Here is a 57671-nt window from a genome sequence, read left to right as displayed (position 1 = left end):
ATAATATTAGCAACAGCTTTTAATACTCTATCACCACATACATGACCGTGGTTATCATTAACCTTTTTAAAGTGGTCGATATCAATCGAAATAATAGAAAGAGGGGCTTTATCTTGAATATGCTTATCAAACGCACTATTGGCTCTACGATAAAAGCTCAATCTATTGGGGAGTTGAGTCAATAAGTCTGTTAGCGCTAAATACTTTAATTGCTTAGACTTTTTATTAAGAAATACACTGAATAACACTAGTGTGAGTACTGATGCTACTCCTAACATCAATGCCAAAACCTGTAAGCGTTCATTATCCTGTCTGATAACAAGTTGCTCATCTTTAAGTTGATGAAAGGCGACTAACTCTGCGTTTTCTGCTTCTAATTTTTGGCTATCAAATCGAACGCGCATCTCTGTACTAGCTTGGTTTTTAAGGGCTTTATCTAGCAATACATGAATGTCGTATAAGGCTAACTGTGCTTCGTACGCTTGTTGCCACCATTCAAGTGATTCATAAATTTCAACTTGTAGTTTGAGCAACATCTCGTGGCCACGTTTATTGTTATTTTTATCAAATCCCGCAATGGCTTTTTCTAAATGGGGTAATGCTGCTTGTGTTTGACCGAGTCCATGTTTAGCTTGGGCTTGGTGTAGTTGCAAGAAACTATAGTGGGTATCAACAGCTGGACTGACGATGTTTTCGTATTGATTTAAATAGTTGAGTGCTTGCTGATATTGACCTAGGTGTATAAGTGCCGATGACATATCAACAGCAACCCGGGCGACGAATGTGGGGTCGGTATGCACTTTTTGATAATAATTGTAAATCGATAAATAGTTGTCTGCTGCCTTTTGATATTGTTGCAAATCTTCATAGGCGTAAGCCATATCGTTTTTTACGATCATGACTAAGGCCGTTTGTCCTGTTGAACTAAATTGACGTTCAACTTCCTGGTAGTATTTAAGTGCTGTGTCAGTTTCACCTAATCTGCGGTAGGTAATCGCTAAATCAAGTAACCCTAAATGTTCTAGTGTTGGTAAGTTAAGCCCTTGATAGATTTCATAAGACTGCAGCAAGTTTTCTAACGCAATAGCAAAGTCACCAGTATAAGAAGCAATTTGACCTAGCATGGAGTAAGCGTCAGCTATTAAGCGTAAGTGTTCGATTTGTTTAGCGTCAGCTAGCGCTTGTTTTATTAATTTATTTGCGTTGTTTATTTCACCACGGTAGCGCAGGAGCGTTGCTTCACATAGTGATAGTTCAATGCGAATGGCTTGTGGCATTTCTGGGTAATTTTCATAGGCATTGATAATGAAACTTGCTGCCTGCTCATTTTGTTCTGGCTCAAAAAAGTTAAAAGCTAAGCATTGTTTAGGTAACAGTTTATGGGTTCTAACCATGTCACCTTTAGTGATCATTTGCGTGAGTTGCTCTATGGTTTGTGGATAGCGTTCATCATTGATATCGCCATGATCAACGATGGTAAACAGCGCATCAAATTCAGGGTTACTGAATTCATTGGCTTCCAGTGTATTGGCCAAAGATGTGATTGATACCAATAAGCTTAATAAACTCAAGCAACTCATTAGCAACGCGGGCAGCCTTAAAAAATGCTTCATTGCTGTTCCTCCCTTTCATGAGAGGAGCAATCTTGAAAATGAACCGTATTATCACGCCCGTTATTTTTCGCTTTATAAAGTGCAATATCGGCTTGCTTTAACTGAGTTGAAATTGTGGTTGATGACGTCACACTACTGATACCAATACTGGCGGTAAAAGGTTTATTCATTGCCAAGGAGGTCGTGTCTATTAATTTTATTTTTTGGTTAATGTTGGCAGCAAAACGAATAGCTTGCGCTTTATCGGTACTTGGCATGATGATTAAAAACTCTTCGCCACCAATACGAGATAAGGTGTAATCTTTATTCAGTATGCTTAAACATTGCTTAGCAATGAGTTGAAGAGCACGATCTCCCACATCATGACCGTATTGATCATTGACTGATTTAAAGTGGTCAACATCTAAAAGTAAAATCGAAAATTGGTTTTTTTGTGCTAATAACTTATTTAACACTTGATAAGCGAATAATCGATTGGGCAGCTCAGTGAGGGGATCTGTTAATGATAAACTTTTGTATTGAATTGATTTTTTTATTAGCTTTATTAAAAACGTCACAAGAATAATAAAAAATACCGCAGTTAACATTAACGCTATGTATTGTAATCGCTGCTTTGTTTTTAGAGCTTCAAGTTGTTGTTCTTTCAATGCTTGAAACTGCAATAATTGGTCTTGTTGATCTTCGAGTTGTTTAGAGTCGAATCGTATTCTCATTTCAGAGTTATAGGTTTCTTGTGTTGCTTTATCCAGTTCAAGATGGATAGTCAGAAATTGATGATGCCAATGATTAGCCGTTTTGTAATCCTGTTGTTGGGCAAAGTATTCACTAATGAGTTGGTAAATAAGGGAAAGCCCTTTTTTATTATTGTATTTTTTAAAGCTTCTTTCAGCTTCTATAAAATGACGTAATGCTTGCTCATTGAGTGATTGCAAGAAACGTAATTCAAATAGATAAGCATGCATATAGCCATAATGAGAGAACATTTCTTCATCAATAATGGTTTGTGCATCAGTCAGAATCCTATCCGCTTCTTCTAATCGTGACAGTTTGATTAACGGTGCAGCCATATCGACTTTAATACGCGTTTGATACAGCTGGTTGTTCGATTTATTGGCGACGTTTAATACATCTTGAAAATACGCTAAAGCGGTTTGATATTCACCATTATCAAGTTTTATGTAAGCCAATGAATGCTGAACAATCGCCAGTAAAATGTGACTTTGGTTTTCAATGAGACGCTGCTCGGCAATGCCATAATAATATAGTGCTTTATCGTTATCGCCTAAGCGTCTGTAAGCACTCGCCAATTCGATAATATTCAAATTAGCCGAGTTTGTATGGCCGATTTTTTGGTGAAGCTCATAGGACTTGCTAATGCTTTCTATAGCATTAAAAAACTGGTTTTCAAATAACGCCTGTTGACCAATAGAGTTATGAACACTCGCTAATACATTTTCATCGTTAAGTTCTGTCGCTGAGGCTAGCATTGCTAGGTTGATTGCTTTAGCTTGCTCATGCTTACCAAGGTAACGTAGTGCTTTAGAGCGGCAAAGGTTCAATAATATCGGGGTGCTTTTCGCATAATAATGACCGTTTGATATTGAGTCTGTTGATTTGATTAAGGCGTGCAACTTATCAGTTTCATGTGCACGAACTTGTTTACATGTAAACGTCTTAAGAGCTTGAAGGCGAGGTAAATCATTAGGAGCAATAAGGGCTTCAAGCTCCAGCAATTTTTCATCGGTGAATAACGTGCCTGTCAGTTCATCATTATTGAACTGATTAAAAATATCGTCTGCAGCTTGGTTTTGTATAGGGTTAGCGAAAACGTGTTGGGTAAAACAACCTAATAAAATCAAACATAGACAAAAAGTGAGTTTAATAATTGGACTCGTAATCTTGTTTATAAAAGGCCAATAATGTCGTTGACACAGCAATGTGTTATACCGTTTTAACGCAGTTTCTTCCTGCAGATTTTGCTTGATAAAGTGCATTATCGACACGCAAAAGCATGTTTTCAAAATTATCGCCATTTTGATAATGCGTGACGCCTGCACTGACCGTTTGTTTAAGCTCTGGCGCGATAGTATCCCAATCAGCGTCAGCAATTCTCACAATAAGCCTACTTGCGATATCATAAGCTTGTTGTTCATTTGCCCCAGGTAATAAAATCAGGAACTCTTCCCCTCCGACTCTACCAACAGTATCGGATTTACGCATCAACTCTTTTGCTATTTTAGCAAGTTTTATCAACACTTTGTCGCCAATGTCATGTCCTAGCGTATCGTTGACTTTCTTGAAATGATCCGCATCAAAAGAAATAACCGAAAATTGGCTATGCTCGGTTTTTGCTTGGTTAATATATGTTTTAGCTAACGCGTAGGTATGGCGTCGGTTAGCCAGTTTCGTGAGCTCATCAGTCAATGCAAGATCTTTGAATTTTTGTTTGCGCTTGACTTGTTTTACCGCATATATGGTCACGATGATTAAAATGATCGCGACCAATATAATGATAATGTTTTGCAATCGTTTGTTTTGCTCAAGCGCTGCTAATTCTTTTTCCTTTATGAGCTGTATTGAGAGTAAGTTTTGATTTTCAGCTTCAATTTTATCGGTGTTAAACCGTGCTCTCATTTCACTATTTCGACTCGTTAGACTGAGTTGATCAAGCTTATGATGAACGTTGAGATAATCTGTTAGTGCTTGATGAGCAGATTGGTAATCTTTAATGGATAAATAGATTTGATTTCGTAGAGTGTATAGCTGGCTTAACCCACGATCGTTATTGCTAACATTAAATCCTGATTCAGCTTCTTCAGCATATTCCAGCGCTTTTTCGGGATGTTGTTTAATCAGTGCCGCTTGGGCACTGAATAATTTCATGAAACTAAAAAGGCCATCAAATTCAATTGTGACTGTATTTTCTGCTTGCTCTAAAATTTCAACAGCTTCATCTACTTGATTCAACTTGATTAATATTCCTGCCATATCTACAGCAGAAGCAGCAGCTGAAAGTGAATTCTTTTGTTGGTGCCAATATTGGTAACTTTTTTGATGTCGCTCTAAAGCCAATTGATTATCACCTAATGCCTCATAGGAGTACGCTATTTGCGTATTGGTATCAAACGCTTCTACTAGCTGATTATTGTCTAGGTATGCTTTTTCAAGTTTGAGTTGATATGTCAGTGCCATTTGCGGGTCGCCAAAACGGCGATAGCTATTGGCTATTTCACTTAAATTAACCCGTGCCCAGTAAGCTAGGTTGAGTTGTTCATACATGGATTGAGCAGGGATTAGGTCTTCAAGGGCACCAGTGTAGTCACCTTCATAAGATAACATGGTGCCTCTCATGCTTCTGCCATCTGCTATTAAGCGCATATTTTCAATCAAATACGCTTCTTTAATTGCTGCGTCATAATCCAATTTCGCTTGTTCCGGCTTACCTGAATATTGGTAATGTGAACCGCGGCATAATAATAAATCTGCATGCAGCTCTGAAGGATAGCTTTTTTGATGCGCCTCCATTAATACTTCGGCATGCTTGATGGCTTTTTGAAACTCTTCGGTCGTTTCAGAAGGATGGTACCAACATTGGAGTGGGATCAGCTTTTCACGTTGCTTTATATCGTCAGCTGGGATTAATTGATCGAGCTCTGCAAGATACTTATTTAATAACTCAAGATCGCCTTCTTCTCCCAAAAAAAATATCTCAAATAACTGATCTATTCGTTGTTGAGAGGAGGCGCTGCTTGCTGTTGCTACTTGAGTTAGCAAAGACACGCTAATAGCGAAAGCGAGTGCATATTTAAGCAGAGTGTTAATTAGGTTTTTCTCATGTTGTTTATAAATATTATTCCATTATGGCATATAATTATAATTGTTCAATCAAGCGGCTAAAAGTAAATGCAATGTATGTATTTTGTGCTTAAAACTAATTAAATTAGTTGCTTAGTGTTACTTTAATAACATTTGTTTTGGGTATAATAGTTAAATTATTATAAACTAAAACAAATGTACTAGTCAGGTGTCTATTCACTTTGTTAACCTTCTCAAACATCATTTAAATAATTGCGAAAAAATACCAAAATAAAATAATGGTAGTAGATTTTTTTAGGTGAATCCGGGGTGGCAAAATGAATTTTTACTCGGCAATACAATAAAAATCTTAACTTGAGAAATAATTAATGATTGAAAGAACTGCTGAATATCAAGCTACTGCAAAAGCGATTTCGTTTAATGTGGCAAATAAAGTTTTGCCTATGGATAAGTTGCCAGAAACTCTTTTAGAGGCTTATGAAGGCTTATTTAAAGAACTGATCCAAGACAATGCAGGCTTATTTGAAAAAAGTTGGCAGAGTTTGCCTGCAAGTGCGCAAAAATTGATGCCGCAAGCTGAGTTTCATGGGTTTTATATTGCCAATGCTTGGATGCAGTTGAGTCGTGTAGCTCAAGAAATTGCTGATGAAGCAGACTCAGACGAAGCGATCGATGAAAAAGAATATGATGGGGTGTTTGGCCGATTAGCCGAACAGTCACTCAAAGAAAGTATTAAGAAATTAAAGAAAGCAAGAACTGACCGTTCTTTATTAAATAGCTTCAAACAAGTGATGGCTATTTAAGACAAGTGATTACGCATTTTGGGAGTGTAAATGTCTTTATTATCAACTAAGCAGATCCAGTGGCCTTGTGAGTTAAGTGAAATCACTAAAGCTGAAATCATGGATCTGGCTATCGAAATTGATGGAATTGATCGTTATTCCACTTTGATCGACGGTGACCAACAACGCGGTATTTATTATTGTGTTCAAGGATTAGGAACATTTGCAACGACAAGTATTGATAACCGACCATTAGCTAGCTTTATTTTTGGTAAGCAAATGTGGGTGGGTGCTGTTGCTATTGAGATATACCCCAAAATCAATTTATACACCTGTGAGCTTGAGCCGCTCAAAAGTTTGTTTTTTCCAAAAAGTGAACTTAATGAGTTGGCGAAAAGAAACAATGAGGTTTACAAACTTTTGTACAGTATTATGCGTACAAATAGCCCCAAAATTGTTCAAGGTATGCATTTGTCTTTCTATGGAATTGAAGAGCGTATTGCGTTCTTTTTATTGGAATTAGTACGAAGTAAGAAGTCGACTAATATTCCTAGAATCGAAATTAAAATTACCCAGCAACAACTTAGCGAAATCGCTAACGTTAGCCGACCAAGAGTCAATGAAGTATTGAATAAACTAGCTCAAGAAGGGTTAATTGAATTGGTTCGAGGTAAGCTGTATATCAATGATTATGCAGCCTTAGCTCAGTCTTTAGAAGACAGAGTGGTGATGTAAATTTACCTGTGAAGATATAAAAAAGCCTAGCTAATTTAGCTARGCTTTTTTGTGGCTGATTTGCAGCACTAGAAAGAAGTGCGTCGGTAGCGACGGTACTCAGGTTCCCAGAAATTACTATCAATTTTCTGCGTTAATAGCTCATCAGGGCAAGGTAATGCCAGTTCTTGTTCAATGGCTTTTTTAGCAACAGCAAAAGCAATGTATTTACTCACCTCTTGAATGTCTTCAAGGGCGGGGAGTAATGAACCTGTGCCGTTTTTACCTAGAGGAGAGCATTCAGAAAGCGCACGGCTTGATGCCATAAGCATTTCATCTGAAACTCGGGTTGCTCCGCTGGCTAATACACCCAAGCCAATACCTGGGAAGATAAAGCTATTATTACATTGAGCAATCTCATAGGTTTCACCTTCGATGACAACAGGCTCAAACGGACTGCCTGTGGCAACGAGTGCTTGACCGGATGTCCAATGCAAAACGTCTTTCGGTGTTGCTTCAACACGACTTGTTGGATTAGATAATGGGAACACAATTGGGCGTTCGCAATGACTGTGCATTGCTCGAATGATTTCTTCAGTGAACAAACCTGGTGCGCCAGAAACCCCAATCAAGACAGTTGGTTTAGCGTTATTAACCACATCCAATAATGAAATATGATCGCTAAACCCATCCCATTGTTGAACATTCACCGTTTTTTGAGCCAGTTTTTTCTGGAAATATAATAGAGTAGGCATGTTATCTAATAGCAAGCCCCAACGGTCGACCATAAACACTTGTGAACGGGCTTGCTCGTCAGAAATACCTTCTGCCACCATTTGCGCCACGATGGCCTCGGCAATACCGCAACCTGCGCTGCCAGCCCCTAAAAAGGCAACACGCTGTTGACATAATTGGGTTCCAGCTGCCTTACATGCTGCGAGAAGTGAGCCTACGGTAACTGCAGCGGTGCCTTGAATGTCATCATTAAAAGTACAGAATCTGTCTTTATAACGCTCAAGTAACGGCATTGCATTTTTCTGCGCAAAATCCTCAAATTGGATCAGTGCATCAGGCCAGCGACGATTGACCGCCTGCATAAATTCTTCAATAAAGTCGGCGTATTCTTCGCCGCCAATACGAGGATGACGCGACCCCATGTACATAGGATCATCTAATAAATTAGGATTATCTGTGCCCACATCTAATGTGATTGCAAGACAATAAGCCGGACTAATACCGCCACAGCTGGTATACAGCGACAATTTACCGATAGGGATCCCCATACCGCCAATGCCTTGGTCACCCAAGCCTAAAATTCGCTCACCATCTGTTACGACAATGACTTTTACTTTATGGCGAGTCGAATTATTGAGAATGTCATCAATACGATCTTTGTTATCGTATGAGATAAATAATCCACGGTTACGACGATAGTTTTTTGAAAAACGCTCACAGGCGAGCCCCACAGTTGGGGTGTAGATGATAGGCATCATCTCACTGATATGGTTACGAACTAATCGGTAGAATAAGGTTTCGTTAGTGTCTTGGATGTTGCGCAAATAAATGTGCTTATCCAAATCATTACTAAAACTTTTATATTGCTCGTAAGCACGTGATGCTTGTTCTTCAATGGTTTCAATGACCCAAGGAATAAGCCCTTCGAGGTTAAAGTAAATGCGTTCTTCTTCACTAAAGGCTGTGCCTTTATTTAGCAAAGGAGACTCAAGAATGGCTGGACCTGCGAAAGGAAGATAGAGGGGGCGTTTATTATCGTCCATTGGAAACCTTATTGTCAGTGTCGAATGACTGTTATTTTTATCTATAAATAGCCAATTGTGACTGCCTAAAAATAGACGTTTTTAATTATCGATGAAGGTTAACACAACTAAGATTTTTTGTGGTCTGTTAAGTGAGCTATTTCACACTTTTTTTCAGCTAAATAGTGACGTCAGAGTCATCTTGGTGTTTGTTAAATGAAGCATAGGCATATTCAGCAGTATTAAGATTGCAAAATGTCGTAACATTTTTGGTTCTGACATTATGGTCGTTAAGTGCCATGCTGTGTATAGACATGATGGTAACTCTATGGGGTGAGAATGGCGCTTCCTCTTATTTGGCTCGGTACTGCCGCTATTGGTGCAATCATGCTGGCAGATGATCGCCAGCAGCGAAAAACAATTCAACATGAACGTCGTATGGGGCGCGCGCCCAAAGTGCCTAATGGTAAGTCTGTGAGCCCGTTAACTCCTAGTATTTGGCATCAAGGTGACGCCAAAGTTGATGCCGCCCCTGGGGCTATTGTATGTTGTTTCGTCTTTGGTGTGATTGAGCATACAGGTATTTGGGTGGGGGATGACCATTTAGTTGAATTGCACGGAAGCGGTTTGATTCGAGTGATATCGGCTAAGCGATTTTTACAAGGACGAACCGGTAGTTGTATTTTTCAAGCGTGTAACCATTTACATCAGCCCCTTGTCGCGCCAGAAGCATTGGCTCGAGCAGAGCAAGCCATCTATCAATATCGGGAATATGATTTATTTACAAATAACTGTCATCGATTTGTTTGGTCATGTATTAGCGGTGAAGAAACAGAAGTGAGAAGTTTTGAGCAACTTAATACGCTATTAGCTCAAGCATTTAAACAAGTTGTTTATTGGGATGAAGTGGCATTAAACATGAGGTAAAAAAGCCACAAAAAAGCACAGCCAATGCTGTGCTTTCAAGGTAAATGTTTATCTAATTTGATTACACGCCACGGTGTTTAATTGATAAGCCATGTAAGAAATTACGCAGAATCTGATCGCCACATGTCTTATAGTTCTTGTGGTCAGGGTTACGGAATAACGCCCCTAATTCTGACTTGCCAATAACAAAGTCCGCTAAACCACAAATTTCAATAATATCATCTTCACGAAGCTCTAGTGCAATACGTAATTTTTTGAAAATTAAATTATTAGTGAGGTTTTTAACTGGTGCTGGAACTTCACTACCCGGGCGTAAACCACGCTTTTCGATAATTAGTCCGTCTAAGAACTGACACATAACCTTGTCATTACAGGCTTTGTAGCCTTCTTCCGCTTCTTTTTTTAATAAGCTAATTATTTCATCTGTGCTGACTTCAACATTGGCTTGAGCGAAAATCTTAATCATTTTGGCATTTGAATAATCAAATACAAAACGTAGACGGCGAATAATATCGTTGTTAATCATATAAGTCTCTGGGCGCGGCTGCGCAGTTTTTTAACGGCAAAGTTAGTTTTATCGCCGTTAAATAAAAATCGGACGCGGATTATACCTGAAAAAGGCCAAATAGTTCAGATTATCTGCAATGAGATTGACGTCTTTCATTATAGACAAAAATTTATTGTGGTCACGACGACTGGATGGCGAGTTTCCAGTATATAAATAAGCATGAAAATCCAACGAGATAGACTAAGCCTAACCCAGCGAGTATTTTCATTTTTGTACCGTACCTGTGTTGCTCGGGAAGTGTCTCACTGGTCATCAACCTTAAATTTAGCCAAGCAAAAATGACTGTGGTTAGAAATGCCAATGTCATGACAAATTCAAGTAAAGGCAATAATGCCCCTTTGAAGAACCAAATCAATACTAGCCCCAATGAGGACACCAATAACATGACTCTGGTTAATCTTTTAGTACAATCTTGCTTGTTATTTAACAGCTGCCAACCAATATCTAAGGTGCGACTATAACCATCAATAACGGTCACTGTTGTACTGAAAATACATAAAAAAGCGACTAAACCAATTAAATATCGTGTTTCTTCGCCCATGACATCGCTATATAAATCCACTAACTGACTGGCAAATTTAGCACCAGAACTTGAAAATACTTCGCCGCTTCCATGCATGACTAACGCACCTAATGCGAGGAAAATAATCGCTAAAATTGCAGTGACAACAAAGCCTAAGTTGAAGTCAAATATAGCCTGTTTACTAGAAATAGTTTGGGTCTTTTTCTTTTCAAGTAACCAAAGGGAGTTCCACGCACTGACTTCAATTGGCGCAGGCATCCAACCCATCATTGCCACTAAAAAACCAACATAAGCCCATTGCCATGGGCTCACCGTTTGCTCTGTGACTATCGGGCCTTGATAGTGTTGCCACGCCAGTGCAACTGCCACTAAGGTCGTTAAAGTTAGTGCTAGCATAATGACTTTGGTCAATTTATCGAGGAGTTGATAATGGCCAAGGATTAATAATGCAAGGGAACTGATAAGAACTAAAAATGCCAGGATATCGATGGGTAAAGGAATAAATTGAGTCAACATGGCAGCGGTTAACATACACACCCCGGCTGTACTGGCGATAGCTGCAATGGTATTGAGGCAAGTGAACATCAATAAATAACCACGACCTTGTTTTAAATAGCCGTGAAGTAGGCTTTCGTTTGTCGCTGCGGTATAGCGGGCGCCAGCAGCAAAAAACGGGTATTTAAGCAGATTAACCAGTAAAACCACCCATGCCAATTGCCAGCCAAACTCTGCGCCAGCTCGAGTAGAAGAAACCAAGTGTGACGCGCCGATTGCTGCTGCCGCCATTAAAATTCCAGGGCCTAAACTGGCCAATAATGTCGATGTAGAAAATTGGCTATCGGTTATGGTTTTATTTTTCGGCATGATTTTTCTTTTTAATTAATAGAAATAAAACGTTAATAAATATTAGCTTACGACTATGTCATATTTTCCTTAATTGGAAAAGTAACATTGTGTTTACAAATAGTTTTGAAATTCTTGCGCAACAAATGGAGAGACGCGATTGGGTTTAGTATCTAGTGAAGTAATGCATCATAAAGCATTGTCTACTGGAAAGTTTAACTATAATTGCAAACAAACATGGGAGTGGTTTAGCTCAGTTTGGTTAAGGTCGAACAAGTCATTACAAACGTTGTTTAGTGCTGCTGATTTCATGGGATACGATCAGGCAACTCATTCGGCTATTGGGGCTTTATGGTACGGTAAAGTGACGTATCAGTTTTAACACATTTCAGTTTTAACTTAATGCTCATATGTTAGGGCCAGTTGATCTTTGCTGGTTAAGTTTTGTTCGAAATAAAAGCGTTTTAATTGAGGCGGATGGATTGATGCCTAGTCATCTAAGCAAAATTCATCCAACAAAGAGTAAAACGCTTTTACTCGACCCCTTTGGGCAGCGTTTGTTGGCCATTTTTACTGCGTTATAGACTTTTTATGTAGAATAACTACACCACAAAGTCTCTTCCTTGTATAAATGGTCAACAATTCGCTGCAAAAATAACCTTGAAAGATCAACAGGCCCTAGCTTAAAACTAGAAAATAGTAAGACGAGCCACAGGCTCGTCTTTTACTTTAAGTGGACTATCTGGCACTGTTATTTTGTTTACTATTAATGAAAGCTGATTTTCAATCATTTGTTAAGCGGACCGACAACTCATCATAGGAAGAAAAAACATGAACGTAGAAGTAAACACTGGCATCATCTTATATGGCACGCCCCGAAGTAGAGCGTTGAGAGTATCATGGTTACTGGAAGAGTTAGGTGCTGAATGGGAGTTTAGATTCCTTAATTTTGCCAAAGGTGATAATCGGAGTGAAGCATTTTTAAGCCTTAATCCAAGTGGCAAAATGCCCGTTATTTCGGATGGTGACTTTGTTATGACTGAGTCCGCTGCGATTTTGCAATATCTTGCTGAAAAATATGGCAAAGGTAAATTTTTACCTGAACCCGGCAGTAAACAAGCTGGACTGCACCATCGGTGGGTGAGCTTTGTGATTTGTGAGTTAGAACAGCCGTTATGGAGTATGGGTAAACACCGTTTTGCATTGCCAGAAGAGCAGCGATTAGATGCCATGCTCCCCGTGGCAAAATTTGAATTTGATAAAGCCGCCAACATTGCCGAATTATGGGTGCCAGAGACAGGTTATGTTTGCGGGGATGAATTAACCATTGCGGATATTTTACTGACGCAAACTTTATTGTGGGCAACCGTATTTGAGCAAACGATTCCGCCAAAACTTGCAGCTTATCGCGATAGAGTGAAGCAGCGCCCTGCAATGACATCTGCATTAGAAAAGTCAGAAAAGATTGCTAAAGCTGCGCAAGAAGAGTAGCGATTAACATGAATAAATGACAACAAAAAAGGAAGCAATTGCTTCCTTTTTACATGTAACAGATGGACTAAAGTTGCGTTGCTGCCCATTTAGCTCGACTTTCACGAGACTCGCTCATGCCGCTGTCAGCGCGGTAGCTTTTGTAAGCTTCAACCTCAAGCGGTACGAGGCTCACTTCTACTTCAAGTACAATTTGGCACTCTTTTTTGATGCGCCAAGCGGCAGTATTATAAAGCTCTGTGAAAGGCAGTGAGCTTAAAAACTCAGGATTATACTGAGTATAAATCGCTTGTGTTGGGTAGACCACAAATGCTAAACGGCGTTTAGGCTCAGTTTTAAATAAAGCTTCAATACCGTCAGTGGTATTAAGGACCTGCATTTCAATCGTATCTTCGATTTCAAGCAACTTCTTTTGCGCAACTTCAGGCGCATCGGCTTCACCCGCTTCCCATGCAGTGACAGCATCTGCTGTAGTTTTAGTTAGCTCAGCAATTTGTTCTACGTTCAAGCCCAATGATAAGCGTAAACACTTCATTTCAATTGCGTTTAGGGCGTTTGATTTAGCCATGGTATTTCCTATTTAATCTGTTTTGCAGTCTTAATTTGCAAGGGGAAAGTATTCACTAACAAGTCTCTATTTGCGTTTAAGCCAGATGTCTTGAATCCAATCCCATAACGATTCCCACATGATGTCTGCCATACGTCCGTTGTTGAAAAAACGAATATTGGCTTCTTGGTCGATACAGTAAAAGTTATCCCCTTGCTGGCAGATAGCAATGTATTCTCTTGGCATACCTACAGACCATGCGTAGCTCGTGACTTCTGGTAAGTAAGTGTGCGAGTAAGGGTCTGATGCTGTCACCATTTCAATGGCGCCATAAATTACATCACTGCCAAAAAGCAGGTATTCTTTTAAATCATTTGGTAGTGAAATTAATATCTGTTCTTCCACTTCAACCAGTTGCTCGAAAGTCGGTAATTCAAGTGGTACAGGAACCGTTTCACTTAACTCTTGAAGCATTTCGATGACGTCATTCATCAGTCTTTCCCGTTATCGGCAATAATGGCGGGAGTATAGCTTGATTAACGCTGTTAACCAATTATCTCACTGGCAAAAACGCAAAAAAATGCACCTTAAAGTAAGGTGCGAAAGGAAGGGGGCAAACGTTGAAACTGGAAAATAGTGGCCTTAAGCCGCTTGGGGTTGGTCTCCTATATGAGTTGGGTCAAATTGAGCAAGACTTTGGCGTTTATAGCTAAGCCATGCTTTGTGGTAAAGCTTGTGAGATGACTGACGTAAATGCACAATTTGCATCATTTCGAAGTCATTCAATGGACGGTGCTCGGCTTGAGCAATATCCTCAATTTGTTGAATTTGCTGATATACCTGATGTTCAGGGCCACTTTTGATGTCTGCAATTTTAGCTAAGTGTAATTGCACTTCTACGATCATTTCAGACTCTGGCAGTTTAACCAGCAGGTTTACGTCGCGGTAACCAGATGCTTTTGGCTCAGCAAAGCGGTTTTTAACCTGAACAACTTCAGTGCTTTGGTTAAGGGCGTGATAACTGCGCATCAGGGTGCTGACATCATCTGCAACCAGTGTGGCTCTAGCAATATCGGTAATATAACTCGCATCACCCTCAAATTTACGTTGAATCTTTTGCTGCGCACGTTGATAGGTTTTTATCTCAGGGATTATCACTTGTGTATGGCAAGTTTGGCTGATGTCGTTTAATAAACGGCTAAGTTCATTTTTTGCTAGCGGTGCGCGTTCATACAGTTGGTCTAGGTTATCGGTATATTGTATTGGGGCTGCACCTGCTGTGCTGGCTAAATTAAATAGACTGTCTAAATCATTGACTAGAGCATGACTAACATCATAAATTGGTTTTTCTGCGCTAGTATCAACCGTTACAGCAATAGCATTACGGGTTGTTAGTAATAATAAAAAGATAAAAAAAGTTCGAAAAATTCTATTCATTAGCAATACCACAGACTCGATAACATTGAGTGCATTCAGTAAACGGAGTTAATCATCTAACCCTTTTGAGATATGGGATTACTTTAGCTGGTTGAAGCTGAATCAATGCTGAATATTTTGCCGAGTTTCGGAGGGTTTACGCTTCTTTACAAAGTCAATGTAAATAGTGTGAAGGAGGATTTTCGTAGGGGTCTAATTTCTATTTTCTAGAAAAAGAAAAGGACATCTATAAGATGTCCTTTAGATATTCTGCTATTCCTTTATGAATAACAATTGCTCTATAGCATTACCAAATTTTGACGCGTTTAGCAGGTTCGATATACATTTTATCGCCTTCTTTTACGTCATAAGTGCTGTAAAACTCAGGCATGTTTGACAGTGCACCTAATGCACGGAAATGACCTGGTGAATGGGGATCTGTCGCAACACGGTTACGTAATGCTTCTTCTTTCATTTTTACTCGCCAAATTTGAGTAAAGCCCATGAAGAAACGCTCATCACCTGTTAGACCGTCAATGACAGGTGCTTCTTTGCCATCTAGCGACATTTTGTAAGCTTTATAGGCAATAGTGACACCGGATAAATCCCCAATGTTTTCGCCTAAGGTGAGTTCACCATTCACGTGTAAGTCATCAAATACTTGATAACCGTTGTATTGTGATACTAATGCTTTCCCTTTCGCAGTGAAGGCTTCTAAATCAGATTCTGTCCACCAATCACGCATGTTGCCTTCGCCATCAAACTTAGCACCTTGATCGTCAAAGCCATGACCCATTTCGTGACCAATTACGGCACCAATACCACCGTAGTTAACAGCATCATCAGCTTGCATATTGAAAAATGGCGGTTGTAAGATTGCCGCTGGGAATACAATTTCATTCATGGTTGGGTTGTAGTAAGCATTAACGGTTTGCGGCGTCATGTGCCACTCACCTTTATCAATTGGGCCGCCCAATTTTGCGATATCTTTATTGTGGCTTTCAACGCTTGCACGTTGTGCATTGCCGACTAAATCATCACCTTTAATGGTTAACTTACTGTAGTCTTTCCACTTATCAGGGTAGCCAATTTTAGGATTAAACTTGGCCAGTTTGTCTTTTGCTGCAACTTTTGTATCTGCACTCATCCAATCCAGTGAATCAATACTTGTGCCGTATGCGCCGCGAAGGTTTTCAACTAACTCACTCATGCGCTCTTTAGCTGCAGAGGTGAAGTGACGCTTAACATACACTTTACCAACGACTTCGCCTAAAGTGCCGCTCACGGTATTTACACCGCGCTTCCAACGAGGCTCTTGTTGCTCTTGACCATTTAAGGTTTTAGAGAAAAAGGCAAAGTTTTCGGCGTCAATTTCTTCAGATAAGTTACTTGCTGCGTGGGTTAACACATTCCATGTCATGTAGGTTTTAAGTGTGGCTAAATCAGTTTCACCAATCACGTCACTTAGGCCGCTAACATAGCTTGGTTGGTTGATAATGATATCTTTTTGCTCAGCAACGCCCATAGTGGCTAAGTATTGCTTCCAGTCAATGTTTGGTGCTATTTCAGCTAATTCAGACACCATCATTTTGTTGTATGTTTTGGTACTGTCACGTGTTTCAACCACATCCCAATGCTTTTCTGCAATGGCTGTTTCAAGGGCTAAAATTGATTCAGCTGCCGCTTTACCATTTTCAAGACCTGCTAAATTGAACATTTTCTCAATATGGGCGACGAATTCATTACGGATATTAACGAAGCGCTCTTCGGTATTAAAGTAGTAGTCTTTTTCAGGCAGGCTTAGACCGTATTGCCAAATATGTGTGGCGTAACGAGTTGAATCTTTTGCATCAACATTGATGTAAAACGCAAGCGGAGTGCCGAAACCGTTTACTTGGCTGTAAGCAAAAAAGTTAGTTAAGTCAGCTTTTGAATCAATCGCGGCGATTTTATCAAACTCAGCTTGAATTGGTGTCACACCTAACTTATTTAATGTCTCAACGTCCATAAAGGCACGGTAAAGATCAGCCACTTTTTGCTCATCAGTTCCCGCTTTAAGGGTTGGCATTGCTGCTACTTCTTCAATAATGGCTTTAACGTCTTCACGGGCATTCTCACGTAAATCGTAAAAGGCACCAATATTAGTACGATCACTTGGGATCTCAGCCGTTTTTAACCAGGTTCCGTTTACGTATTCATAAAAGTCATCTTGAGGACGAACTGACTTGTCGATATTTTGAAAATCAATCCCTGAAGTTAACGCCGCTTGAACAGCTTCTGCTGTCGCCGTTTTAGATGTATTTTCAACTTCATTTGTACATGCGCTGAGTCCAGCGATCAAAGAGGCGCAAAGCCCTCCAATAACAAGCTTTTTCATGTTGTTTCCTTTGCATTGTAATAATAAGCCCTTCATGGACTTTGAATGCTGACTTTTCATTTACCCTTTCTGTTTATTGGAGTTAAAAACAAGAAAGTGCAAATAGAAAATCAGTCTTTATAGTTGTGAAGTCCATGTTAAGTGCTCAAAAGGGCAATTAACAAGTGGATTAGCCACTTTTGTTGATAAAATGTGAGCTTTTAGCAGGGAGATATGTAACTAAAAATTACCGCTCAACACAGGTTGTGGAAGATTTGATGTTCATTTATTCATTGAGCCCTCATAATAGTGACCCATTAGACTTGGTAATTGGTTGTAGTAATGCGTTTAGATAAATTTATCTGTGAAAGTACTGAGCTGACTCGCTCATTAGCAAAAAGAGTATTGAAGTCAGGTGAAGTGACCTGTGACGGCGTCGTGATTAAAGATGCCAGCTTTAAAGTGGGCACTGATACTGAGGTTTGCATTGAAGGACGCAAAATCGAGGTTATTGGCGAACGCTACATTATGATGAATAAGCCTGTCGATACGATTTGCTCAACTATTGATGAAGAGTACCAGTCTGTTTTGAGTTTAATGGATATCGAAAAAGTTGAGACGTTACACATTGCTGGGCGTTTGGACGTGGACACAACCGGTCTTGTATTAATTACCAGTGATGGCTTGTGGTCTCACAAGATTACCTCACCTAAAAAAGACTGTGGCAAACGCTACTATGTTGAAGTCGCTGAACCACTGGATGAAGCGTTAATTGAGACTTTTGCTGAAGGTGTCCAATTACGAAATGAAGATGGCCTAACTAAACCAGCGATACTTGACATTATTGATGCTACTCATGCCAGACTAACCATAAGTGAAGGTAAGTATCACCAAGTGAAACGTATGTTTGCAGCTGTGGGCAATAAGGTGATTAATCTGCATCGTGAAGCCATAGGTAAAATTGAAATGGAAGATGACCTGTTAGAAGGTGAGTGGCGTTACCTTACTGATGATGAAGTGAAATCTGTTTAATCTACGTTGATTTGTTTGAACAGGTTCCGCTAATTTAATCACGAACATAAAAAAGGGCCTTCTTTAAAGAAGGCCCAAACACTAGTTTTGGAACGCTATTTTAGTGTAGTTTACGGCGACGTGCTGCGCCTAATAAACCGACTAAAATCAGACTAAAGATCCCCATGCTACCGCCAGAATCAGACTTAGTAGCATCATCCGGTGCGACTTCCGAAGGTGGTGGAGTTGGGTCTACACCATCAGAATTAACCATTAACATGAAGCTAGTACTGGCTTGATCATGTTGGTTTGCTGAATCCATAACGGTCACTGTTATTTCAGTTTCGCCATGCCAATCAGTATCTGGAGTGATATTAAAGCTCATTCCGTCTACTTCAATAGAAACATTTTCTCCCGATGCCATCATCGCAACCGCACGATTTTCACTGTGCATGTATTCAACAGTCAATCCTTCCATAACTTCATTTTCAGCCATTTCGTGATTAGCGATATTAAACACTGTGATATTGCTATTCACAGGCACTGATAGAGTACGAACAACAGTGTTGGCATTGGTTAAGTCAGAGGTTAATGTCACTTCATTGTCACTGCCTACAGCAGCGGTATTGACCATTGCTGAAAAACGAGTCACAAGACGAGTGCTTTCAGGACCTTGATAGTTAGCACAAATGACCATGTCACTTGTTAACTTTTCAGGTTCATTAATTGCGAATTCGTCAAAGTTATAACCGTTCACTGGGTAATAGAAGCCACGAACACCTTCATAACCTTTTAAGCCAACAGTATGCTCGCCTTTATCTTGGTTCATTTCCTTATAGGCGAACATGATTTCATAGGTATTAGGTGTGAAATCAATGTTTGAAGAAGCTAGCATCGTAAAGTCGTAATGCGTGCTGTAATCGACTTCATTACCCCAGGCACCAGCGATTGAAGCGTACATTCTCTTCCATTGAATCGCTAGATACTGCCCTTGATTTAATGCAGCAGCATAAACGCCATATTCATATGGAAGGAAAGTCCCGAAATCAATACCACTTTCATTAATTGATACACCATCTCTTAACCAAAATGGAGCAATCATTAAATCTCGAGCACCATCATATTTCAATGATTCACCAGCGTAAGAAAATAATGCATGTGCATCAAATCTCATCAGACCATCGCCTTGAATCGTGATGATATTGTCAGTGTCTTTCGCCTCAACACCATATAATGGGATATGTGGGAAATAATTGTCGTATCCAATAAAGTCAGGGATTTCGAACATTTGATCCCAAGCATTACTAAAGCCTGGTAACTGCTGTACACCTATGCTGGGTAAGTCGAGGAAGTGCGTTGCATCTGTGAATGGTAGACGACACATTTCATCTTCAAGACTTGTAGTGAATTCATAGCGACGCTCAGAATCTCTTGAAGAAGCTTGAATACCGCTAATGTTAATGACATTAGCCTCAGCTGTCGTATCGAGAGTTTCAAAGAACTCATTACCACGTAGCGAGCCTTCAACTAAAGTCATCCCTTCAGGTATTGCAACATTGAGGCTTAATTCACGCTCTAAACCATTTAAGTTAGCATCGTGGATAATCTCAAAATCGACAACATCGCCAATTCTTGCACCTGTATGGCTGCTATTTAATACCACTTCATCTGTTGTACGAGTTAGACGTAATGGCAACATGCCGATATCGTCAATGTTCGCAGAGTCAGTACCTAATTCGATAACACCATGATATATCTCACCTTCAACTGCATCAGGCATATTCCAATTAAGTGATAAGTTAACTGGGTCAAAACCATTACTTTCAACACTTTCAACGACCATTTCTGAGCTCACTTCATCACTAATCGTAACAACGTTAGTGACAATGCGGTCAGCTCTATTGTAAGGGTCAAACCAACCTGTTCCCCATTTCATATTGGAGACGAGATACCAATATTGACCTGGTTCTGGATTATTAATCGCACAATAATCTTGCTGTCTCCAGTCTGAGATACAGATCGTTTCGTCAGCCCATTGGATTTTACCATCGTTGTTGATATCACGACCTAAGTCTATTCGAGAAGCATATCTAATCTCATGATCCTCTTCTGATATTTCGACAACCAAACGTTTTGTACCTTCAGGCACATTAAACATGCGGTAACCAATTTGAGAATCTGCCGTTGGTAGCGAATCTTCAATCTCCCATGGCCACTGCTCATTCATTTTTAGCTCGTACTCTTTTTGCTCACCCGTCGCCATACCATACACGGTGATAGCGGTTGAAGATGATGCAGGTAAGATCATCTCAGGCGTTAACATTGAGCCTTGCTCGCGTCCAAACTCAGCATGGATATTTACTGGAATATCTGCTTTTTTGTAAGTGGTAATAACAGGAATAGTTTGTACAGGTTTGCTGCTATCAGTAGGTGTTAGGGCTAATTTACCATAGAAAGTATAGCCATCAGTATTACCTGGCCCCATAGGGGAATCAGACTGAAAATCTACATCAGGAAGTTTAGCTGTCAGCATGATTCTCTGGGTTTCACCGGCTTGAAGTGAGAAATTTGCTGGCGTCACGGTTAAATCAAGTAACGATGCACCTGTATAACCCATTTCTTCGGCAGTCACATTCCAGCTACCGTCTTCAGTCGCTGTTACTGTACGGAACCAGCTGCAGCTTCCTTTACATTCGCGGTTAACAATATAAGGCGTGTTAAGCGATGTAACATCACCACCGGCCATTGGGTTAGCATTGGTGTAGTTTTCAATGGTTTCATCTAACACTAATGAAGCATTGATTGCAGCTGCGACATTAATGACACCAGCGCCACCTTGATCGTAACTAAATTCAGCTTCAGTTGCCGTAGTGGTCAATGCTGATTGTATTTCAGCAGGGGTCCAGTCAGGGTGTGCATTTTTGATCAATGCCATTGCACCTGCAACATGCGGTGAAGCCATTGAAGTACCACTGATTGCAGCCCAGTTCATGCCAAAACCATCTAATGTAAATAGACGGTCATTTGCATAAGCTGCAAACACATCAACACCTGGCGCTGCAACGGTTGGAGCCATCACATTCGGGTTAGTTGTGCTTGGACCTCTAGATGAGAAGTCTGCTAGTAAATCACTTTCACCCATTTCAGTGAATAGAGATGCATCACTTAAACTTGCACGGTGTCCAGTACCTGAAGATAGCCAAGTGACAACTTTTTCACCATCATAAGCAGCAATATGTGCCGTAGGTACAGAATAATAATCTTCTACCTTAACGACTGAATAATCAGGGTATTCCCAGTCTTGTTGAATATTATAAAGGATCATACCGCCAGCACCGCCAGCGAGGATATTATCAGCTTTGGCTGCACGGGCTTGATCGCTGCGTTGACAGACGACAATAGGCATTTCTGTTAAGGCACTACCATCTGGATATGCGGTAAAAGTATTTGCAGCAAAAGGAGTATCACAGCTAGCATTTTCGCTATTGTAATCAGCAGCTAATACAACTGGTCCGGTGTAAGCTCCTGTAATTGAAGCTGCACTCATTGGTCCCCAAGGGCTAGGGCTTTCTTCACCACCTTCAAAGGCATCAATGGTTTTAGGATTTGACGTAATAACACGACCATGGGTAGATGCTGCTACGCTTGTGACCCAAGGTGATACATGATCCATCCAGTACTCGCCGGCATTACCAGCAGAAGCGGCAATTGATATTCCCGCTTCACGTGCAGCAAGAAATGCAAGCTCAGTTGGTGCCGTCCACGGGAATTGCTCTGAACCACCAATAGAGTAGTTGATGACATCAACACCATCGGCAATGGCATCATCAATGGCTTTCAGAGTCGTTTCTTGGGGACAACCTGCATAAGGGTCGCCTTGACCACCTGCCCAACAAACCTGATAAGAGATAATATTTGCATGGGGGGCTACGCCTGATACTCGTGGGAATACAAGCTCAGTGTCACGACCTGTGATCTCATCTCCGTAACCTGCTTCTGAGACTTGATAAGCGACATCAAATAGCACGTTACCCGCAACGGTTGAAGCAGTATGTGAGCCATGACCGTTATAATCTTCACCATTTGCTGGACGTGCTCTGTCCCAGCTTCCCCACCAACCTTCACCTTTGAATGCTGGGTCACCATATGTATCAGTAATTTCAGCATATGAACGAATACCGATTAACTTGTCATTACACATGTCAGCAAATTCGGATAATTCACAATCACCCACGTAATTACCACTACCTAACGGGTTAACGATAGCTACGCCGTCATCGCCCATAGCGGTGAATGAAGGGTGGTTTGAGTTAATGCCGGTATCTAGAATCCCGACTTTAATACCTGCACCGGTAAATTCAGTTCCACCAGTCACGCTACCATTCCAGATTTGATCTGCGCCAATGTGTTGAGGGCCAACATCAGTATGTAGCTCTAATACGACAGAACGTGTAACAGCTTGAACGCCACTTAACGCTGCAACTTTAGCGGCTTGGGCTTGTGTTAGTTGCATACTCATACCGTTAAAGGCATATAAGTATGATTGACGGATATCTGCAGCTACACCAATTTTGCTACTGATTTCAGATTGAATACTTGCTTGTTGAGTTTGTAGATAATTGACATAGCTTTTACTAGCAGACGATTGGACATTGATTTTAGCTTTTGTTTGTTTGCCAAATTGCTGCGGTGAAATTGCTGGGGCTGTAGCTGAGTATCCTGCAATACTGCCATCATAGGTTGCGACAGGTTGCTCAGCGAGTTGGATAATATAGGTGTGCTCTCCAGCTGCTAGATCAGGCTCTATATGAAAAGGGGTCTTTACATTAGAGTTGGTTACACGGTGCTGGTTTGGGCCAGTCGTTAAACCTGGGCGATTTAATATCTTAGTTTGAATCTCTTGCATTTGTTGATATTCCTCATTGGAAATATCAACAGGCTTAATATCTATGCCTTGAAGTGATAATGGCCCCGCATGCTGAGGGGGAGTGGCAACGGCGCCAGCCCCTGCTGCATATATTGCAGCCATCGTCATTAGACTTATTTTTTTTAGTTTCATGAAACCTTCCCTATTATTGTTGTTTGAACAGGTCAAGCACAATCCTGTCCCAACCTTTTTATCGATATGGTGAGCCGACTTCCAATATCTTTGGGCTATGCATAAATGCTCAAAAGGAATGCATAATTGGTGAAATGCATCGTTCAAAATAGGGTTAATTAAATGTTATTTGTTTGTTAATTATTTTAACTGCATGTTTTTAAAGATATAAAAGTTGCCGTAAAAATAAGATGTTATTGGGATACACTTTGCAGTTTGTTGTTGCAATTGCATCTTAAGTGTAGATTTTGATACAAATGGTCACAGCTTGATGTGGGTTTCTCGATTGATTAGTTATTTGCTTTTGATAAGGTCATTGTTACTAAGGTAACACTAATATTGATGCCTAAATTGCATCATGTGAAGCGGAGTAACAAATATATGGAGCTGAGGCATATTAAGCATTTTGTATTGCTTGCTGAAGTAAAACACTTTAATAAAGCGGCTGAAATACTCAATATCACTCAACCTTCTTTATCAAAAAGCATTAAACGTTTGGAGCTTCTGATTGGTGGACAGTTACTTAACCGAGACTCCAAATCGGTATCGGTAACGGCATTAGGGCAAGTGTTACTCAAACATGGCCAGAAAATTTTAAAAGAATTCGAAGAAATGGAACAAGAGGTAACCTTGTTTCAAGGGTTTGATGATAAAGAACTACGAGTAGGTGCCAGTCCAATCCCCTCAAACAGCCTTGTTGGACCAATTGTCGGTCAATTTTTACGTCATTATGCAGATATGAGCGTTGAGTTAAAGGTCGCCCCATGGGAAGACTTATATCAACAGTTGATATATGGCGATATTGATTTTTTTGTTTCTGAAACCAAGGTCACTGAACTCGAAAAAAGTGAGTTGTTAAAGGTCACCGAATTACCGCCATTTAAAGTGATTTTTTGCTGTCGTCCCGAGCATCCATTAACGCAACTACAACGGTTATTTTTGCCTTCATTTAGAGATTATCCATTAGCTATCCCGCGTCATATGCCGCAATCTATTGCCGATGCGTTTGAGGACTTGTTTAAGCAACAACGGGAAGACTTTTCGGGTATGGTGCGTTTCGATCAATTTCATCCCATTAAAGAGTCCATCATTAATGGTGATTTAGTTGCGTTAACTCCTGAGATTTCGGTAAGAAGCCAGCTTGAAAAAGGCGTTCTGGTTGAATTGTCACCCTATGTCATGCCACTGATTTATGCAAGATTTAGCGTGGTGTCGTTAAAGGAAAAGTCTCACTCTAATGCCGCAGAGGGTTTTATTGATTTTCTGGTTAAGCGAGCCGAGGATGTTAGGCTTACTCCGGTAGATAATGAGCTTGAGCAAGAGGCGGCGTTAGGTTAGAGATTGCTTTAGGTTTTTGCTCAATCAATCATAATAATAAAAATCATAACTGATTTTAGTAACAATAAAGCCCTTAGTAAATTTGGATACGAAGGGCTTTAAATCTAATACATCTTATAATTAGCTGGATTATTTCTCTAAGCTGACTTTGCCACTCACAGTGCTTGCGTTAAAGCTGCCATCACCTTGCTGAGTTTTAAATTGAATTGACTCTCTTGAGGTGTATTTTGTTTTCATTGGTTTATCACTTGTTAGGCGGTTATCAATTCTCCCACCTGGGCCGCCATCAATTTCAAACGATAAGTTTGGCATCGCTGAAAATTTCACATCGATATCACCACTCACGGTATCGAATACGACTTTGCTAACAGCGTCACTGAGTTTGACTTCAATATCACCACTCACTGTAACAATTTTGACTTTTTGCGCTGAGGTAAAGCTACCTTCAATATCGCCAGAGACTTGGTCAATTGCTAAATCTGTTACACGGTTATTTTCAGATTCAAGCTCGCCACTGACTAAGCGATATTGCACTTTGCCTTGGATATTTTTATCTTTAATGTCACCTGATACTGTTTCTAGTTCAATTTCACCGTTGAGCTCGTCTGCTTTAATGTCGCCAGAGACAGTATTTAGTTTGATTTCACCTTCAGTTTCTTCAACTTCCATGCTGCCGCTGACCAAAGATAACTGAATTTTTCCGCTGAGCTTTTCTACTTCGTAATCAGCAGATACACCTTCTGCTTCAAGCATTAAATTGGTTGGAATTCGAATAACAAGATTTGAACCTTGTTTATTATTACCTCGATAACTGCTTGGTAATTTATCTTCAATGACAATCTCATTACCTTTCTGCTCGAAGATAAAACCTTGTGAGAGTTCATCTAAATGGCCTTTAACACTGATGATATCTTTATCCCAGCCCACAATCTCGACTTTACCACGTTGCACTTTTAGCTCTACTTGAGGATTCGCTGACACGGTCATTTCACGGTCAATTTGCTCAATTGCTTGGGCCATCAACGGAGTGAGCAGCACACTGCAACCGATTACAATACGGCTAAATAGGTGATTAAGTTTGGTGTTCATATTACATTTCCTTGCGTTGATGGAGTCGAATTCGTTGGTGTGCGTTGCTGTTGTTGCAACAATTCAATTTCTCTTTTCATTACCCATAACCATAAGTCCCAGACTTGTTTGTTATTGGGATCATTTTTTAATGCTTGTTGGATTTCTTTTGATGCACGTTGAAGCTCAGTAAACCCTTTATTAAATGGGTTAATTTGATTATCAAGCTGCATACCAACAGTGAATTTATTGTCTTCAAATGAGGCCAATTGTTGCTGATGAGTCGTTGCAATTTGATCTACCAAGGCAATTAAGTCTTCAGTCGATTGATTTGATAAAGCGTTATCAACCGTGATTGTTTCTTGTTCAGAAGTCATATTTGGCGTAGATAACAGCCAACCTAGTACCATCACAAAAGCGAGGCTTGCAGCGATAGCCAGTGTTTTCCATTGCTGCTGATCCGAGGAAGATTTATGAGTTGTTTTGCCACTGATTTGATCATCAATGCCTTGCCAAAGATCTACGCGTGGATTGATCTCAGTCGGTAAGCTTGTGAGCAACTCATCAAGCTGTTTTTCTGCTTTGGTTTGTTGTGGAGATAAATTCTTCATACCAGCATATCCTGTAACATTTGCTTTGCTCTGTGGTACTGCGCTTTGCTGGTTCCCACGGCAATATTCAACATCTCTGCTATTTCCTGGTGTTGATACCCTTCAATTGCGGATAACACAAACACCACTCTGGTTCGTTCAGGTAAGGTCAGTATTAATTTGTCTAACCTATGGTATTCATAATGGGTGCTGGTTTGCTGTTCAGCATGTTCAGTTAAGTTGCTTTCGGGTAAAAAACGATGCCAAAAACGTTGCTTAGCTTTCATGCTGTTAATGGCTTGATGCACACACAATTTATGTAACCAAGTGCTGAATTGGCTTTCACCATTAAACTGTCCTAATTTTTGCCACAGTCTGACAAAACAATCCTGACAAATTTCATCTGCATGATCGTGACTGCCACTCAAACGAAAACAAATTGCATACACTCGTCCTTGATGACGTTGATAAAGTTGCTTAAAAGCAATTTTATTCCCATCAAATGCCTGCGCCACTAACTGTTCGTCGGGTGTATTCCCGTCGATAGCAGCATTCACTTCATTCGCATTTGCTTGAAGCGTTGGTGCAATGTCAGTGATGTTATTGGTATTCAAGTTCACCGTTTTATCCGTTTGGGTGTGAGTTACTAGATTAGACATTAGCAAGTTAGCAAAAGGTTTACTGCACAATAAAATAAATTAAGTTCGTGCTATTTGAGCCGATAAATATTTATAGCGATGTTGGCTAATGTAGTTATCGCTTAATTTGATTGGGAAAATTTAGTTTGTGCAAACATTGTCTAAAGAGCAAATGTGCATCTATATTTTTAATGTACCTTAAGGTTATTAGGGATTTATATGTTAATTCGTACCAAGTTAATATTGAGCGTAGTGGTGTCTTTAGTGGCTTTTACCGCAATGTTTGGCTTACAACTTTATACTAGCGAAGTGAAGTCTCGATTAGCCAGCGCAGCTAATAATGTGACCGAAATTGAGCGAGAAGTATTAAACCTGAGAGTGATTGAAAAAGATTTTTTTGCCCGTTTAGATACTAAATACATTCAAGATCACGATGATATCTACAACGACATCAATAACATCATTGCTGAACTTGATCAGACTTTAATTGAACGTGGCTTACCTACCCAAAGCCTGTCTAGTTTTAATCAGAGTTTACGAACATATAAAGGGCTGTTTGCTGAATTGGTGACATTACAAACTGAGATAGGCTTAACACCAAAAACGGGTTTGTATGGCGACTTAAGACAATCTGTCCATAATGTTGAAACCATATTAAAACAGCAAAATCAAAATCTATTGTCGGTCACTATGCTGCAGCTTCGTCGAAATGAAAAAGACTTTATGCTCAGACGCACTCAAAGTTATTTAGATAGGTTTGATAAAAATATTAGCTTGTTTAAAACACAATTAAACGCATCCACATTAGATTATCAAACAAAAAAGCAAATTACTGAATTGGTGAATGCTTATCAACGCAGTTTTGTACAACTGACAGATAAAGAAAAAGAGTTTGGCTTAAGTGCTTACGATGGCGACATGTTGATATTGCGAGAAGCGATTAAGAAAACCGCGATTGATTTATCTACGCTTCAACAGCAAACTCACCAAGAAATTAGCCAAGCTGAAAATAATGCACTCATGTTAGGCGCCACTATTTTTGTGTTAATCACCCTCATTTTATGCGTATTTGCCTACCTGATTTTACGCAGTATTGTGGTGCCGATTAATGACATTAATAAAGTGATATCCGAGGTTGAGAAAAATAAAGATCTTACTTTGCGTTGTGATGAAACCAGAAATGATGAACTCGCCAGAATTGCAAAACACTTTAACGCCATGGTGCTCAGTTTTCAGACCTTAATTGAACAAGTTAATGAGTCTGTCGAAGCAATGAATATTTCCTGTGAAGAGCTGACTCAAAATGCCGTGGTGGCTTCTGATGGCGTATCAAGGCAACTCAGCGAAACCGATATGGTTGCTACAGCGATTACTGAGATGGGCGCAACGATTGAAGAAATTGCCAGCAATACTGAACAAGCAGCGCTAAAGGCTAACGAAACCAATGAACATGCACAACAAGGGTTAGTGAGTGTTGAGCAAACCATTGAAAAAATTCAAACCTTGGCAAGTCAACTTAGTGACTCGTCTGAAGTGGTCGGTGAATTAGAGCGAGACAGTGAAACGATTGGTAGTGTGCTTGATGTGATCAGAGGGATTGCAGAACAAACTAACTTACTGGCATTGAACGCAGCCATTGAAGCTGCAAGGGCGGGGGAGCAAGGGCGAGGCTTTGCTGTTGTAGCTGATGAAGTCCGAAGTTTAGCCATGCGTACGCAAGAGTCCACCGAGGAAATTTCAAAAATTATTACCACACTACAGTCCCGTACACATTCGATTGTGCAGTTAATGGACGCTAGTCAGCAAAAAGGAACAGACAGTGTTGAGCAAGCGGGTGGTGCTGGGCAGTTATTGCATTCTATTACTCAAGATGTACAAACTATTTCAGATATGAGTACACAAATTGCTACCGCCATTGAAGAGCAAAGTATGGTGGCTGCAGAGGTGAATAAGAATGTGGTGATTATCCGTGATATTGCCGATGAAACAGCCAATGCAACCGAAGAAAACTCTGCAGCAACTCAAGATGTCAGGCAACGAGCAGAGGCGCTGCATGAGGCGGTTAGTCTATTTAAAGTGGGCTAGGTTTGTTACTTAAAGCATGTACTATAAAACAGCTAACTCAATAACCTAAGAAGTCATACAGAGTATGCTATTTCAGTTTCTGTATGACTTCTGATTTTTTCATTTAAGCGAGATTAATGTCTTAGCGAGATTAATATCCAAGCCTAGCTTTACTCTAGTGTTGCGAGATCAATATATTGATCAATTCGCTTTGGCGTAAACTGCTTGCTTTCACCATTTGACCAACTGATCGTCACCATATCAACGCTTTTACTATCACCTAGGCCAAATAATAAGTCACTGTTATAGGTCGCAGCATAAGCTGATGCTGTGTCACCGACAGTGCGGGTTTGAATTCGTCCACATGCCGATACTATGGCTTCAGCTCCAAAGATATCAGCCTGCTTTGAAGGTGATGTAGTGACTTTTATGCCTAAAAAGTGATTATTAGTTTGGCTATTGGTATGGTTTTCAAATAGGTGCCATTTGCCACGTTCGTTGGCAATAATTAAATCTGCATCGCCATCTCGGTCATAATCTATGACTTCCGCTCCAGCGCCTGTGGCACCAATATCTGTTGAAATGACGCCGTGGTTACTCGCTAAACTGAACGATTTTCCTTGATCATTTAAGTATAAATACTGGGTGATTTCTTTTGCCATATTACCGTAACGCATGAAAAATAAATCAGTCCAGCCATCATTATTAAAGTCGGCTGCTAAAGCACTGGTGGTTTGCTCATTGATATTAATCCTCATTGATTGAGTGACATCAACAAAGCGTCCATTACGATTTTCCAATAATTTAGCCGGTAAAGGAGGATTTAACGTTGGACTTGGCGTTGAAGTCACATTGTTAATAACTCCAGCGGTTGCTGATTGTGTTTGACTACAAACCCGCCATTTATTATCACCGACATAGCCAATATAAAGCCCTGGTTTTGAACCTTCGGGTAAGGACTTCATTTTAGCCCCTTTGACACAGAGTCCTTCTGGCCAGCCTTGAGATGCTTCTTGGGTTAATTCAATGCGGTTATTACCGCTTCTATTCCAGCTTTGACCAGTTTTTACTGCTTGAGCTTTGACGTCCAGTAATCGCTTGTCTTTGCCTACAAATACATCATAGTGTGGGTAGGCCATTTGTAAATTTTCAAGTTTAAATGGCCCAGCTATCGTGAGGTCTTCTAGCTGAGAAGGTTGAAAGCGTGCAAAAAATGCGAATCTTTTGGTTTCAGGATCATAATAGGTTTCATGTTGAAACTGATGTTCTGAACGACTGATAACCCAGTCATAATCGCCATCACCATCAAAGTCTATTTGTGATATTGAACTGGCATGGCTTATCTTTTGTAATTCACCTAACGCTTCGTCTGTGGCATCTGTAAAGCTATAACCTTCACCCCCTTTGGCAAGCACAATATTTTTTCCGCCATATACAACAATATCTGATTCTCCATCTTGGTTGAAATCGGTTATTGACGATCGGTAACTTAAACGGTCACCAAAAGGAAGGTGGGCGTTAAAGGTAAATTGACCTGCACCCTTGTTGCTATAAAAATGGTTAGCGCCCGTTTTAAATTGTTCTGGCGTTGCAAATCCGGTTAAAAATAAATCTAAATTACCGTCGTTATTTGCATCTAATACTTTTACTGAGCGGCCACGGCCTTTTTCAAAGTGACTAAGCTGCTCGCCACCAGTAATTTCACGATCTCGGGTAATTTCATAATGTCTTGGTTTTCTCGGATTGCTGCCATTTCCTCCCCCTTGAGCGATAATCACTTCCACTAAACCGTCTTTATCAAAGTCAGCAATTGCAGTACCGTGCATATCTCCCTGAACTAACTCAGTAGGCGGGGAAAAATATCCACCTTCATTCCAATAGATGAAAACCTTATAGGCATGTTCAGTTAACAGAAGATCTTGAAAACCGTTGCCATCTAAATCTCCCACAATAGCACCATCCCATTTACGTCTAGCACGTTCCTCTGCGGGTAGAACACCATGAGTTTCGCTAAATAAGGTATCGACTTTATTGTCTTTTGAAGGGGTTGAATTTTCGCTTGCACATGCTGTTAATTGACTTGCAGTGAGCAGTAGGATTAGCTGAGCGAGATTGATTGGCTTAGTGAAAGAGGGCATTATCATTACCATTGTTAATCATCATATGTTTGTTAATGTAACATGTTTTGTAGGGTTAACATATCAGTAACGTTTAAAGTTAACTTTAAAACCGAATGTAAAAGCGAGTAGAAACAGCAGTCAGTTTTTATTGTTATAGCGGTGTAGGCTTGATTTGAACTTGTTATAGGCTAGGGCGTTATTGCTATGACAGGTAAGTGAGTGGGTTTGTTTTTTCTTTAGGTTATTGAATTATCAGTATTAAAAAGCCCAATATGGTATTGGGCTTTAGACTTTTAAAACGCTTGATACGAGATAAGCGTATTTTTTAGTTTAGCTACTCAGCGGCTACAGTTTTAACACCATCTGGTGAACCAACAAGCAATACGTCAGCGCCACGGTTTGCGAACAAGCCGTTAGTCACCACACCTACAATAGCGTTTAGTTGAGTTTCAAGCGCTTTTGGGTCAAGAATTTTGTAGTTGTACATATCTAAAATCACGTTGCCGTTATCCGTTACTACACCTTCACGGTACACAGGGTCGCCGCCCAATTTTACTAATTCACGTGCCACATAAGAACGTGCCATAGGGATCACTTCAATTGGAAGTGGAAACTCGCCTAATACGTCAACTTGCTTAGTGTTATCGACAATACAGACAAATTTCTTTGCAACTGCCGCAACAATTTTTTCGCGTGTTAATGCTGCGCCGCCGCCTTTGATCATGTCCATGTGGGCGTTAATTTCATCAGCACCATCAACGTACACTGATAAATCAGACACGCTATTCAAATCAAATACTTCAATGCCTAATTGCTTTAGCTTTTGAGTTGACGCTTCAGAGCTAGAAACCGCACCTTGAATGTCGTGTTTCATTGTCGCTAATGCATCAATAAAGTGATTAACCGTTGAGCCAGTACCTACACCAACAATACTGTTTTCTTCAACGTACTCTAGTGCTGCCCAACCGGCGGCTTTTTTCATTTCATCTTGAGTCATATCAACATCCTAAGCTGGCTATTTTTGCAATGATAAGTAGTAAAATTGGCAAGAGTATAGCAAATGCCAAGCTGTTCAAGATATGGCAGAGATTTAATTAATGACCTCTGCGGTCTCAGAAGTTGACATAGGATAGAATTTTTCCTGTTTAAAGGCGTTGATGACGCGCAAATTAATGTCGCTGGCAAACTTACGTTCTAAGCGAATATCCATGACATAGGCTTTGACGGTTAGCTCAATAAGGTGCTCGCCAAACTCATAACGAGTGGCAATATTCACCGTAATAGGCTTGTCTAAAAAAGTATAAGGTGAGCATTGTGTCGCTTCTTTTGCTAATCGAGTCGCTTGTTGATGATCAACCTGTATCGGTAAAGTGAATTTAACGACAACCATTTCATCTAATGCGCCGCTATTGGCATTTGATACGGCAGTTTTAAGCGCCTCAGCGTTAGGCACCATCACAGTATTATCATCAAAAGTTCTAAGCCAAGTGACGCTCCAGTCGAGTTGAATCACTTCGCCGTAATGGCCTGATAACGTCACCATATCCCCAACACGATAGGGTGGGGTTATCATGATTATCAGCCCAGCAATCATGTTTTTAGCTGGTTCTTGGGTTGCTAAACCGAGCACAATACCAATGGAGCCAATCACTGCGAGTACCAGGTTTTCGTGCGGGTTAATGATTTCGGCAATAGTGTAGATAATGACTGTAGCCCAAATAAATAGTCTTACAAATGGGTATAAGCGGCTCCACAATAAGCGGTATTTGGGTAATTTTACGGTTAAATGTGTCAGCAAAGTTTGCACAACCACGAGCAATAACCAAGCAAAGAAACACACCAAGGCAAAGGCGAATAACTTATCGAATGAAATAATATCTAATATGGCTTGCAGGGCTTTACGTGAGTCTTCCATGATACTAACTCCTACAGGTAGAGCTTATTGTGATTGACTAAGTGGCTGGCAATCAGTCGTGTTAAAGTGGGAGTGATAACATAATAATGTTGGGCAAAATCTTGTTTTGAATAATGCGCTTTTATCAATCCTTGGCGACATAAATACTCAAGCTTAAGTGCACTTTGCTCGATACTACAGGCAAAAATTTCAGCATGCTGAAAAATCCGTAACCCACCGTGAACGTATAATTCTGCAAGGCTAAACAAATCGTCGTCGCTGCATTGTTTTAAGCTGGTTAAATCTGGCAGGCAAAGCGGGGCTATTGTTAGCGGGTGGTTGTCGTCTTGAATCAATGCATGAAATATCAATACACAAGCCAATTTACTATGGCCACCTGTGGCTTGGTGCAATTGTTTTGTGAGTTGCTCAAATGCTAACTTTTCAGCGTCATCATCTTGATTATCAGTAATGTGCAGTCCGATTTGTGCAACCCTGCTTTGTATCACATCGCGAAATTCTGACAGGCCAAAATAGTCGAGCTTAATGACGAACTTTACAAAATTGGTAATCGCGTACTGTGATGATAAGCGGTGCCAAACATAGGTTTCGCAACCCAGTACCCAGCAATGACGTTGTCGGGTTTCCATTAATATGGTGGCAAACGTGACTAAAGCTTGATAGTTACCCATCATTCTGAGCATTAGCTTATGGAGATCATCAATAATGATAACATGTGCAGGCTGTTTGTTTATTAAGGCTATCGCTGCGGTAATCGATACTGGAGCATCATTAATATTGAAACAGTAACAAAGGTTAGCAATGGTTTCTTTTGTGGTTAAAGCTGCATGGTAAAAACTAAGATAAGTGATATGTACCGCTTCTGTTTGGCGAGTTGCTTGCTGGGTTAAAAACCAATGATGAAACTGATTGAGAAAAGAGCTAACACCTGAACCAGCAGGGCCTGTAACAGCAGTTAACTCGCCTTTATTTTGCTGCCAACGAGTAACTGAGTCGGTTAATTGAATAAATTGATGTTCGCGACCAATAAAGCGAGTGTGCTCGGATAATGGCGATATATCGACTTGTTGTTTTATCCTATGATTAGCATTTTTCGCTTCAGGTAGCGCCGCTACGTCTTTATCGGCTGCATGATAATCTTTAGCTGGATCAGCTTTTATAGGGTTATACAGTAAGGTTTTTTCCACTGTCGCCTTTGGATGGTGGTGGGGGTAAATTCTAGCGATTTCCTTCAGTGACAACTTTCCTTCAGCACTTTCTGCATCAGCAATAATAGCAGGCTGCCCCATTAACAGGGCTTTCAGTTTGGTCCAAGCCTGGGTGATTTGTGGTAGTTGCACATCCATTTTACGTTTTACCTCGTCACGCTTAATAAAAGCGAGTTATTCCATTTATTTAGTCTCTAAAGACTTCTTAACTCTAGCATAGTTGTTTCATTAAAGTGGCCAATATGCTGAAAGCAAAATGCACCATGATGTTGTTTTTCGTTGGGCGATGCTGGTGGAATTAACGCTGGAAAACCGCCTTTAACAAACTTGATTGGGGCGGAAATTGAAAAGGCTGGGCGTATTTGCGCTGTAAGTTAGAAGATAATTGTCATAATTGGGGCTAAATGAGTCGCTTTTTTGATACAAATTAGTGTGATCTCATTCCATTCTAATCGAGATTTTAATCCTAATTAGCAATGCTAATCAATTTAGCTGTTAACCTACCTTATTTGTTAAAAATAACAGTGATTTAAGTCTCGTTTTTATTATCCAAATCTGCGATAGACTCAATCGGATTTTGTCATTTTATCTCTTAAAAAAGCGAGGATAAGATAGCTGCAATTAAACCACATACTTTAAAAGGTTATTCGTTATGTTCAAGCTAACCTCTGTTGCTTTTATTATTGCTTCAATTTGTTCAATTTCTACAGCTCAAGCAAGTGAGCCAATTGAGGTGATTAAACCTGCTGTTATCACCGAACCTGAAAAAGTAGAATTAGGTAAAATGTTGTTCTTTGAACCACGTTTATCTATGTCTGGTTTTATTTCTTGTAACTCTTGCCATAACTTATCGTTAGGTGGTGTGGATGCATTGCCAACGTCTATCGGTCATGAGTGGCAAGAAGGTCCAATTAACTCGCCTACAGTATTAAATGCTGACTACATGCTAGCGCAGTTTTGGGATGGTCGTGCTGCTAACTTAAAAGAGCAAGCTGCGGGTCCTATCGATAACCCTAAAGAAATGGGTTATACCCATGAACTCGCTGTTGGTACTATTGCTTCAATGCCTGGCTATGTTGAACGTTTTAAAGCAATTTATGGTTCTGAAGAAGTTAACATCGACAGAATTACAGACGCCATTGCGGTATTTGAAAAGACGTTAGTAACACCAAACAGCCCATTTGATAAGTATTTAGAAGGCGATAAGAAAGCCATTACAGCCGACGCTCAAGCGGGTTATCAATTATTTAAAGATAAAGGCTGTGTAGCTTGTCATAACGGTCCCGCTGTTGGCGGTACTATGTACATGAAAATGGGCTTAGTTAAACCATTCCATACCGATAACCCAGCCGTTGGCCGTAAAGGCGTAACAGGTAAAGAAGCGGATAAGTTTGTCTTTAAAGTACCAACACTACGTAATATTGAGCTGACCTATCCATACTTCCACGATGGCAGTGTTTGGACACTTGAAGAAGCGGTTAACACCATGGCTGATATCCAATTAGGTCAGGAAATGAGTGAAAAAGAAACCAAGCAAATGGTTGATTTCTTAAAGAGCTTAACCGGTGAACAACCACAAATTATGTTACCGATTTTACCGCCTTCAAATGAAAATACGCCACGCCCAGTGCCGTTTAAGTAAGGAATTTTCAATTAGTTTCATCGCCTAATTGAATATTGTTGCACTCCCCCAGCAAAGCCTGTTCAACTTAATGAGCAGGCTTTTTATTTTTTATCTTATTAATCAATAAATAGTACAAAAAAGTACCTAGTGTACGGTTTTGTGCCCACTAGGTTTTATTGGCTAATCCCCCTATGATAACCCTAGAGATACAATACAAGGTTTAATAGGTTATACATGAACACTATCAATATGGATTTTAGCCAACGCGTCGTGATAAATACTCATGAGCTGAATTGGGATAAAAGCCCAGCTAAAGGCGTTTGGCGTAAACGTTTGGCTCGCGAGGAAGCCGAGCGAGGTCATGCTACCAGTGTGGTTAAGTATGATGCTGGCGCAAGTTTTAAATCTCACCCACACCCATTAGGTGAAGAAATCTTTGTATTGTCAGGGATATTTTCAGATGAAACAGGTGACTATCCTGCAGGCACGTATATTCGTAATCCTGAAGGTTTTAGTCATGCCCCTTTTAGCGAGCAAGGCTGTGAGTTATTAGTAAAGTTACATCAATTTTTACCAAGTGATACAGAGCAAGTCAGAGTTGATACTCGTAATACTGATTGGCTACCTGGCCAAGGCGAATTACAGGTCATGCCGTTGCATCAACATTTAACTGAATCTACCGCTTTAGTCTTTTGGCCAGCGGGATGTCAATTTCAGCCCCACCGTCATTTTGGCGGAGAAGAAATATACGTGATTAGCGGTGAATTTATCGATGAGCATGGACGGTATCCTGCAGGAAGTTGGATTAGAAGCCCGCATTTAAGCCTGCATAATCCGTATGTTGAACAAGACACTGTTATTCTAGTGAAAGTTGGTCATTTAAACGCTGATGAATAAGAAAATGTTTCAGTTGACCTTGTTATAGCCTCCTTTTAAGCTGCAGTTAATTCAATGATGAATACAATGAAGTTAACCTACTTTATAAGGAAGCGTTAATGCATCAAGCAGAGTTAGTCCGTTTTATTAGCGGTATAGATCGCCAAGAAGAGCGCCGTTTTGAAGATACAATGGCGATCATCGACATGTATTATGAGTTTACTCCGACTGCATTTAGTAATGGTCAGCAGCAAAACAGTGCAGAACAAAACTTAGGGTCTTGCAAAGTGTTTTCATTTGCAATGCGACATCAATTGTCGGAATCGCAAACGCTTAAGCTTTTCGGGCAATACTACCAAGATGTGTTAGCCACGCCTCAAGGTGCGGATCATCAGAATATTCGCCAGTTTATGCAACATGGTTGGGCTGGTATTCGTTTTACTGGAACGCCGCTGCTTTTGAAAAGCTAATCATAGAAAAGCTAATTACTGAAAAACTTGTTAGTTTAAAAACTAATTTTGTTGACTCAAATAGGCTTTGACTATTTAAGACGTTAACTATTTAAGGCTTTGAAAGTTAAAGCCTTAATAGATTAACGTTAAAGTAACGCAAAATAATGCCAGTTATTTTATATAAGTCATTTTGACTGCTAAGCCTAGTTAAAAGCCTTCCACTCCAGCCATGTCAGGCAGATGATGCGCAATCCCTTTATGACAATCAATACAGGTCTGCTCACCACTTTCTAAGTAGGTTGAATGCATTTTTGCTGCCCGCTCAGATTGTCGGGTGAAATCCATATAATCAAATTCATGACAATTTCTGCATTCTAATGAATTATTTGCTTTTAAACGGCGCCACTCATGTTCGGCAAGTTCACGTCGTTTAGCTTCAAACTTCTCTGGTGTATTAATCGAGCCGACAAGGTGTGCCCAAATCTCTTTAGATGCTTGCATTTTACGGGCAATTTTATCTGTCCATTTATGGGGGACATGGCAATCATGACAAGTGGCTCGCACGCCGCTACGATTGGTGTAATGAATCGTGGGCTTCATTTCTTCATAAACATTTTGATGACAGCTACTACAAAACTCCTCAGTGCTCGACATTTCAAGGGCAGTGTTAAAGGCTCCCCAGAATATGATCCCTGCAATAAATCCACCGATAACTAAAAAACCTAAACTGAAATGCACACTGGGCTTTTTAATTGTCTGCCAGACGGTGTTAAGTAACATCTTGAATTTTTGCATGGTTTCACCCTGTTGATAATGACGGTGTCACTATATAGCTGAACGTAGAATCACGATTGAGAATAAAAGTGACTGAGATACCAACTGGTTAATACCAGTGCATGTTTACTGCTTAATGTTGTAAAGATAGCAGTAAAGTGAAAATTAACTAGGTGACATGAATGTTTTACCTAATTGATTAATCTTCATACGTTGTGAAGCTCAAAATAGATCGAGTAGTATGTTGCTAAAGTTGACCGTTTTTTGAACTTGTGACTATTATTATCTTTAATTAGTGATTGCTGAATTTGGTTGTTAGACGAGTGCTGCAGAGGCCAAAGTCTACAAATAGATGCAGAACTGACTTCGACATTTTGGTTAATTATTGAAAAGGATATTCTATGAACAACAGGTTAATTGTCACACTCGCAGCGAGTGGTTTATTGCTACATACATGTGGGGTGACAGCGGCAGTATCAGATCAGGTTATTAGCGATCAAAGAGCAAAACTTGCAAGTCAAACTCAAGGGCAGGGATTTGGTCCGCAATCGCCAAGAGATCTCAATCAAGTCACAGGCAATAATCCCATTCACTTTAGTGCAGCCCCAAGTTATAGCCAGATGAATCTGTGTAATATTCATTTTCATAAAAATGCAGAGCATTCAGGTGGCGAGTTTACGACTTATGCGGGTAACGGAGATGGCAAAGGGTATCAGTCAGGTTATAAATATAATGGTGTTTTAACTGACAAAGAAATGATGCAAACACGTATGGCTGTATGTCCAAGTAAAAATGGTGGGTTAAACGCAGGTGATACTATCGAGCTACATTATGTTCATTCAACTGCACAGGTCACTCCAGGAGAAAGTTTGGCTGCTTGCATGAATGAAGCCATTGCTAACCCGCAGTTGAGAGTTGAAACCCAAGTCTTTGTGCTTGTTGGGGGCGGTCAGGGTTTAGACTTTAATCAGTTGACGAAAGTTGAACAAACACAAGGCAAATATCAAGCGATTAATATGCTCAACAATATGGGCGATCCTGTTGAATATAGCGGTTCGACAACAGGGCCGGGTTATAACGAAAAAGGATCGCCATTGCAGGTTTCTTGGCGTGTTAGGCCAAAGGTGGCTAAGGTCAATATCGACTCTGTGGGCCAATGGTGCCGTGGGAATGAGTTTAAAGAAGACCATGCTCATGGCGTGAGGAATTTAGTTATTAATCCTGCTTTGTTATCAAATATTAACTAAGTTTCTGATAAAAAATAAAATATAGCGTATTCACGCCATATAGTTAATGCGTGTGAACTGATTTTTAGCAACAATTAAGGCGCCATATGGCGCCTTAATTGTTGCTTGATAAAATTAATACTTGTGGTGGCTAATCAGCCATTAATGCAGATAAACGAATTTGATATAAATTGCCTTTACCGTTCTCAATACGAGTAAAAAATAAGTAGTTACCATCGGGAGAAATAATCGGCGTAAACTCATGATCTGCTGTGTTAACTTTATCGCCTAAGCTTTTAGCGACTGTCCACTCATTGCCCACGAGGTGTGAGATATAAAGATCGCCTTTTCCTAAACTGTCTTGACGATCTTTTATACTGAATACGATGGTTTTTCCATCGCGTGAGACTGCTGAGTCACCAATATTACCGTTCACGCCATAAATATGGCTTGGTAAAGGTTCTGGTGTCGTAAATCCATTGCCCTTAGGCTGAGCAACAAACATATGTCGACCATTGTCCCTAAATGAAGGAAAGTAAAGCTCGCCTTTGTCTGTCAGTGATGGATATAGATCGGCGGCATCTGAATTGATATCGAGATACTCAGGTTGCTGCCATTGATCATTTTTCCACGTTGAGCGCCATATATTGACTTCCTTTGCTTCTTCTTTCTCACCTTTTAATGGCCTTTTAGACACAAAGTATAGCTGTGAGTAATCAGCACTGTAATAAGGATCGGCATCTAAGTATTCGCCTGATATCGCTAGTGGTGTAGGGGATTGCCAGTTACCTGAATCAAATGAAGACTGCATCATAGTGCAATGGCTAAAATCATCATTGCAACGGGCAAAAATGACATTATCGCCAGATTGATTAAACACAGTATTAATTTCAAAGTGCTCAGTTGTTGAAATGACCCCAGGAGCGAACTCCACGGCTTTATTGGCTGCTGCCTCATTATGATAGGCTGGATTGGCAAATACTGAGGTGGACACTATGGTTAAACAAGTTGTGATTATTATTGGTTTTATCATGACTCGCCTTTGTAATTCATTTTATATAAGCAAATGTGTAGCTGAATTAGCTATTATTTTTGAGTAATCTGCGATTTTTGAGTAAGCGGATTACTTTTGGGCAAAGAGAATACAAGGCTTTGGTTTATTAATCTATATTTTTGTGAATCTAAATTCACTTTTGTTATTGCTTTGCCGTTTGTAGATGTCAGAGCATCTATTCATATATGGGCTTGTGCCACAAAACTTGATTAGATTTTTCGGTTCTAAAGATCTGTTTTATATAGGGGTACTTCATTGAACCTTGTTGTCGACTTGAGTCTACTTGAAATCAATTTAACCGACATTGCTCTAATTGAATTCGCTAAATCACTCTACTGAGTTGTCTATTGACTGGCATTAATTAAAAAGCGCTAGTCGCCACAACTTCTAGCGCTTTTAATATTCATGAGCTTGGGGGATCACCTAAGCATCTGCTTACTGTGATTAAAAGGGCGCATAACGATCAAAGTTTGTTGTTGGTGTAGTCCAACGTTGTTTTGCATCGTGTTGGCTATTATTGATACCTTGCATGGGAATTTGGCCATTGTCACCGTATAACCACAATATCATATTCGTACGTTCACCACTGATGATAGGCAGCGCTGCATGAGGTACATGACCTCGATGGATCAACGCTATGCCAGGCTCGAATACTTGTTCAACCATTTTACCAGTATTGGCATCGTAAAAATTCACGCCAGATCCAGTAAAATGCTCCTCAGGCAAGTTGAGGTTGATATTCAGTGTGACTGAAGATGCATCCGAATGCATACGCAACGAGGTATCTTTATTGGGCTGATACTGAATTGAAAACCCAAACGTTTGCGTGTCGTAGCCAGTGACTTCTGGAAATAACAAGCGTGCAATAGGGCGCATGTAGTTATCTAACAGACTGCGATAAAAGTGCTGAAATTCTGGCGCTGCGAGATACCCTTCAGAGCGAGGATCTAACATTGCTCCTCCGCGGTTGAGCACTATGCCATATGGAGGTCGTAATGGGATCTCAGCATCGGCCGCTTTAGTTAAAAAGTCGCGCAATATGGCAAGCTTTTCTGGTGCAAACAGCTGGAAGCTAAACACACCTGGCGCTACTTCGTGCAAAAGTTCACGAACGGTATTTTCTTTGCTGGGATCTTGCCATGCTTGAGTAACAGCCTCGCGCAGTTTGCTATCGAGCAAAGCATCATTGAGCGGTAACAGATTGGCCAGCTCGCTCGCTTCCCATTCATGCCAAGCCTCACTGAACAATTCGGTATTGTCATCCCAAAACTGTTGTACAGAAGGCGATCGTTGAAGCATGTTTTCTCGAGAAGGTAGGCTTGTGGCGCGAGCGCGCTGTAATTGATTAGGTCGCATAATATTCATTCCTTGGGTGAATCTTTCATGAGTCCAAATCTAGTACAGTTGGTTTTTGAGATAAATATCATCAGCAATGAAACAGAATCAAGGATTTGTATATAGTTGAAAGCTGTCTTATTTAGAACTAAACGAGCCAGAAAGAAATGAATTGTTCATGGACTAGGGTTACTCATTGAGATAATTGCTTCAATAAAACAATAAAATGTGCCCTAGGCGTTATCTATTCCTTAATTATCTGTAAACAAACTGTCATAATAGTTACCACTGTTTTGTTATGGGGATAATAATATCTGCATCGTTTTTTATCTTATGAAGAAACAGCTACGTTGATAATTAATAAGAATGATACCTACAAGGACTGAATATGAAACGCTTGCTCGCCCTGATACTGCTTTGTCAGGCTCCTGTTGTTGCAGCAAATGACACGACTTCAAATGATATAGTGCATTGGCAAGATAATAGCCTGTCTTACCTTTATGGCGATAACTTTAAAGTTAACCCACAAATTCAGCAAACTATTACTTATGAGCACGCAAGTGGTTGGAATGTAGGTGACTTATTTATGTTTGTCGACTTCACTAAATATAACGGTGCAGAAGATTTCCTAAACGGTAAAAACACCTATTACGGCGAGTTTAGTCCGCGTTTTAGCTTCAGTAAAATGCTAGATAAACCCGTAGAAGCTGGCATGATTAAAGATGTCTTACTGGCAACAACTATAGAGTTTGGTGAAGGTGATGTTGAGTCATTTTTAATTGGTGCGGGGATAGATTTAGCCATTCCAGGGTTCGATTTTTTCCAACTCAATATGTATAAACGTTTGCCCGATGGGCGCGATGGTGACACTTGGCAAATTACCCCAGTTTGGAAGATGAGTTGGCCAGTTGGCGAGTCGACGATTGTGTTTGATGGCTTTATTGATTGGGTGGTTGATTCTGATGGTAGTTACGAAAAAAACGTCCATTTTAACCCGCAGCTTAAATATGATTTAGGTAAACAAGTCGGCATGCGAGATAGCGCGTTATTCGTGGGTATTGAGTATGACTATTGGAAGAATAAATACGGCATTAAAAGCAGTTCAGGATTTAATACCGATCAAAGCGTGACTAATTTATTGGTGAAGTATCACTTCTAATGCTTTAATTGAACGTAATATAAGCAAATTTTCGCTTGTAGATATGAACAATTAACAAGTGAATATATGGCTTTATTCGTTTGATAAGGAGACGTGATGAAATACTCAATGAGCGATCTCATCTACCAAGGTGAGAAAGCAGGCGTACATAACTGGAATACGGTTTCGGGTAATTCTTTTTATTGGCACCCTGATTGGTTGCATATTGCTGAAGATATGACAGGCCATAAGGCGACAGCTAAAATTGAAACCACTGCAAAAGTCGCAACTCAGCAACAAGCACAAGACACCATAGTCAAGCATCTTAATAAGTAAACATGCCTTCATTTAAACCAAAAGCAGCCAAACTGTAGTCAGGCTGCTTTTTTATAAAACAACAAAAGTGACTTTGTTATTAAGTCGTTTGTCGCTTGCTAACGATTGAAATATTAACCACTTTGCTTCTATTTGTTTGCTGCTTTTTATTTTGCAGCAATGAGTGTGGTTTTACGGTAATCAAACTGCTGATTTACTTGTTGAACTTCGCTGGCAGTAAGCTGAGCCTGTTTGATTTTCTTGTCGTCAGATATAACAAACTTATTCAGTTTATAGTTCACAAAGTCTGCGACGAATACCACACCATTATCGTAGCCTGCTACAGCATTAACTTTTTGCATGGCAGTGCAGTCATTACATTCAATAACGCTACTTTCAGCTAATACGCTTCCACTGAACACACACATCACTGTGACAAGTGCCTTTAAAGGTAACTTATTCATAGACATCTCCTTTTCATTATCATGACTGATATCACTTACATACAAAATGTGATCTAAATCACGTTTAGGTTATGAGAGTTACCAGGTGATGTCTAGTCTGTTGAAATAAAAAGTTAACAATAGTTTTGCTAAACTTAGCCGAAAAGAGAGTTCGAATATAAGCAGATTGAGTCGTTAACTCGATAATATTGAACAGGGTTAGTCTTTATGAAGAATAGATAAACGTGGCAGAGCAGCCACGTTTATTAGAGTGATTTAAGCCAGCGCCGATAGTCGTGTAATGACTTAGATGTTAAATATAGCTGTAATTTGGTTTACGACTGTATCGTTGCTGGAAATTAAATGGGCTCATTTTTAAGGTACGTATAGCATCCACCCAGCCAACGACCATTGGCACCAATGTCCAACAGAATAAAAGATATACACTTCCTTTTAGGTGCTGCCCTAAGTAAAACTTATGCAGGCCAAATCCACCTAGTACAAAACCAAAGAGTATTGCGAGTTTTTGATTTTTAATACGAATATCTGGGTCTACTCCACTAAGCGCATCTAATCCTTGAGCAGCTTGGCAATGTGGACAAGTGATAATGTTCAGGTCAATATTGTTACTGCATTGAGGGCAGGTTACGTCTTGCATCACTAACTCCAATAGTCAAAATTGCTGTTGGGTTATTATGGGTACAAGTGTTCGCTGAAAGTAGGTGCATAGTTCACAGAATTAAAATAAAAGCTAAAAATACATAAAATGATACAAATATCGCCAATGGATGCATAAGGATGATGCTTTAACCGAGAGACATCACAACTCTAATGTAAAACTGTGCAAAGTTACCCCGCGGCTATTTGAATTAAATAGTGAACTATTTAAAATCAATTACGTAACAATTCGACAAAATAATAAATAAAAATGGACTTCCCATTAATGAAAAGACGTTTTACCAAGGTCGCTGTGGCAACTTCGATAGTCATTTTATCTGCTTGCAGCTCTTCCTCATATCTGGACGAACCTTTGGTGACGCCGCAACTTCCAGCGTCTTGGCACACTGATGCTGAATCGTTAAAAGATAATCAAAGCTGGGTGACGCCGATTGCAACAGATCAATTACTCGAATTTATCAGTATTGGCCTAAATACCAACCAAGAATTGATGCAGTTAGCACTTGAAGTTGAGGTCAAAAAGCAGCAACTCAATGTCAGTGACTCCAGCTTTTGGCCAGAACTTGATTTGTCCGCTAATAGTGGTCGTAGTGGTAACAGTGATGACTCAACCAGTTTCAATAACCTGAGCTTAGACCTAAGTTATGAGTTGGATATTTGGGGCAAATTATCTGACAATGCTAGAGCCTCTAAACTCAATTTACTTACAGCGGAAGCCAATTACCAACAAGCAAGAGATGCCTTGGTAGCTGACGTCGTTATTGCATACTACAAGGTGGTAACCTCAGCTGAGTTAGTGAAGTTATTTGAACGCCGAACTGAAAATGCCAAGTTAAACTTTGAGATTATTGAGTCAGGGTATTTACAGGGATTGAACGAATCTCTTGATGTCTACCTGACGCAAAATGAATATCACAGTGAAAAATCCAATCTGTTATCCCAACGAAGCCAGCATAACCAAGATATCCGAACCCTAGAAAGGTTACTGGGCGGATATCCTGCGGGTAAATTACTCATTGATGAAAAGCTGCCATTACTGCCTCAAGGGATCAAGATTGGTGTGCCAAGTGAGTTAGTTAAACGCAAGCCAGAATTACAAGCTGCGTGGTATCAGCTGTTATCTCAAGACGCCTTAGTGGCATATACCCAAAAACAACGTTATCCAGCCCTTCGCTTAGGTGCTGATATTGGCACGTCTAGCAGCGACATTGCTAACTTACTGAGCGGTGATTACAGCTCGTGGTCAGTCTTTGGTGGCATTACCGCGCCGATATTTAATGCGGGTCGATTAGCGTCGCAAACTGAACAACAAAAACTGAAATTGAAGCAACAAGAGCAGCAGTATCTAAGTACCTTATTTAACGCCTTCGAAGTGGTTGAAAATAACTTAGATTTAGATGCAAGTTTACAGCAACAATATCGCTCAACGTTAAAGGCTCAGGAGAATGCGCTACAAGCTGAAACTTTGTCTTTTGAGCAATATCAAAGCGGACTTGTGAGCTACACGACAGTGTTAGACGCTCAGAACCGTGCTTTTGTCGCGCAAAGCTCAGTCATCAGTTTAAAAAATCAAATCATTGCCAACCGTATTGGATTGCACCTTGCTTTAGGTGGCGATCTGGATGCAAGTGTTACAGAAGAAGAATAATATGATGAACAAGAAATACCTTATCCCTGTTGGCATAATTGCTGTAGCTGTGATTGCTATTGCGACGATTACATTTAACCCGCCTTCAACCAAACGTGGCAAGCCGATGGCAATAGCACCGATGTCGGTTGAAACATTAACGTTAACACCACAAGATTATCAAATTCAGGTGAGCAGTTTTGGTGTGGTTAAACCCAGAACTCAAAGCTCTTTAGTGACTCAAGCATCAGGACAAATTCTGACCATTAGCCCTAATTTTCGAGAAGGTGGCTTTTTTGAAAAAGGTGAAGTACTGGTGCAACTTGATGATCGAGATTACCAAGCAGAAGTGAAAATTGCCGAAGCAGGGTTATTACTTGCAAGGCAGCAATTGCTGGAAGAGCAAGCCCGAACCAATCAAGCTTTAGTCGATTGGCAACGTCTCAGTAATGGCCGTGAGCCAACCGCATTGGTGTTACGTGAGCCACAACTTGCCGCAGCAAGAGCGGCAATGTTGTCAAACCAAGCATCACTTGAAAAAGCCAACCTTGCGCTTGAGCGTACCCAAGTTGTCGCACCGTTTTCTGGCCGTATTTTAGAAAAGCATGTCGATGTTGGCCGTGTTGTTTCAACCAACGCCCAACTTGCGACAATTTATGCAACCGATTATGTAGAAATTCGCCTACCGATCAATAACAGCGATTTGGCCTTAGTCGAATTGCCTGAGCAAGGTAAGTCTGCGGTGGCTAAAGTTTCTTTTGAGTCTGATTTAATTGGACTACAAAAATGGGAAGGACAGCTGATCCGTACTGAAGGTGCGATTGATAGTAACTCACAGCAGCTTTATGTTGTAGCGCAAATCGATGATCCATTCGATTATCAAAGTAATCAAAAAATGCCATTGAAAATTGGCCAATACCTAACAGCAAACATTGCGGGTAAAAAGCTAAGTCAGGTATTAGTTATTCCTACGAAATCGATTTATCAGGGCTCTTATGTTTATGTCGTCAATGATGGCGTGTTATTACGTAAAGGCGTCTCAATCAGATGGCAAAATAGTCAAGACTCAGTTGTGAGAGCGGGGCTTAATAATGGCGACGAACTCGTTACCACCTCACTTGGTCAAGTCAGCTCTGGTACTCCTGTTACGATAATGGGGTCTGAGCCAACAACAAGCCGCCCTCAAGGTGGACCTAAAGCTAACCTTGATGGAAAGCGACGCCCTAAACCTGATGGCAAACACAACAAACCAGCGGCGAAAGAGGGGGCACAACCATGATTGCTTGGTTTGCTAAAAATCATGTCGCAGCCAACCTATTAATGTTGATGCTGCTGGTCTTGGGGTTAGGTTCACTATCGACTCGAATTCCTCTTGAAGTATTCCCAACTGTTGAATCTGAACGCGTTTCGGTCAGCATCTCGCTGCGTGGTGCAACGCCTGAAGATGTCGAGAAAGGCGTTACTATTCGAGTTGAAGAAGCTGTACAAGATCTTGAAGGTATCGAGAAAATTACTTCAAGCTCATCAGAATCCTCTTCGCAAGTGACCATCGAAGTGGAAAGTGGTTATGATCCTCGTGAGATGTTGGCAGATATTAAAAGCCGAGTCGATGCGATTAATACTTTTCCTGCCGATGCAGAAAAGCCGGTTATTGCGTTGGCCCAACGTAAGCGTGAAGTGATTGCTGTCACGGTAACGGGTAAGTACAGTGAAAAAGAAACCCTTGAATTTGCCGAAGTCGTGCGTGATGAGTTATTACGTCTTGAAGGTGTTACCCAACTAGATTTAAGCGGAGTACGTAACTATGAAGTGTCATTAGCCTTATCGCAAAACAAGTTACGCCAATACAACCTAACGTTGAGCGAAGTATCAAAAGCCATTAATGCCTCCAGTACCGATATCTCTGCTGGTAACCTAAAAACCCAAGGCGGTGACATTTTACTTCGCTCAAAAGGCCAAGCTTATTATAAAGATGAGTTTGCCAATATTGCGATTAAATCAGCTGCCGATGGCACGATTATCCGCTTAGGCGATGTCGCTGATGTGGATGATGGGTTTGAAGAAACCCCTGTAAGAACAAGATTTAATGGCCAGCAAGCAGCATTTATTGATGTTTACCGTATTGGCCAGCAAAGCGCTATTGATGTGGCTGATAAAGTCAAAGGGTACATTGACTCACGACAAGCGACATTGCCAGAAGGCTATGGCTTAAGTTACTGGGATGATGATTCTGAAATCGTTAAAAACCGTATTGCAACCTTAACTGGCAGTGCGTTGCAAGGTGGTATATTGGTGCTGTTATTACTGACCTTGTTCTTACGTCCATCAATTGCCATTTGGGTGTTTATTGGGATCCCTGTGTCATTTATGGGGGCCTTCATTTTTATGCCATTTTTTGGCGTATCTCTAAATGTCATGAGCTTGTTTGGGTTTATTTTAGTGCTGGGGATTGTGGTGGATGACGCCATTGTGACTGGTGAAAATATATATACCCACTTAAAGACAGCACCAAGTGGCGAGCAGGCCGCAATTTTAGGTACTCAAGAAGTTGCAGCGCCTGTTACCTTCGGGATTTTAACCACTGTCACCGCCTTTTTACCTATGTTGTTTATTGAAGGCACACGTGGGGCGATATTTGGGCAGATTGCCATCGTGGTGATCCCCGTATTACTGTTCTCATTAATTGAGTCTAAGTTTGTATTACCAGCTCATTTAAAACACATTAAGTTGCGAAGTGAGAAAGAAAAATACAATCGATTTGAGATTTTTCAGCAGAAGTTTGCCGATGGGTTTGAGCGTGCGATTATTCAATTTTATCAACCCTTCTTGCGTGTTGCTCTAAAACATAAGACAGCAACTTTGAGCTTGTTTTTAAGTGTGTTGTTAGTCATAGCTGCTTTGTTAGCAACGGGCTGGACTAAGTTTACTTTCTTTCCACGTATTCCAAGTGAAACTGTGCGACTGAGTCTGACGATGCCTGCAGGCACGCCATTTGAAGTGACCAATGCGCATATTATTGGCATTGCCGCCAAAGCTGAGGCATTGCAGGAAAAGTATCGTGATGAAGACACCGGCGAAAGCGTCATTATTAATATTTTAGCCACAACGGGTGGCCGAGGTGGTACTTCAAATGCGGGTAGTGTTCGTTTTGAAATGACCCCTGCTGAAAAGCGTGAGTCTGATATCACATCTCGAGAACTGTTAACCGAGTGGCGAAAGAGTGTGGGTGAAATCCCTGGGGCAGAGTCGATGACCTATCGTGCTGAAATTGGCCGTAGTTCAGATCCAATTGATGTACAGCTCAGTGCAAACTCATTAGAGACGTTAAGCGAAATTGCTGATCAGGTTAAAGAACACCTCAAAACCTATCCAACAGTATTTGATATCGCAGATAGTTTATCTAATGGTAAAGAAGAGCTGTTAATTGAACTAACAGAGCAAGGTAAAGCACTCGGATTGACTCGCCAAGAAGTGTCAAGCCAAGTGAGAAATTTCTATTTTGGCTCTGAAGTGCAGCGCATCCAGCGTGGTCGTGATGATGTTCGGGTGATGCTACGTTTACCATTAAATGAACGCCAATCACTAGACGATTTGAAAAAAGTATTGATTACCACAAGCCAAGGTACGCAGGTTCCTCTTGGGCACGTGGCTAAAATGACATCAGGTAAAAGTCCTTCTAGCATAAGACGTATCGATCGCTACCGCGTGCTCAATGTGACGGCAGATGTTGATAAAGACAATACCAACATGACAGTGTTGCAAGCCGACCTCAAAGTGTTTCTTGATGGTTTAGTGCAGCAGTACCCTGGCGTAAGGCATTCACTTGAAGGCGAAGCGCGTGAGCAGCGTGACAGCTTTGGCTCGCTCCAATGGGGCTTAGTATTTGTGCTGTTTATGATTTATAGCTTACTTGCGATACCGTTTAAGTCATATATTCAGCCGCTAATTGTTATGAGCGTCATTCCGTTTGGCTTGATTGGCGCGGTGTTAGGCCATTGGTTTATGGGCTCACCACTGACGATTTTCAGTATATTAGGTATGTTGGCGCTGGTTGGGGTCGTGGTGAATGACTCATTGGTACTAGTAGACTTTATTAATAAGAAACGTGCCCAAGGGATGGAAATCGCAGAGGCGGTATTAACCGCTGGAGCTAAACGTTTCAGACCGGTTATGTTGACCAGTTTAACCACGTTTATTGGGTTAATGCCTTTGCTACTAGAGAAATCGACTCAGGCTCAGTTCTTAATCCCAATGGCTATTTCATTAGGTTTCGGGATTATATTCGCCACCTTTATCACCTTGATATTAGTGCCAGTAAACTACCTTGTAGTTGAACGTATTAAAGGTAACAAAGTCGATATTAGTCACTTTGATAAGTCCTTAGGTGACACCTTTGGAATGGCGAAAAGTTAGTAAAGCAATGAATACTGGGAAGGGTTAAAGCCAATAGCTTTAACCCTTTTTGTTTATGTGATTATCAATCGCGCAAGGCCATGGTTAGGTACTAACAAGTATGGACTTTGCCATTTAGTTTTATTTTATCAATTGTGTAATGTATGTACTGAAAACCGTGTCTTAGGTTAATTCAGTTGTTCTTTATCTAAACCGTTAGCATCGCGGCTTATTTTATTAAAGGTAATATCAATGGCTTTAACGTTATTTTATGCTCCAGGAGCATGCTCTGGTGTCACAATTAATGCGATCCAAGAATTGGGACTAGAGTGTGATTTTAAGCGAATTAATCTTGCTTCTGGCGAACAAAAGTCGCCAGAGTATTTACAAATTAACCCTTTCGGCAAGGTGCCTGCGCTGGTAACCGAAGGTAAGTTATTAACTGAAAACCCAGCTATTTTACTGTATTTAAATAGTTTGGTTCCAGGCTCTAAATTACTGCCAGAAACTGAAGATGAATATCAAAAGTGTGTATATGCTTCAGATTTAATGTGGTTTTCCAGTACCGTTCACCCATCTGTGCGCCATGTCTGTATGCCCGCATATTACACCGTTAGTAAAGATGTCTGTGATGTCGTAGCAAGTGGTCGTAACATGTTAACCAGTCATTTTGAGAAGGCTGAAAAAAGGTTGAAAGCGTCAAATTGGTGGTATGGAGAACAATGGTCAATTGTTGATGTATATCTGCATTGGTGCTACACAAGAGCGTTAAGAGGCGGTTTTTCTTTGGATGATTTCCCTGCGCTTTTAGCACATCAAAAAAGAGTAGAGTCAAAGCCAAGCTTTCAGCGTCGCTCAGCTATAGAGCAAAGCCATTAAGGCTATTTCATTTCAAACGACATTTGCGAGTCCTATGAGGAATTATGTTTACTCATTTCTTGTCTGACACGCACTTGTTGTAATAGAAACCGTGATGCTTCTTGTTATAGAAAACCGTGATGCTTCAATCACTCTGGGTTTAAGGGGAATAGTGCGAATCCCCTTAACACCCCCGCATTAGCCTGATGTACTAGTTATCCTCTATGTACTTTGAAAATAGCTAACGTACCCGATGGGGCATTCATGCCCCGCGAAAGCTAACCTGATTCTGATAGGCAGGATGCCTGAATGCCGAGAAGCACATGGATGTGCGAGAAAGGCCATGTCAGGTTTACGCTATTTATCTGCATACACTTCGGCAACTTCCAACGGGGAATCATCGAGCATCTGACTTAATATGGATAAAATATATGGCTGTTCTGTCTTTTACCGTCTTTTATTCACGCAAAATTATAACAGGTCTTTTACCATAATTACCTTCAAGGCTAGTTAGTTCATCATATACATCTTCAACGGGAATCGGTGATGAAGCATTGATTGAAATTCTATTTATGATAGTTACTTTGGGGGCCTGTACGGCATAGTCACGATCACTATCAGCAACTGTGATAACTTTACCTTCAGCAGAATATAATGCATAGAGAATGACATCACCGATACGGTAAGTTATTGCACCTAATAATACAATTTCGTCATCCATATTCAACTTGCCATCAACAACATCAAACGAAATTTTGAATCGTTCAGCGTTACCACCAAAAAAATCTAGAATAGAGGAGCAAGAAGATGCTAAATATTCCATTTCATCAAAGCTAATTAATACTTCTTCACCAACATTAAATAGTTGATTGATTTGTATAAGTGTATTTAATGTCTCAATTTTGTTGTCATAATCAACATTAATAGCATCAGAAGTTATGCTTCCTAGTACTTCTTGTCCATCTTCACTTTTTAATAATATTTTATAAGCATTACCACTTGATACATCAGAGATGAACTTTAGGTTGTCCCTTAAGTTACGTAATTTAAATAGTCTTAAACCGAAATTAAAATTGAAATTTATTTTTTTACTATTATGTTTTATCGTTAAGTCGAAGAAATTAGTTTTATACCTTGATTTGAATAGAGGATGGTCAAAATGACCTAGAAAGGTAGGGAGATAGACTTCGACATCAAAACGATAATCTTTACTTATACTTCCTTTTCGGAAAATCAGTTTCGCTGTTGCTATAGGCTCTATTACTGGCAGTGATAATTCAGCCGACTTTGAACAAAAATCAGTTTTTTCATGCGACTGACCAAACCTTTTTTCGACAGCTGATACATTTGAAATTCGTGCTTTCTCTCTAATACCAATATGTACATCAATTAGGTCTTCTAAATTCTCTTTACCAATCAGGTCGAACCTAATTTTCAAACGATCTTCATCAAAGCCTACATTTTCAAGGAAACTCTTCTTACTATTTATGTATTGGCTAAGGTTACCTATGTATGACTTTAAATTTTTAGCGATTGATTCACCTGTTAGAGCTTTCAATAAGTGACTTTCATCATAACGAAGTGTATAGCTCTTTTGATTAGTTGTTGTGACTAACTGAAGTATTTTTTCAATAAGCTCTTCATCCATATGTCTAAGAAAAGCTCTTACTGGTGTATTACTGCCGTCATACTCAATGAATATATAAAAGCAAGGAAGTGGATCAATGGCTAATTTATGTAAATTTGATAAATTAATAGATAATTTTCGTTCCTGTCCATCTGTCGCTTTAACTTGTACTTTACACTTTGGCGCAGATTGATGAACTTGAAGGCCAGTTATTTCGTTACTAAATGGGAACTCAACTATATAATCCCATCCCATTTTATCTTTTGTGGACTTATTCGCAATTAAACCAAATTCAGAACACCAAGCGTTGAAATGTAATTCGCCTAAATCACCTAAATCTCTCACAAATGTTTTCCTTTTTAATATACTGCTAAAACATGAAAAAAGCTCTTGCAGGCTTTCGTTTGCTTGGTTCACTTTAGCTTAATAATTAAGGGCAGGTAAAACTTTTAATTATTAAAAATTAACAACGCTGCAGCCTCCAATGTTCCCCATTCCAAGTTGCTGAAATTCGCAGATGAAAATGCCGTATAGCCATTATGGATGATGGCTAAGGCTCAGGAAACATGGTTGGCATGTATGAACTATCATCTCAATTTTCAGATACTATTTAATGTGGAGCGAAATAAAGTTTTCATCAAATGAATTTGCAGGCTTAATAGCCCCCCGTTGGAAATCATTCGCTTTTCAGAATATTTCGCCGGGGCGCTGCGGGTTTGTTAAGGGGGACAAGCGCTTTCCCCCTTGACTCTGGTGTGGGCGAAGCGCCACGACTTTGACTCTAATTCAAACGAAGTTTGAAAAACTACAGAGTAACCTTGCGATTACTCTGAATCGCACTCTTACTCAGGATCACTCTCTATTCTGGATCATAGTCCAAAACCGGTGCTAACCAACGTTCGGTTTCTTCAATACTCATGCCCTTACGAGCAGCATAATCTTCAACCTGATCTTTACCTACATTGGTTACACCAAAATACCGTGATTTAGGATGGGCAAAGTACCAGCCTGATACCGCTGCGGTTGGGAACATGGCGTAGCTTTCAGTAATGTTCAAACCAATGGTTTCATCAGGTTTGAGTAAATCCCACAGCAAGCCTTTTTCAGTATGATCTGGGCAAGCTGGGTAACCTGGCGCTGGGCGAATACCTTTGTATTTTTCACGAATGAGAGCCTCGTTATCTAACTCTTCATCTGCTGCATAACCCCAAAATTCTTTACGTACACGTTCATGCATACGTTCGGCAAAGGCTTCTGCTAAACGGTCAGCTAAACATTTGAGCATAATCGCGTTGTAGTCATCATGGTTTGCCTCAAAGCGTGCCACATGCTCGTCGATACCGTGACCGACTGTTACCGCAAAGCCGCCCATGTAATCGGCCACACCTGAGTCTTTTGGCGCAACAAAGTCGGACAAACAGAAGTTGTCATTGCCCACACGTTCAAGCTGCATGCGTAAGTGATGAGTGGTCATTTCAACTTCGGTGCGAGTCTCGTCTGTGTAAAGCTCAATGTCGTCATGGTTGACGGTGTTTGCTGGGAATAAGCCGATGACTGCTTTGGCCGTGAGCCACTTTTCACTGATGATGGTTTCAAGCATGGCTTTGCCATCTTTATAGAGTTTACGGGCTTCTTCACCAACGACGTTATCATCAAGAATGTCTGGGAAGCGGCCGTGTAGCTCCCAGCTTCGGAAAAAAGGGGTCCAGTCGATGCGATCAACTAAGTCTTCTAATGGGTAGTCATCAAATACTTGACGACCTAATACATTAGGTGTGAATGGGGTGTAGTTGTCCCAATCATGCTGGCAGCGGTTTTCACGGGCAGCGTCAATTGACACAATGGTTTTACGCTTAGTTTGTGATAAACGTTTTTCGCGCATTATGTCGTATTCGTTATACGCTTCATCAATGGTGGCTTGGCGTGTGTCATTACTAATGAGTTTTGACACCATAGGCACGGCGCGAGACGCATCGGCAATGTAAATGGCCCCTGTTGGTGAGTGTGGGGCAATTTTAACGGCGGTATGAATTTTTGAGCAAGTGGCGCCGCCAATGATGGATGGAATGGTTAAACCTGCTTTATGGAAGGCTTTAACGTTATGCACCATTTCATCAAGGCTTGGGGTAATAAGCCCTGACATGCCAATAATATCAACGTTTTCAGCAATGGCGACTTCGATGATTTTCTCAACAGGCACCATTACGCCTAAATCAATCACCTCATAACCATTACAAGCTAATACCACACCAACGATATTTTTACCGATATCGTGCACATCGCCTTTCACGGTCACCATGAGGATTTTACCGTTGGATTGGCCTTCCACTTTTTCGGCTTCAATAAATGGGTTTAAATAGGCCACGGCTTTTTTCATCACTCGGGCGGATTTCACCACTTGCGGCAAGAACATTTTACCTGCGCCGAATAAGTCACCGACCACGTTCATGCCATTCATTAATGGCCCTTCGATCACATCCAGTGGACGGACTGCTTGTAGGCGTGCTTCTTCAGTGTCTTGGTCAATAAATTCGGTAATCCCTTTAACTAAGGCGTGGGATAAGCGCTCTTCAACAGGCCAACCTCGCCATGCTAAATCTTCTTTTTTGGCGACTTGTTTACCATCACCACGAAACTTTTCAGCGACATCAAGTAGTTGTTCTGTATTGGTTGAATCAGCGACGGGGCAAGGTAAATTTTGCACCACGTTTTCAACTTTTTCTTTAAGTTCAGGGTCGATATCATCATAAATGGCTAATTGACCCGCGTTAACAATCCCCATGTCCATACCTGCTTGAATCGCATGGTATAAAAACACCGCATGAATGGCTTCACGCACTGGGTTGTTGCCACGGAACGAGAAAGACACATTCGATACACCGCCAGAGATCATCGCATAGGGTAACGTGGCTTTGATGTCTTTAATCGACTCAATAAAGTCGACAGCGTAATTGTCGTGCTCTTCAATTCCAGTGGCAATCGCAAAAATATTCGGGTCAAAAATAATGTCTTCAGGTGGAAAGCCAACCACATCAACTAATACACGATAAGCACGCGTACAAATTTCAGTTTTACGGGCTCGGGTATCGGCCTGACCGTCTTCATCAAAGGCCATGACAATGGCAGCGGCGCCATAGCGTTTGACTAATGTGGCTTGTTTGATAAAGGCTTCTTCGCCTTCTTTCATTGAAATTGAGTTAACAATGGATTTGCCTTGTACGCATTTAAGACCTGCTTCAATCACGTCCCATTTAGATGAGTCAATCATGATAGGCACACGAGAAATGTCTGGTTCTGAGGCGATTAAGTTTAAGAACTTTTTCATCGACTCTGCGCCATCAAGCATGCCTTCATCCATGTTGACGTCGATGATTTGCGCGCCGTTTTCAACTTGTTCGCGTACCACATCTAAGGCTTCTTCAAACTTTTCTTCTTTAATTAAACGTAAGAATTTAGCAGAGCCTGTGACGTTCGCGCGCTCGCCAACGTTAACAAATAATGAGTCACCATCGATGGTTAACGGTTCAAGCCCTGATAAACGACACGCAACAGGGATGTCAGGGATAGTGCGAGGTGCGTGGGTGATAACGGCATCGCGAATCGCGCTGATATGTGCAGGTGTGCTACCACAACAACCGCCAACAATATTCAGCATGCCTTCTGCTGCCCAGTCGATAATAACCTCGGCCATCTCTTCTGGCGTTTCATCATAACCGCCAAATTCATTCGGCAGGCCGGCATTGGGATGCGCTGAAACATGACATTCTGCAATGCGAGATAATTCTTCTACGTATGGACGTAACTCTTTAGGGCCTAATGCACAGTTAAGGCCAATAGAAATCGGTTTGATGTGGCGCAGTGAGTTATAAAAACCTTCAGTGGTTTGTCCGGTTAATGTCCGGCCTGAGGCATCGGTAATCGTGCCTGAAATCATTACTGGCAGGCGATCGCCTAAAGTATCAAACACGGCTTCAATGGCAAATAGGGCGGCTTTGGCATTGAGAGTATCAAAGATGGTTTCTACCATAATGATATCTGCGCCACCTTCAATTAATGCTGTGGTGGATTCGACATAGGCATCAACAAGCTCATCGAAACTGACATTACGAAAACTGGGGTCATTCACATCTGGGCTAATCGAACAAGTACGGTTGGTTGGCCCGAGAACACCTGCAACATAACGTTTAATGCCTGTTTGTGCTTCTACTTCGTCAGCGGCGGCGCGGGCAACTCTAGCGCCTTCGAGGTTGATTTCAGCCGACAAGCTTTGCATGTCGTAATCAGCCATCGCAATGGTCGTGGCGTTAAAGGTATTGGTTTCAATAATGTCAGCGCCCGCTAACATGTATTTAGTGTGAATGTCTTTAATGATTTGACGCTGGCTTAGCACCAACATGTCATTATTGCCTTTCACATCGCAATGCCAGTCTTTAAAGCGCTCGCCACGGTAATCTTCTTCTTCCAATTTATAGTCTTGGATCATTGTCCCCATGGCACCATCGAGGATCACGATACGCTCTTTTAGCGTATTGGTAAGTTGTTCAAGAACCTGACTGTAGGAAGTCGACTTCGCCATATTTGAGTACCTTTATTGCTATGCTAGCAGTTGCTATTAGCTATTTCTTATTATGTGAATATTCGAAACTTGAGAAATTAGCATACCTTGTTTTGCACTATATAAAAGGCGGCCTAAGTCAAACTCGCTTCGTAAAAGTATTCAGCATTAATATTTGTTTGGACATTTAAACGTATAGACGGCCATAATACGTGAAGTTTGTTTCCAAGAGCAAGTGTCAGAATGCACTAACTCAGTCCAGTATGATGAATAATGCTGAACTTGGTGCAGATA

Annotated in this window: 43 protein-coding genes (1 of these 43 only partly in view); 17 read left to right on the top strand and 26 right to left on the bottom strand. The window is 40.6% G+C overall.

The genetic code is table 11. The annotated features are described in order from the left end of the window. The 3 genes from A9267_RS07330 to A9267_RS07320 all read right to left on the bottom strand — a co-directional run. Positions 1 to 1613 carry the 5' portion of a tetratricopeptide repeat-containing diguanylate cyclase gene (locus A9267_RS07330; RefSeq protein ID WP_065108740.1) on the bottom strand. It extends 301 nt beyond the left edge of the window, so the window shows 1613 of its 1914 coding nt (coding positions 1-1613); the start codon lies at positions 1611 to 1613; its stop codon lies off the left edge, out of view. Next, the gene (locus A9267_RS07325; RefSeq protein ID WP_197495516.1) at positions 1610 to 3472 is read right to left on the bottom strand and encodes a diguanylate cyclase domain-containing protein; all 1863 of its coding nucleotides are present in this window, start codon (positions 3470 to 3472) and stop codon (positions 1610 to 1612) included. The genes A9267_RS07330 and A9267_RS07325 overlap by 4 nt, the downstream gene beginning before the upstream one ends. Before the next feature lie 82 nt (positions 3473 to 3554). Then, a complete protein-coding gene (locus A9267_RS07320) occupies positions 3555 to 5387 on the bottom strand; it encodes a sensor domain-containing diguanylate cyclase (protein WP_082972262.1) in 1833 nt (610 codons plus the stop codon). 410 nt (positions 5388 to 5797) lie between these two features. Between A9267_RS07320 and A9267_RS07315 the strand changes: the two genes are divergently transcribed. Further along, a complete protein-coding gene (locus tag A9267_RS07315) occupies positions 5798 to 6232 on the top strand; it encodes a DUF3069 domain-containing protein (RefSeq protein WP_055026262.1) in 435 nt (144 codons plus the stop codon). 30 nt (positions 6233 to 6262) lie between these two features. Beyond that, positions 6263 to 6946 carry a Crp/Fnr family transcriptional regulator gene (locus tag A9267_RS07310; RefSeq protein ID WP_065108737.1) on the top strand — a complete coding sequence of 228 codons (684 nt, stop codon included), beginning with the start codon at positions 6263 to 6265 and terminating at the stop codon, positions 6944 to 6946. 68 nt (positions 6947 to 7014) lie between these two features. Here A9267_RS07310 and A9267_RS07305 read toward each other — a convergent pair whose 3' ends face one another. Further along, on the bottom strand, positions 7015 to 8703 hold the full coding sequence (locus A9267_RS07305; RefSeq protein ID WP_065108736.1) for an NAD-dependent malic enzyme: 1689 nt from the start codon (positions 8701 to 8703) through the stop codon (positions 7015 to 7017). A 157-nt stretch (positions 8704 to 8860) separates the two neighbouring features. After that, a complete protein-coding gene (locus A9267_RS21750; protein ID WP_156669117.1) occupies positions 8861 to 8998 on the bottom strand; it encodes a hypothetical protein in 138 nt (45 codons plus the stop codon). Between the two features lie 23 nt (positions 8999 to 9021). Here A9267_RS21750 and A9267_RS07300 point away from each other — a divergent pair, with 23 nt between their 5' ends. Beyond that, positions 9022 to 9609, top strand: a complete 588-nt coding sequence (locus A9267_RS07300) for a lecithin retinol acyltransferase family protein (protein ID WP_065108735.1) — start codon at positions 9022 to 9024, stop codon at positions 9607 to 9609. 61 nt (positions 9610 to 9670) lie between these two features. On the opposite strand, the gene A9267_RS07295 is transcribed toward A9267_RS07300, so the two are convergent. Together A9267_RS07295 and A9267_RS07290 are read right to left on the bottom strand one after the other, a co-directional pair. Further along, entirely contained in the window at positions 9671 to 10135 is a 465-nt protein-coding gene (locus A9267_RS07295) for a DUF1456 family protein (protein WP_055026258.1), read from the bottom strand. Between the two features lie 160 nt (positions 10136 to 10295). Next, positions 10296 to 11564, bottom strand: a complete 1269-nt coding sequence (locus A9267_RS07290; RefSeq protein WP_065108734.1) for an NRAMP family divalent metal transporter — start codon at positions 11562 to 11564, stop codon at positions 10296 to 10298. An 810-nt stretch (positions 11565 to 12374) separates the two neighbouring features. On the opposite strand from A9267_RS07290, the gene A9267_RS07280 reads away from it, so the two are divergent. After that, complete coding sequence (locus tag A9267_RS07280; RefSeq protein ID WP_065108732.1) at positions 12375 to 13034, top strand: glutathione S-transferase family protein; 660 nt, start codon at positions 12375 to 12377, stop codon at positions 13032 to 13034. Positions 13035 to 13101: 67 nt separating this feature from the next. Here A9267_RS07280 and A9267_RS07275 read toward each other — a convergent pair whose 3' ends face one another. The 4 genes from A9267_RS07275 to A9267_RS07260 all read right to left on the bottom strand — a co-directional run bounded on the left by A9267_RS07275 (position 13102) and on the right by A9267_RS07260 (position 17374). Continuing rightward, a complete protein-coding gene (locus A9267_RS07275) occupies positions 13102 to 13602 on the bottom strand; it encodes a DUF4447 family protein (RefSeq protein WP_055026255.1) in 501 nt (166 codons plus the stop codon). A gap of 66 nt (positions 13603 to 13668) precedes the next feature. Continuing rightward, on the bottom strand, positions 13669 to 14073 hold the full coding sequence (locus tag A9267_RS07270; RefSeq protein ID WP_065108731.1) for an SMI1/KNR4 family protein: 405 nt from the start codon (positions 14071 to 14073) through the stop codon (positions 13669 to 13671). A gap of 150 nt (positions 14074 to 14223) precedes the next feature. Continuing rightward, complete coding sequence (locus A9267_RS07265) at positions 14224 to 15018, bottom strand: RelA/SpoT domain-containing protein (RefSeq protein WP_065108730.1); 795 nt, start codon at positions 15016 to 15018, stop codon at positions 14224 to 14226. A gap of 286 nt (positions 15019 to 15304) precedes the next feature. Then, positions 15305 to 17374, bottom strand: coding sequence for a M13 family metallopeptidase (locus tag A9267_RS07260; RefSeq protein WP_065108729.1), 2070 nt, complete (start codon positions 17372 to 17374; stop codon positions 15305 to 15307). Positions 17375 to 17695: 321 nt separating this feature from the next. Here A9267_RS07260 and rsuA point away from each other — a divergent pair, with 321 nt between their 5' ends. Further along, entirely contained in the window at positions 17696 to 18385 is a 690-nt protein-coding gene (gene rsuA / locus A9267_RS07255) for a 16S rRNA pseudouridine(516) synthase RsuA (protein WP_065108728.1), read from the top strand. 100 nt (positions 18386 to 18485) lie between these two features. Here rsuA and A9267_RS22165 read toward each other — a convergent pair whose 3' ends face one another. Then, entirely contained in the window at positions 18486 to 23423 is a 4938-nt protein-coding gene (locus A9267_RS22165) for a S8 family serine peptidase (protein ID WP_065108727.1), read from the bottom strand. Positions 23424 to 23843: 420 nt separating this feature from the next. Here A9267_RS22165 and A9267_RS07245 point away from each other — a divergent pair, with 420 nt between their 5' ends. Further along, positions 23844 to 24800, top strand: coding sequence for a LysR family transcriptional regulator (locus tag A9267_RS07245; protein WP_065108726.1), 957 nt, complete (start codon positions 23844 to 23846; stop codon positions 24798 to 24800). 129 nt (positions 24801 to 24929) lie between these two features. Here A9267_RS07245 and A9267_RS07240 read toward each other — a convergent pair whose 3' ends face one another. Genes A9267_RS07240 through A9267_RS07230 form a run of 3 tightly spaced genes read right to left on the bottom strand, consistent with a single transcriptional unit; the run spans position 24930 to position 27117 of the window. Further along, a complete protein-coding gene (locus A9267_RS07240) occupies positions 24930 to 25889 on the bottom strand; it encodes a DUF4097 family beta strand repeat-containing protein (RefSeq protein WP_065108725.1) in 960 nt (319 codons plus the stop codon). Then, the gene (locus A9267_RS07235) at positions 25886 to 26479 is read right to left on the bottom strand and encodes a hypothetical protein (RefSeq protein WP_065108724.1); all 594 of its coding nucleotides are present in this window, start codon (positions 26477 to 26479) and stop codon (positions 25886 to 25888) included. Before A9267_RS07235 ends, A9267_RS07240 begins: the two co-directional genes overlap by 4 nt. After that, positions 26476 to 27117, bottom strand: coding sequence for an RNA polymerase sigma factor (locus A9267_RS07230; protein ID WP_082972249.1), 642 nt, complete (start codon positions 27115 to 27117; stop codon positions 26476 to 26478). The genes A9267_RS07235 and A9267_RS07230 overlap by 4 nt, the downstream gene beginning before the upstream one ends. Before the next feature lie 198 nt (positions 27118 to 27315). Here A9267_RS07230 and A9267_RS07225 point away from each other — a divergent pair, with 198 nt between their 5' ends. Next, positions 27316 to 29181, top strand: a complete 1866-nt coding sequence (locus tag A9267_RS07225) for a methyl-accepting chemotaxis protein (protein WP_065108723.1) — start codon at positions 27316 to 27318, stop codon at positions 29179 to 29181. 149 nt (positions 29182 to 29330) lie between these two features. Here A9267_RS07225 and A9267_RS07220 read toward each other — a convergent pair whose 3' ends face one another. The 4 genes from A9267_RS07220 to A9267_RS07205 form a co-directional block, all read right to left on the bottom strand. Beyond that, complete coding sequence (locus A9267_RS07220) at positions 29331 to 31298, bottom strand: CRTAC1 family protein (RefSeq protein ID WP_065108722.1); 1968 nt, start codon at positions 31296 to 31298, stop codon at positions 29331 to 29333. A gap of 316 nt (positions 31299 to 31614) precedes the next feature. Beyond that, entirely contained in the window at positions 31615 to 32277 is a 663-nt protein-coding gene (gene rpiA, locus A9267_RS07215) for a ribose-5-phosphate isomerase RpiA (RefSeq protein WP_055026420.1), read from the bottom strand. 93 nt (positions 32278 to 32370) lie between these two features. Then, positions 32371 to 33195: a mechanosensitive ion channel family protein gene (locus tag A9267_RS07210; RefSeq protein WP_065108721.1), complete on the bottom strand. Its 825-nt coding sequence runs from the start codon at positions 33193 to 33195 to the stop codon at positions 32371 to 32373. An 11-nt stretch (positions 33196 to 33206) separates the two neighbouring features. Then, complete coding sequence (locus A9267_RS07205) at positions 33207 to 34541, bottom strand: ATP-binding protein (RefSeq protein ID WP_065108720.1); 1335 nt, start codon at positions 34539 to 34541, stop codon at positions 33207 to 33209. 514 nt (positions 34542 to 35055) lie between these two features. Between A9267_RS07205 and A9267_RS07200 the strand changes: the two genes are divergently transcribed. From A9267_RS07200 to A9267_RS07190, 3 genes are all read left to right on the top strand, one after another. Next, positions 35056 to 36045 carry a cytochrome-c peroxidase gene (locus A9267_RS07200; RefSeq protein ID WP_055026417.1) on the top strand — a complete coding sequence of 330 codons (990 nt, stop codon included), beginning with the start codon at positions 35056 to 35058 and terminating at the stop codon, positions 36043 to 36045. 216 nt (positions 36046 to 36261) lie between these two features. Next, complete coding sequence (locus A9267_RS07195; RefSeq protein ID WP_065108719.1) at positions 36262 to 36924, top strand: cupin domain-containing protein; 663 nt, start codon at positions 36262 to 36264, stop codon at positions 36922 to 36924. Between the two features lie 98 nt (positions 36925 to 37022). Further along, positions 37023 to 37373, top strand: coding sequence for a HopJ type III effector protein (locus A9267_RS07190; protein ID WP_065108718.1), 351 nt, complete (start codon positions 37023 to 37025; stop codon positions 37371 to 37373). A 189-nt stretch (positions 37374 to 37562) separates the two neighbouring features. On the opposite strand, the gene A9267_RS07185 is transcribed toward A9267_RS07190, so the two are convergent. Next, on the bottom strand, positions 37563 to 38150 hold the full coding sequence (locus tag A9267_RS07185; protein WP_065108717.1) for a NapC/NirT family cytochrome c: 588 nt from the start codon (positions 38148 to 38150) through the stop codon (positions 37563 to 37565). A 380-nt stretch (positions 38151 to 38530) separates the two neighbouring features. Here A9267_RS07185 and A9267_RS07180 point away from each other — a divergent pair, with 380 nt between their 5' ends. After that, positions 38531 to 39376, top strand: coding sequence for a delta-class carbonic anhydrase (locus tag A9267_RS07180; RefSeq protein WP_065108716.1), 846 nt, complete (start codon positions 38531 to 38533; stop codon positions 39374 to 39376). Between the two features lie 130 nt (positions 39377 to 39506). Here A9267_RS07180 and A9267_RS07175 read toward each other — a convergent pair whose 3' ends face one another. Further along, positions 39507 to 40388, bottom strand: a complete 882-nt coding sequence (locus tag A9267_RS07175) for a TolB family protein (RefSeq protein ID WP_065108715.1) — start codon at positions 40386 to 40388, stop codon at positions 39507 to 39509. A gap of 465 nt (positions 40389 to 40853) precedes the next feature. Beyond that, on the bottom strand, positions 40854 to 41765 hold the full coding sequence (locus tag A9267_RS07170; protein ID WP_065108714.1) for a 2OG-Fe(II) oxygenase: 912 nt from the start codon (positions 41763 to 41765) through the stop codon (positions 40854 to 40856). A 367-nt stretch (positions 41766 to 42132) separates the two neighbouring features. On the opposite strand from A9267_RS07170, the gene A9267_RS07165 reads away from it, so the two are divergent. Together A9267_RS07165 and A9267_RS07160 are read left to right on the top strand one after the other, a co-directional pair. Further along, positions 42133 to 42903 carry a hypothetical protein gene (locus A9267_RS07165; RefSeq protein WP_065108713.1) on the top strand — a complete coding sequence of 257 codons (771 nt, stop codon included), beginning with the start codon at positions 42133 to 42135 and terminating at the stop codon, positions 42901 to 42903. A gap of 96 nt (positions 42904 to 42999) precedes the next feature. Further along, complete coding sequence (locus A9267_RS07160) at positions 43000 to 43218, top strand: hypothetical protein (RefSeq protein WP_055026409.1); 219 nt, start codon at positions 43000 to 43002, stop codon at positions 43216 to 43218. A 146-nt stretch (positions 43219 to 43364) separates the two neighbouring features. On the opposite strand, the gene A9267_RS07155 is transcribed toward A9267_RS07160, so the two are convergent. Then, entirely contained in the window at positions 43365 to 43661 is a 297-nt protein-coding gene (locus tag A9267_RS07155) for a hypothetical protein (protein ID WP_065108712.1), read from the bottom strand. Between the two features lie 292 nt (positions 43662 to 43953). Beyond that, entirely contained in the window at positions 43954 to 44298 is a 345-nt protein-coding gene (locus tag A9267_RS07150) for a TM2 domain-containing protein (RefSeq protein ID WP_065108711.1), read from the bottom strand. A gap of 285 nt (positions 44299 to 44583) precedes the next feature. Here A9267_RS07150 and A9267_RS07145 point away from each other — a divergent pair, with 285 nt between their 5' ends. The 4 genes from A9267_RS07145 to A9267_RS07130 all read left to right on the top strand — a co-directional run bounded on the left by A9267_RS07145 (position 44584) and on the right by A9267_RS07130 (position 51216). After that, positions 44584 to 45966: a TolC family protein gene (locus A9267_RS07145; RefSeq protein WP_065108710.1), complete on the top strand. Its 1383-nt coding sequence runs from the start codon at positions 44584 to 44586 to the stop codon at positions 45964 to 45966. A 1-nt stretch (position 45967) separates the two neighbouring features. After that, on the top strand, positions 45968 to 47224 hold the full coding sequence (locus A9267_RS07140; RefSeq protein WP_065108779.1) for an efflux RND transporter periplasmic adaptor subunit: 1257 nt from the start codon (positions 45968 to 45970) through the stop codon (positions 47222 to 47224). Next, complete coding sequence (locus A9267_RS07135; protein ID WP_065108709.1) at positions 47221 to 50358, top strand: efflux RND transporter permease subunit; 3138 nt, start codon at positions 47221 to 47223, stop codon at positions 50356 to 50358. Before A9267_RS07140 ends, A9267_RS07135 begins: the two co-directional genes overlap by 4 nt. A 231-nt stretch (positions 50359 to 50589) precedes the next feature. Beyond that, positions 50590 to 51216: a glutathione S-transferase family protein gene (locus A9267_RS07130; protein ID WP_065108708.1), complete on the top strand. Its 627-nt coding sequence runs from the start codon at positions 50590 to 50592 to the stop codon at positions 51214 to 51216. A 436-nt stretch (positions 51217 to 51652) separates the two neighbouring features. Here the strand turns inward: A9267_RS07130 and A9267_RS07125 are convergent, their stop codons facing one another. Both A9267_RS07125 and metH read right to left on the bottom strand, forming a co-directional pair. After that, positions 51653 to 53167: a DUF4365 domain-containing protein gene (locus tag A9267_RS07125; protein ID WP_065108707.1), complete on the bottom strand. Its 1515-nt coding sequence runs from the start codon at positions 53165 to 53167 to the stop codon at positions 51653 to 51655. Between the two features lie 514 nt (positions 53168 to 53681). After that, entirely contained in the window at positions 53682 to 57398 is a 3717-nt protein-coding gene (gene metH, locus A9267_RS07120; RefSeq protein ID WP_065108706.1) for a methionine synthase, read from the bottom strand. Between the last annotated feature and the right edge of the window lie 273 nt (positions 57399 to 57671).

It is taken from the genome of Shewanella sp. UCD-FRSSP16_17, from assembly GCF_001675935.1.
Lineage (GTDB): Bacteria > Pseudomonadota > Gammaproteobacteria > Enterobacterales > Shewanellaceae > Shewanella > Shewanella japonica.
The sequence above is the reverse complement of the archived record's forward strand: the minus strand, read 5'-3'. Positions and strand labels throughout refer to the sequence as shown.

Bases quoted from the DNA above. Each gene is read 5' to 3' on its own strand.
- A9267_RS07135 (WP_065108709.1), top strand. From the start codon at position 47,221: ATGATTGCTTGGTTTGCTAAAAATCATGTCGCAGCCAACCTATTAATG.
- A9267_RS07280 (WP_065108732.1), top strand. From the start codon at position 12,375: ATGAACGTAGAAGTAAACACTGGCATCATCTTATATGGCACGCCCCGA.
- A9267_RS22165 (WP_065108727.1), bottom strand. From the start codon at position 23,423: ATGAAACTAAAAAAAATAAGTCTAATGACGATGGCTGCAATATATGCA.
- A9267_RS07205 (WP_065108720.1), bottom strand. From the start codon at position 34,541: ATGGATGTGCAACTACCACAAATCACCCAGGCTTGGACCAAACTGAAA.
- rsuA (WP_065108728.1), top strand. From the start codon at position 17,696: ATGCGTTTAGATAAATTTATCTGTGAAAGTACTGAGCTGACTCGCTCA.
- A9267_RS07310 (WP_065108737.1), top strand. From the start codon at position 6,263: ATGTCTTTATTATCAACTAAGCAGATCCAGTGGCCTTGTGAGTTAAGT.
- A9267_RS07175 (WP_065108715.1), bottom strand. From the start codon at position 40,388: ATGATAAAACCAATAATAATCACAACTTGTTTAACCATAGTGTCCACC.
- A9267_RS07300 (WP_065108735.1), top strand. From the start codon at position 9,022: ATGGCGCTTCCTCTTATTTGGCTCGGTACTGCCGCTATTGGTGCAATC.
- A9267_RS07220 (WP_065108722.1), bottom strand. From the start codon at position 31,298: ATGCCCTCTTTCACTAAGCCAATCAATCTCGCTCAGCTAATCCTACTG.
- A9267_RS07160 (WP_055026409.1), top strand. From the start codon at position 43,000: ATGAAATACTCAATGAGCGATCTCATCTACCAAGGTGAGAAAGCAGGC.
- A9267_RS07295 (WP_055026258.1), bottom strand. From the start codon at position 10,135: ATGATTAACAACGATATTATTCGCCGTCTACGTTTTGTATTTGATTAT.
- A9267_RS07185 (WP_065108717.1), bottom strand. From the start codon at position 38,150: ATGCAAAAATTCAAGATGTTACTTAACACCGTCTGGCAGACAATTAAA.
- A9267_RS07155 (WP_065108712.1), bottom strand. From the start codon at position 43,661: ATGAATAAGTTACCTTTAAAGGCACTTGTCACAGTGATGTGTGTGTTC.
- A9267_RS07260 (WP_065108729.1), bottom strand. From the start codon at position 17,374: ATGAAAAAGCTTGTTATTGGAGGGCTTTGCGCCTCTTTGATCGCTGGA.
- A9267_RS07170 (WP_065108714.1), bottom strand. From the start codon at position 41,765: ATGCGACCTAATCAATTACAGCGCGCTCGCGCCACAAGCCTACCTTCT.
- A9267_RS07225 (WP_065108723.1), top strand. From the start codon at position 27,316: ATGTTAATTCGTACCAAGTTAATATTGAGCGTAGTGGTGTCTTTAGTG.
- A9267_RS07190 (WP_065108718.1), top strand. From the start codon at position 37,023: ATGCATCAAGCAGAGTTAGTCCGTTTTATTAGCGGTATAGATCGCCAA.
- A9267_RS07265 (WP_065108730.1), bottom strand. From the start codon at position 15,018: ATGAATAGAATTTTTCGAACTTTTTTTATCTTTTTATTATTACTAACA.
- A9267_RS07275 (WP_055026255.1), bottom strand. From the start codon at position 13,602: ATGGCTAAATCAAACGCCCTAAACGCAATTGAAATGAAGTGTTTACGC.
- A9267_RS07240 (WP_065108725.1), bottom strand. From the start codon at position 25,889: ATGAACACCAAACTTAATCACCTATTTAGCCGTATTGTAATCGGTTGC.
- A9267_RS21750 (WP_156669117.1), bottom strand. From the start codon at position 8,998: ATGTCTATACACAGCATGGCACTTAACGACCATAATGTCAGAACCAAA.
- A9267_RS07200 (WP_055026417.1), top strand. From the start codon at position 35,056: ATGTTCAAGCTAACCTCTGTTGCTTTTATTATTGCTTCAATTTGTTCA.
- A9267_RS07130 (WP_065108708.1), top strand. From the start codon at position 50,590: ATGGCTTTAACGTTATTTTATGCTCCAGGAGCATGCTCTGGTGTCACA.
- A9267_RS07305 (WP_065108736.1), bottom strand. From the start codon at position 8,703: ATGGACGATAATAAACGCCCCCTCTATCTTCCTTTCGCAGGTCCAGCC.
- A9267_RS07235 (WP_065108724.1), bottom strand. From the start codon at position 26,479: ATGAAGAATTTATCTCCACAACAAACCAAAGCAGAAAAACAGCTTGAT.
- A9267_RS07165 (WP_065108713.1), top strand. From the start codon at position 42,133: ATGAAACGCTTGCTCGCCCTGATACTGCTTTGTCAGGCTCCTGTTGTT.
- A9267_RS07315 (WP_055026262.1), top strand. From the start codon at position 5,798: ATGATTGAAAGAACTGCTGAATATCAAGCTACTGCAAAAGCGATTTCG.
- A9267_RS07290 (WP_065108734.1), bottom strand. From the start codon at position 11,564: ATGCCGAAAAATAAAACCATAACCGATAGCCAATTTTCTACATCGACA.
- A9267_RS07150 (WP_065108711.1), bottom strand. From the start codon at position 44,298: ATGCAAGACGTAACCTGCCCTCAATGCAGTAACAATATTGACCTGAAC.
- A9267_RS07140 (WP_065108779.1), top strand. From the start codon at position 45,968: ATGATGAACAAGAAATACCTTATCCCTGTTGGCATAATTGCTGTAGCT.
- A9267_RS07180 (WP_065108716.1), top strand. From the start codon at position 38,531: ATGAACAACAGGTTAATTGTCACACTCGCAGCGAGTGGTTTATTGCTA.
- A9267_RS07245 (WP_065108726.1), top strand. From the start codon at position 23,844: ATGGAGCTGAGGCATATTAAGCATTTTGTATTGCTTGCTGAAGTAAAA.
- A9267_RS07210 (WP_065108721.1), bottom strand. From the start codon at position 33,195: ATGGAAGACTCACGTAAAGCCCTGCAAGCCATATTAGATATTATTTCA.
- metH (WP_065108706.1), bottom strand. From the start codon at position 57,398: ATGGCGAAGTCGACTTCCTACAGTCAGGTTCTTGAACAACTTACCAAT.
- A9267_RS07195 (WP_065108719.1), top strand. From the start codon at position 36,262: ATGAACACTATCAATATGGATTTTAGCCAACGCGTCGTGATAAATACT.
- rpiA (WP_055026420.1), bottom strand. From the start codon at position 32,277: ATGACTCAAGATGAAATGAAAAAAGCCGCCGGTTGGGCAGCACTAGAG.
- A9267_RS07230 (WP_082972249.1), bottom strand. From the start codon at position 27,117: ATGTCTAATCTAGTAACTCACACCCAAACGGATAAAACGGTGAACTTG.
- A9267_RS07145 (WP_065108710.1), top strand. From the start codon at position 44,584: ATGAAAAGACGTTTTACCAAGGTCGCTGTGGCAACTTCGATAGTCATT.
- A9267_RS07270 (WP_065108731.1), bottom strand. From the start codon at position 14,073: ATGAATGACGTCATCGAAATGCTTCAAGAGTTAAGTGAAACGGTTCCT.